This window comes from Vibrio sp. Vb1554 (assembly GCF_033344235.1).
In genome coordinates, this window is sequence record NZ_JAWPOJ010000014.1 from 1 (window position 1) to 57,671 (window position 57,671).

Here is a 57,671-nt window from a genome sequence, read left to right on the forward strand (position 1 = left end):
ATCACTCGGTCGATCAATAAGAATGGGTAGCGATGAGGTAGTAGCTCTTGAATTTCAGAGATGTTCATCGTTTTCTTTTCAGTAGTCAAAGTCGTCTTCCTATATCAATTTTTTGCCGCCAAGATGGCAAACGTGGCAACAGGTCGTAAAGCCGAATCGCTTTGCAATATACTAGCAAAATACGCACCATCTTGGAGTTAAATCTACTTAGAGCGCGTCATTATAGAAGAAAAAGACCCGCATTTCGCGAGTCTTCTTACAGAATATGGAACTAGAGCTTGTTAGCCTTCGTATTAAATACAGAGCGAAAGATAACTTGTTCTAAATTTCTTCTTTCTGTTCCAGCTGTTTTTCAACCGCTTTTAGGCGCTTATTCATCTCATCAATACGGTGAACTCGAGTCGCGGTCTTACGCCACTCTCTGTTCGTTTGTAGTGGGATACCTGATGAGTAAAGGCCTTTTTCTTCGATACTGCGCATTACCATGCCCATACCTGTAATAGCCACACCATCTGCGATAGTGATATGGCCATTCAGAACAGACGCGCCGCCAATCTGGCAGTACTTACCAATTTTTGTACTGCCCGCGACAATAGTACCACCAGGCATCACGGTACCATATCCGATCTGCACGTTGTGCGCGATTTGAAGTTGGTTATCCAGAATGACATTGTCTTCAATGATAGTATCTTCGAGTGCACCGCGGTCAATCGTAGTACAAGCACCAATCTCAACGCGGTTACCGATACGCACTGAACCAAGCTGAGGAATTTTAATCCACTCGCCTTTGTCATTCGCATAACCGAAGCCATCAGAGCCAATGACGGTACCCGATTGAACGAGACAGTCATCACCCAATGACACTTCATGGTAGATAGTGACATTAGCCCAAAGCTTGGTGTTATTCCCTAGCTTGGCGTTCTTACCGATAAAACAACCAGCACCAACACTTACGTTGTCGCCGAGTTCCACGCCCGTTTCAATCACAGCGTTAGCGCCGATTGTAACGTTCTCACCCATCTTAACGTCAGCGGCAATCACAGCACTTGGTGCAATATCGTCTGCCGGTTTTGGTGTGGTATCCATCGCTTGGACCACACGAGCAAATGCGACATAAGGGTCTGAAACCACTAGCGCATTTCCAACGCATTGATCTTTATGCTCAGCCTTTACCATAACAACGGTAGCTTGGCACTCAGAAAGGTGTTTTGCGTATTTTGGGTTAGACAAGAAGGTTACGTCACCTTCTTGTGCTTTATCCATTGGAGCAACACGGCTTACAACGAGAGACTCGTCACCAAACAGCTCACCCCCGGTAATTGTCGCCAATTCGGCTAATGTTAATGTCTTCATAACTTCTTATTTTAGAGCTTTAATTACGTCTTCAGAGATATTGTATTCTGGCTTGCCGTACTGCAAAGCAGAGATATCAATCACAAGATCGTAACCATTTTTGTCTGCGACTTTCTTAACTGCATCTTGAATCGTTTTGAAAAGCTTCGCTTTTTCTTCAGCTTCACGACGCGCACTTGCTTTTTCAAGTGCTTGTGCTTTCACTTTGTACTCGCTGTCGAGCTTCGCGATATCGATACGTAGCTTTTCAACTTCGTCTTGACCCAAAAGCTCGCCGTCACGTTGTAGCTTCTCAATCTTTGTTTTAGCTTGTGCTTGGATTGACTTCAGTTCATCAGCTTTGCTTTTGAAGTCTTTCTGCATTTTTTGTAGTACAACTTCACGTTGAGGAAGAGCTTGAAAAACTTGAGCTGTATTTACGTAAGCAATTTTCTGTGCAGCTTCTGCCGCATTTGCAAACATTGAAGAGCTCAGTACAAGAAGGCCAATCCCAGCCGCTTTGATCATTTTATTCAAAATATTTTCCTCTTTAGAAAGTTCTACCGATAGTGAATGTGAAGAACTCTTCATCATCGCCATCAAATTTCTTAATTGGTTTCGCTAGTGAGAATACTAGTGGCCCCATTGGAGACATCCACTGCAACGCCGCACCGTAAGAAGAGCGGTAGTTGGTTGGATCTGAGTAATCGTAGTAGTAACGGTCACCATATTCCGCACCTGAATCGCGGTAGTCAAACTCCGTATCCCAAACACTTGCCATATCAAAGAAGATACTGGTACGAATTTGGTTTTGTACTTCTTCTGATGCAAATGGTGTTGGGACAATCAACTCAACACTTGCTAGCGCTACGGCGTTACCACCAACAGAGTCATCTGTTGCTGTATCTGCGCCATTGTTTGAACCAGATGTATCACGGTAAACCGCTTTAGGACCAACAGAGTTTGAGCCAAAGCCACGAAGCGATGTAAAGCCACCTGCGTAGTAGTTTTCGTAGAATGGGAACAAGTTATCGTTGCCATCCGTTTGACCGTAACCATTACCGTAACCTAAGCGGCCACGGAACAAGAGGGTAAACTCGTGCTTTTTAGTCAATGGCACATACTGACGAACATCGTACTGCATTTTGAAGTATTGAACGTCAGAGCCAGGTACGGTCATTTTATAGAATGCACGCTGATGGTTACCTGCCGTAGGGAAGTAGCCACGGTTTAAGTTATTACGTGTCCAAGAGATATTGAAGTCGAAATCGTTTGTGTTCAACGCTCCACTAGAATCAATGTTGTCTGCTTGTGCTCGTAAGAACTGCTCTACCTGTAAGTAAGGCGATAAGTTACCGATCTTGTTGTGCGTATAACCGACACCGAATTCAAAACGGTTCAACTCATCGAATGGGAAACCCCACGTTAAGCTCGCGCCATAGCTTTCGTTGGTATAGTCAACGATATTGGCTTCTTTCGCTTCAAATTCGTTATAGAAAACCTTACCACCTAAGCTTACACCGTCTAAGTTCCAGTACGGATCACGGTAATCTAGACTGATGTTTTTCTGGTAGTCATTCATCATCGCATTGATACCAACACGGTTACCGCTACCAATAAAGTTATCTTGTTGCAGGCCAACCTGGAAGCTCACACCCGATTCTGTACCGTAGCCAACACCGAAGTTAACGCTACCAGAGTTCGCTTCTTTGACAGAGTAAACTAGGTCAACTTGATCATCACTACCAGGAACTCGAACCGTCTGTACTTCAACATTTTCAAAGTAGCCCAAACGATTTAGACGAGTTTTACCCGTTTCAATCGATTTCGAGTTCAACCAACTGCCTTCCATCTGACGCATTTCACGACGAAGGACTTCATCTTTGGTTGAGTTATTACCCGTGAAGCGAATATCACGAACATAAATTCGGTTACCCGGATCTACGTTAACGACCAAAGAAACTTCTTGATTCTCGTCGTCAAACTCAGGAATGGTGTTCACTTGAGGATAAGCATAACCGGACTCACCAAGCACACGCTTAATTCCTTCTTCCATTGAAGTAACCAACGAGCCGTTGTATGTCTCATTGTCTTCAAATGGCACAAGTCTTTCGAACGTCGCTTCCTCACCAATCAAATCACCACGGAACTTCACGTCCTTAACGGTGTAAACCTCGCCCTCTTCTAGACCAAGAGTAATGTATACCCCTTTCTTGTCAGGAGAGATTGCAACTTGTGTCGAATCAACGTTAAATTTTAAGTAACCACGATCCAGGTAGAATGATTTGAGTGCTTCAATATCACCTGCAAGGACTTGCTTTTGATACTTTTCATCAGAAAGGAAATTCCACCACGGCACATCAACATTTAAGTTAAAGCGCGAAAGCAGTTCTTCATCACTGAACACTTCATTACCGATAAAGTTGATTTGCTGAATTTTTGCCGACACACCTTCAGTAAAGACAAACTTAAGGTCAGAACGATTACGTGGTAGTGGAGTAACCACCGCTTTTACTGTTGCGTTGTATTTACCTACGCTGTAGTAAAAGTCTTCTAAGCCTTTTTCAATGTTGCTTAGCGTGGTGCGGTCAAGCGCTTCACCTTCACGAACGCCAGACGCGTTCAGGTTTTCTTGTAGCTGCTCGTCCTTGATTGCTTTGTTACCTGAAAAAGAGATGCTTGCAATGGTAGGACGTTCTTTGACTTGAACCATCAGAACACCACCGTCACGCAACACTTTCACATCTTCAAAGTTACCAGATGCATACAGGGCGCGGATAATTTCTGCAACATCGCCTTGGCCAATGGTATCACCGACACGTACAGGCATTTTCAACAATGCAGCACCCAGTGCTACACGCTGCAATCCATCGATTTCAATATCTTGAACTACGAAGTTCTCTGCTCCATTTGCAGATACACTGGTCGCCAGTAAACTTGCAAATAGAATTCGCTTAATCGCCATACTTGTTCTAATTATTCCTTGCTACTGCTTTTGTCTCTGAACTATCACAGACGAGTAAAATCATTAAATAGCGCTAACGCCATGAGCGAGAAGATGATCGCACCACCAATTCTAAAGCCCATTTCCTGCACTTTCTCAGGAACAGGACGTCGAATGACTGCTTCAATTGCAAAAAACAACAAATGACCGCCATCCAACATTGGTAAAGGAACGAGGTTAATAATACCTAGGTTAACACTAATTAGAGCGAGAAAACCTAAAAAGTAGACCAAACCATAATCTGCTGTCGCGCCTGCGCCTTTGGCTATTGATATTGGTCCACTCAGATTATTCAGACCAACGTCTCCAACAATCAGCTTCTTAAGCATGCTGATTGTCAAACCAATGACTTGGCCAGTTTTGTCTACTGCTTTACCTATTGACTCGAATACACCAAACTGAAGATCGAAGCGATAACTTTCTGGCCATTCTGCGACTTTAGGTGCAATACCTGCAAAACCAACGACTTCTTTGTTAGCTAGCTCACGGCTACCGGGCGTCAGCGTCAATGTTTGCTCATAACCCTGACGTAACACTGTCAATTCAAGCGGTGTATCAGGATTAGAACGAACCGCCTCAACCACTTGCTTCCATTCGGTTACGCGTTGTTGACCAATTGCGACAACCTCATCACCTGGAAGCACACCGGCTTTTTCCGCCGCTCCACCTTGCGAGACCTGCTCGATAACTCGATACACCTCCGGTGTATACGGAGCAAAACCTAACGACTGCATCGCTGACTGAGTTTCTGGGTCGAACTTCCACTCACGTAAATCGAGCGTTTTCGTTACTTCTGAACCAACTTCATTCGCTGACGTTAGTGTTACCGTCATCAAATCATCGCCAATATGAGAAATCAATCCCATATTTACTGATTCCCAATCCGGAGTTTTGATACCAGATATCGATTTAAGTTCCATTCCAGATTCAATTCCAGCTTCCGCAACAATCGAATTGGGCGTAACTTCACCAATTACAGGCTTAACTGCTGGGATACCAATTAGAAATACCAGCCAATAGGCAAAAATTGCGAAAAGAAAATTAAAGATGGGGCCAGCCGCAACAATAGAGGTTCGTTTCCATAACGGCTTCTTATCAAACGCTAGGTGCTTCTCATGTTCTGGCACCTCATCGACACGGCTATCAACCATTTTCACATAGCCGCCGAGAGGGATCATTGAGATGCTGTACTCCGTTCCGTCTTTGCCTACTTTACTCCAAATAGACTTGCCGAAACCGATTGAAAACTTTTCAACTTTAACGCCGCAACGGCGAGCAACCCAAAAATGCCCAAATTCGTGCACGGCAACAAGAATGCCCAGTGCGACGATAAAAGAAATGAGATTCCACAATATACCAGTCATCAGCTACGCTCGCGTATGGTTTCTAGGGCAATAGTTCGTGCCATTCTATCTAGCTCGAGCAAGCTTTCCAAGCTATTCGCATTCTCAGCTTTGCAGCTTGCGTTGATTTTATTCAACACAGACTCATTGATGCGAGCAATATCGGTAAAACCTAGTCTGTTATTTAAAAATGCATCAACAGCGACTTCATTAGCTGCATTCAATGCTGTTGTTGCGTGTTGACCTTCATAACAGGCATCAATTGCGAGCTTTAAACATGGGTAACGAGCAAAATCAGGCTGCAAAAACGTCAGCTCACCAACTTTCGTGAAGTCTAGCGGCTTAACCCCAGCTTCCACTCTTGACGGGTATGACATGGTGAGCGCAATTGGCGTCGCCATATCCGCTTCTCCCATTTGTGCCAAGACCGAACCATCACGATACTGAACCATAGAATGAATTACCGATTGAGGATGAATAACCACCTTCAGTTGTTCGCGAGCAGCATTAAATAGCCACTTAGCTTCGATATACTCAAGGCCTTTATTCATCATCGTGGCAGAATCAACAGAAATTTTTGGCCCCATCGACCAGTTTGGATGAGCAATCGCCTGCGCGGGTGTCACCTGCTCCAGTTCTGCGATGTCAGTGTAACGGAAAGGACCACCAGATCCAGTCAACAAAATATGAGAAATGCCATGTTCTTGTAAATTGCAACGACCTAGATTGGTTTGTACTTGCTGTGGTAAACATTGGAAAATGGCGTTGTGTTCACTGTCGACGGGAAGTAGCTCTGCGCCAAATTCTTCTACAGCATCAATAAATAGCTGGCCTGACATTACAAGTGCTTCTTTATTTGCCAACAAGACTCGCTTACCTGCTTTCACGGCAGCCATGGTAGGCAATAAGCCAGCGGCTCCTACAATAGCAGCCATTACACTGTCGACCTCGTCCAGCGAAGCTATATGACATAGCGCATCAGTACCACCTAGCACTTCGGTACCTGGCGAAACCGAGTGTAGCTCAGCTTGAAGTTGAGACGCCGCAGCTTTATCTGCCATGACCGCATATTTAGGTTGCCACTGACGACATAGACCGATCATCTTTTCAACGTTAGTGCTTGCCGCTAAGGCAACGACAGAAAACAGATCTGGGTTTTGTTCGACCACTTTAAGCGTGCTTGCACCAATTGATCCAGTAGCACCAAGAATCGTTAACTTTTGCATGTTGTAAGACCGTTAGAAAGCTCAGGAGCGACGACGCCGCTCCTGATAAATTAGAATACGTAGTAAAGAAGAGCAAAAACTGGGAATGCTGCGGTTAGGCTGTCGATACGATCTAGCACACCACCGTGCCCTGGGATAATGTTACTGCTGTCTTTAATGCCTGAGACACGTTTGAACATACTTTCAACCAGATCACCAAGCACTGAAATAACGACAGTCACTAGCGTAATCAGCACCATATGGACAGGGCTAGTGAACTGGATGTCGAACCAATCAGCAAATGCCCACGCTACGATTAATGCCGTGATAATGCCACCAATTAGCCCTTCAATAGTTTTATTGGGGCTTACATGAGGAGCCATCTTACGTTTGCCTAAGCTTTTGCCTGCAAAGTAGGCGCCGCTATCTGCAGCCCATACCAAGAAACAAACGTACAACACAAGCTTTGCGCCGTGGTATGGATCTACAGTGATGTCATACGCTCTGAGAATAATCACACTCCAAAGGAATGGGATTAATGTCAGAAAACCAAATACATGACGTAAAACAAAATTACTTTGCCAAGATTTCGTCGTTTTGGGGTAAGTAATCGCCATTAAGCTAGCAATAATCCACCAAACAAAACCAATACCCAAGACGACATAATGAGGTGTCGTTAAGTGATTGAGGCTATATGCATCAGGCGAGATGTATAGAAAACTAAGTCCGGTAATAATGATTGCCGGCACAAGGGCAGCAATGCGAGAGTTGCTTCCTGTAAACTGAGTCCACTCCCAAAAACCTAATAGCGTTATTGCAGTTAAAGCGGCAATAAAGCCCATTAGCGGTAATTTAAAAATGCCTAAAATAACCAGGGGAGCTAAAATTAGTGCTGTTATTATTCTCTGTTTCAAACTAACTAGTCCTTATTGAGCTGCCATCAATGCCTTTATTTGTTCACCTGTACAGCCAAAACGACGTTCTCGGTTGATAAACCAAGTCACAGCTTCTACCAAACTGTCTTCATCGAATTCTGGCCAGTACTCTGGTGTAAAGTACATTTCTGCATAAGCCATTTGCCACAACATAAAGTTGCTGATGCGGCACTCTCCACTGGTGCGAATTAAAAGATCCACTTCCGGTAGGTCTGCCATGGTCAAATGCTCAGTGATTAGCTGCTCATTGATATCCTCTACACGAATTTCACCGTTACGTGCTTTTAGCGCTAACGTTTTAGCAGCTTCTGTGATGTCCCATTTACCGCCATAGTTGGCTGCAATGTTGATCACCATACCCGTGTTATCTGCCGTTAGGTTTTCTGCTTCTACAATTTTCTTTTGTAGACGCTCACTAAATCGACTGGTATCACCGATCACGCGCAAGCGTAAGTTATTTTTGTGTAGTTTTTTTACTTCACTAGACAGGACCGTGATAAACAGTTCCATCAAAAGACCCACTTCTTCCTCCGGACGACGCCAGTTTTCACTACTAAAAGCAAACAGCGTCATGGCTCTAATGCCTAGTTTTGAAGCAGCAGCCACGGTCTTACGAACGGCACTAACGCCTTTTTTATGACCAAATACGCGAGGTTTTCCTTTGGACTTAGCCCAACGGCCATTACCGTCCATAATGATGGCAATATGCTTAGGAAGGGAATCAGAGAAGGCTTGAGAATTTTGCATAGGGAGTTAATTGAGTTCCATCAGTTGGATAGACTAACATAAAAAAACGCTGAGCTGTGAGCACAGCGTTTTCCAACAGTGATGTGTGTGGGAGTATTAAACTTCCATCAACTCTTTTTCTTTTGCAGCAAGAACTTCATCGATCTTCTTAACTGCAACGTCAGTTAGCTTTTGAATTTCGTCTTGTGCTTTACGGTCTTCATCTTCAGAGATTTCTTTATCTTTTAGAAGCGCTTTAAGATCGTTGTTTGCGTCACGACGGATGTTACGAACAGCAACACGACCACCTTCAGCTTCACCACGAACGATCTTAACTAGGTCTTTACGACGTTCTTCCGTTAGCGGTGGAAGTGGAACGCGGATGATAGTGCCAGCTGACATAGGGTTTAGACCAAGGTCAGACGTCATGATCGCTTTTTCTACTTTCGGCGTCAGCTCTTTATCAAAAACCGTGATTGCAAGTGTACGTGCATCTTCAGCAATAACGTTTGCTACTTGGTTTAGAGGTGTTGCTGCACCGTAGTATTCTACAGAAATACCAGATAGTAGGCTTGGGTGTGCACGACCTGTACGAATTTTAGAAAGGTTGTTCTTAAGCGCTTCAACGCTTTTATCCATGCGCTCTTGCGCGTCTTTTTTGATTTCGTTAATCACAGTTTCACCTTAAAAATGTCATCTTTCCTGAAGAAAGCCTAAAACGGTTGAGCAAAGCAAGCACCACCCTAACGCTTTGGAGTGGCACCTTAAGCCAAGCTTATTCGTTGATGAGCGTGCCTTCTGCTTCGCCCATAACCACGCGACGTAGTGCGCCTGGCTTGTTCATATTAAATACGCGGATTGGCATTTTGTGGTCACGAGCTAGCGTAAACGCCGCCAAGTCCATAACTTTCAGCTCTTTATCCAGAACTTCTGCATAAGATAGCTTATCATACAGCTCTGCGTCTGGGTTTGCTACAGGGTCAGCAGTAAATACACCATCAACTTTCGTCGCTTTTAGTACGACATCCGCTTCAATTTCGATACCACGTAAACAAGCAGCAGAATCCGTTGTAAAGAACGGGTTACCAGTACCAGCAGAGAAGATGACAACTCGGCCTTGGCGAAGCTCACGGATCGCATCAGCCCAATTATAGTCGTCACATACGCCTTTTAGAGGGATTGCAGACATAACGCGCGCATTTACGTATGCACGGTGAAGAGCATCACGCATCGCTAGGCCATTCATTACTGTAGCAAGCATACCCATGTGGTCACCAACTACGCGGTTCATACCAGCTTCAGCTAGGCCTGCACCACGGAACAAGTTACCGCCACCGATAACTACACCAACCTGAACACCCAGTTCAACCAGTTCTTTAACTTCTTGTGCCATACGATCAAGGACCGCAGGATCAATACCAAAACCGTCTTCACCTTGAAGAGCTTCACCACTCAGTTTTAATAGAATACGTTGATACGCTGGTTTAGGGTTCGTAGTCATGGAGTTTACCTTCCAAAGAGAGTTGTTGATTAACAGTCATGAATAGACACAACTTCAGTTATGGCTATTCATCACGGCTAATCGTTCACTGCTCATAAAAAGACCGCAGCCTTGGCTACGGTCTAATCTTTATACAGTCTCTAAGGATTAACCTTTTTGAGCTGCTGCAACTTCTTCAGCGAAGCTCATTTCTTCTTTCTTCTCGATACCTTCACCTACTTCTAGGCGAACGAACGTAGAAACTGAAGCGCCTTTTTCTTTCAGCATTTCGCCTACAGTTTTCTTAGGCTCCATGATGAAAGCTTGACCTGTTAGAGAGATCTCGCCAGTGAATTTCTTCATGCGGCCAACAACCATCTTCTCAGCGATTTCAGCAGGCTTGCCTTCGTTCATTGCGATTTCAACTTGAACCGCTTTCTCTTTTTCTACTACGTCAGCTGGTACGTCTTCTGGGTTAACGAACTCTGGCTTAGAAGCAGCAACGTGCATTGCAACGTGCTTAAGAGTTTCTGCGTCGCCTTCACCAGCAACAACAACACCGATTTTCTCACCGTGACGGTAAGAAGCGATTGCAGTGCCTTGAACGTATTCTACGCGACGGATAGTGATGTTTTCACCGATTTTAGCTACTAGAGCTACACGTGCGTCTTCGAATTGTGCTTGTAGTTCTTCAACAGAAGCTTTTGAAGCTAGAGCTGCAGCTGCAACTTCTTCTGCGAATGCAGTGAAGTTACCGTCTTTAGCAACGAAGTCAGTTTGGCAGTTAACTTCAAGAAGAACAGCAACGCCGTTTTCTTCTTTGATGATGATTGCGCCTTCAGCTGCAACGTTACCAGCTTTCTTAGCTGCTTTCGCTGCGCCAGATTTACGCATGTTTTCAATTGCTAGTTCGATGTCAGCGTTTGCTTCTACAAGCGCTTTCTTACATTCCATCATGCCAGCGCCAGTACGCTCGCGAAGTTCTTTAACTAGAGCAGCAGTTACAGTTGCCATTCTGTCTTCCTCGTTTGATTCGAAATAAGGTAAAAAACAGGGGCCTAACATTGTCGGCCCCCATTGCTAACTATAACTTAGTTTATGCTACACAAAGGTTTCACATAGACCAAGTGTGACACAGAGCCGCTATTATTCAGCTTCTACGAAACCGTCTTTTTCAGCAACTGCAGCTACGTCTTTGTTACGACCTTCAGATACTGCTGAAGCAGCAGCGTTCAGGTATAGCTGTACAGCGCGGATCGCGTCGTCGTTACCTGGGATTACGTAGTCAACGCCGTCTGGGTTAGAGTTAGTATCTACCACAGCGTATACTGGAATACCTAGGTTGTTAGCTTCTTTAATTGCAATGTGTTCGTGATCAGCGTCGATTACGAATAGAGCGTCTGGTAGGCCGCCCATGTCTTTGATACCACCAAGAGATTTCTCCAGCTTCTCCATTTCGCGAGTACGCATTAGAGCTTCTTTCTTAGTTAGTTTGTCAAAAGTACCGTCTTGAGATTGAGTCTCTAGTTCTTTTAGACGCTTGATAGACTGACGAACTGTTTTGTAGTTTGTAAGCATACCGCCTAACCAGCGGTTGTTTACGTAAAACTGGTTGCTTGCGATTGCAGCTTCTTTAACAGCTTCAGATGCAGCGCGCTTAGTACCTACGAATAGAACCTTACCTTTCTTCTCGCCAACTTTAGCTAGTTCAGCTAGAGCGTCGTTGAACATTGGTACAGTTTTTTCTAGGTTGATGATATGAACTTTGTTACGAGCGCCAAAGATGAATGGCTTCATTTTTGGGTTCCAGTAACGAGTCTGGTGACCGAAGTGAACACCAGCTTTTAGCATATCGCGCATTGATACAGTTGCCATTTTAAAATCCTCTATGGGGTTAGGCCTCCACATTCCCCATAACTCCGACCAAGCTTCTGCTCAGCACCCCGGAATATGTGACGGAATGTGTGTGATTTAAAGATAAAAGGTTATTCGGATGAAGCTTGCTTCGCCGCTTAACTTTGCTAAACGAAGAGAACAGTCCTCTATTCCGGCGCGCTTTATACCATATTTTAGCTCACTGTGGCTAGTAAAAATTATTTCTTCACCGAGCCACTTTCTCCTATTTATAAGCAAAACTTTAAACATATGATCGAATTAAGAATGATGCATATTCCTATCTAACTTGGGTTAACGCCCCGATGTCTGATAGAATGCAGCCATTCGCACGTTTACGTGCTTAGGAATAAGTAGAGAAAGCCAATGTCAATCAAGATTAAAACTGCTGAAGAAATAGAACGCATGCGCATTGCGGGCAAGCTAGCCGCAGAGATTCTAGAAATGATCGAACCACACATCAAAGTTGGTGTGACGACAGAAGAGTTAAACAAAATCTGTCATGAGTACGCTCTAGAAAAAGGCGCATACTCTGCTCCGCTTGATTACCATGGTTTCCCTAAGTCGATCTGTACTTCAATCAACCATATCGTATGCCACGGTATTCCAGCGGAAAAAGACGAAATCGGTAGCAACGGCCAAATGAAGCCGGCGGTACTAAAAGATGGTGACATCTTAAACGTTGATATTACCGTAATCGTTCCAAATGATGAGAATGCCGATCTGAGCGTGCGTCCTCAGGGTTACCATGGTGACACTTCTAAGATGTTCCTAGTCGGTGATGTTTCGCCTGCAAACAAACGTCTGTGCATGGTAGCTCAAGAAGCACTGTATGTTGGTATGCGCACCGTTAAGCCAGGTTCAACGGTTGGTGACATCGGTACAGCTATCGAGAAGTACATCAAAGAGAACAACAAGAACAATCCTCGCAACAAGTTTTCTATTGTGAAAGACTTCTGTGGTCACGGTATCGGCGATGAGTTCCATGAAGAACCACAAGTGGTTCATTACAAGAACAAAGACCGCCGCGTATTAAAAGAAGGCATGTGCTTTACTATTGAGCCGATGATTAACGCAGGTAAATTTGGTTGCTCTGTTGATGCACAAGATGACTGGACTGTTTACACGGGCGACGGCAAGAACTCTGCGCAATGGGAACATACCATTGTAGTAACAAAAGAAGGTTGTGAAGTACTGACGCTTCGTAGCGACGATACGATTCCTCGCCTAATGAAAAACGCGTAAAGCTGACGACCACTCGTTGTTTACTATATCCCTGCTTCGGCGGGGATATTTTTTATCTGCCGCAAATTTGTTAGATTGTTATTAGATTAGCTTGCACGGATGGCAAATATGACACTTCAGTCCCCTCTTACCTTTTCCGATGAACAAATCAATATCGGTGAACTCAAACAAGAATTAGAGAAGTTTAGCTCTAATCAAAACCAAGAGTTTCTCAATCATCATCCGGTAACAAGCTTGGTTTTAGCCAGAGCTGAATATATGGATCTGCTTCTCAATCGTTTGTGGCAACATTTTGGCTTCAAGGATATTTACAACATTTCTCTGGTTGCCGTTGGTGGCTACGGACGCGGCGAGCTGCATCCGCTCTCCGATATCGATATTTTGATTCTGTCGAACAATAAACTGCCAACCGCGTTAGAAGCAAAAATCAGCGAGTTCATTACGCTGTTGTGGGATTTAAAACTCGAGGTCGGACACGCTGTTCGCACCGTTACTGAATGTGCTGAAATTGGTAAAGCCGATCTAACGGTCGCGACAAACCTGCAAGAAGCGCGACTGCTGTGTGGAAGCGAGGACACCTTTCAGGCACTGAAGAAAGTCGTGTTATCAGACTCCTTCTGGCCAAGTGAGACGTTTTACCGCGCTAAAATTCAAGAGCAGCGCGAACGCCATGCACGTTACCACGACACGACCTACAACTTAGAACCGGACATTAAATCAACCCCTGGCGGGCTGCGCGATATTCATACATTGAGCTGGGTCGCTCGACGTCACTTTGGTGCTACTTCATTGTTGGAAATGAGCCGATACGGATTTTTAACTGACGCAGAATACCGAGAATTGGTTGAATGTCAGGACTTCCTTTGGCGAGTACGTTTCGCTCTGCACATGGAGCTTCGCCGCTATGACAACCGCTTGACCTTTGCTCATCAAGCACAAGTTGCGGAAAATCTAGGCTACGTCGGAGAAGGCAACCGAGGCGTAGAAATGATGATGAAAGAGTTCTACCGCACGCTTCGTCGTGTGGCAGAGCTCAATAAAATGCTACTCAAACTCTTTGACCAAGCGATCATTAATGGTGGGGCGACAGAAAGTGCCGAGATTCTCGATACGGACTTTCAACGTCGCGGTTCTTTAATTGAAGCGCGGAAACCCGCATTGTTCCAAGCTCGCCCAGAAACTATTCTGGATATGTTCTTACATATTGCTAACGACTCAACTATTGAAGGGGTGAGCCCACCAACGCTGCGTCAACTGCGCACCGCTCGGCGTCGGCTCAACAAGTTTTTGCACACCATTCCTGCTGCGCGTGAAAAGTTCATGGCGTTATGTCGTCACCCTAATGCTCTTCACAAAGCATTCAGCCTCATGCACCGATTAGGGGTTATGGCGGCCTATTTACCGCAATGGAGTCAGATTGTTGGTCAAATGCAGTTTGACTTATTCCATGCCTACACCGTTGATGAACACAGTATTCGCTTACTTAAACACATCAACACTTTTAGTGACCCAGAAAATCATGCGAAGCACCCTATTTGCTGTGACGTCTACCCTCGGATGCAAAAGAAAGAGCTGCTGATTATTGCCGCTATTTTCCACGATATCGGGAAAGGTCGTGGCGGCGATCACTCGATTATCGGTGAAGGAGAAGCGTACGACTTCTGCATTGAGCATGGTTTATCGAAGCCCGAAGCGAAACTTGTCGCTTGGTTGGTAAGACATCATCTATTAATGTCTGTCACCGCACAGCGCCGAGATATTTATGATCCTGATGTCATTACCGAGTTTGCCAAAAAAGTCAGAGACGAAGAATCTCTCGATTATCTTGTATGCCTGACAGTTGCAGATATTTGTGCAACCAACCCAGAACTTTGGAATGCTTGGAAACGAACTTTACTTGCGGAGCTGTATTACTCCACACAACGTGCTTTACGTAGAGGCCTAGAGAACCCTGTCGATGTGCGTGAGCGAATTCGCCACAATCAACAAATGGCCTCCGCAATGCTGCGCAAAGAGGGGTTTGCCTCGCGCGAAATTGAAGTATTGTGGCAACGCTTCAAAGCTGACTACTTCCTTCGTCATACCCATACGCAAATCGCGTGGCACTGCGAACACTTACTTCGCATGGAAGATCCGACTAAGCCTTTGGTGTTGATCAGTAAAAAAGCCACTCGTGGCGGCACTGAGGTGTTTGTATATACGAAAGACCAGCCTGCTTTATTTGCGACAGTCGTGGCGGAGTTAGATAGGCGTAATTTTAATGTACACGACGCGCAAATCATGACCAGCAAAGATGGGCACGTGATTGATACCTTTATGGTACTCGATCAACATGGCGAAGCGATCGATGAGTCTCGTCACGCCGCGGTGATTAAACACCTCACTCATGTACTGGAGGCAGGCCGACCAACCAAAATTAAAACGCGCCGTACTCCGAACAAACTTCAGCACTTTAACGTGAAAACCAAAGTCGACTTCTTACCAACCAAAGGTAAAAAACACACTTTAATGGAGTTTGTCGCGCTAGACACACCAGGGCTGTTGGCCAAAGTAGGCCGTACGTTTGCTGATTTAAATATCAACCTTCATGGTGCAAAAATCACCACCATTGGTGAGCGAGCAGAAGACTTGTTTATTTTAACCAGTGATGCAGGGGGAAGATTAAGTGAAGAACAACAGGATGAGCTAAGAGAGAGATTGATCGAAAAGTTATCTGATGAGGTCGCAGCTTAGATCAAACCTGCCAATCTTTTCGGTTCAGGGCGAGAGCGATCTTGCCCACAAGTTAAGCATTTTGGCTAAATATCAGCTATCTAGCTCATACATAGGCTGCTACAGTTATATCAATATCAATATCAATTCGATGTAATAGAGGTAGCCTATGTATCCCCACCTCACTGGTTTGGGTATTCACGACCCTAAGCAGATTGAACGTTATTCCCTACGCCAAGAAGCACACAAAGACGTACTCAAGATCTATTTCCACAAGCAAAAAGGCGAACTGTTCGCTAAAAGCGTTAAATTCAAATACCCGCGCCAAATCAAAAATGTTCTTGTGGACAGTGGCAGTCACAAATATAAAGAAGTAACGGAAATCAACCGTAACCTCACATTAGTCATTGATGAACTGAATAAAATCACTAAGCCAACGAAACAACCTGAGGTTGATGTAAAAGAGAAAATTCTTTCAGACCTTCGTCATTTAGAAAAAGTCGTTTCGAGCAAGATCGCAGAGATCGAAGCGGATCTTGAAAAACTAAAGTAAAACGTTAAGTCTTAAATATTAAAAAGGGTTAGCATTGATGCTAACCCTTTTTATTTGTACTCAATCATTATCTAGATCTAACTGCGCCGATTATCGGTTCATCCCACTCAAATCGAGTAAACAATTGCTGCCAAGTTTCATCAAGATTGGCCGTCATGACAATCTCTTGATCGGTAAATGGATGGACAAACCGTAACTCTGAAGCATGCAGTAGCAAACGATGAGAATCAAACTCTGTGCGATACAGCTTGTTGTGCTTTCCATCCCCGTGCGTTGTATCACCCACGATCGGATGGCGTAGATGTGCCATATGACGACGAAGTTGGTGCTTACGCCCCGTTTTAGGTTTCATCTCAACTAAGCAATAACGCGTTGTAGGAAATTTACCCGTCGAATAGGGAACCTCCACTTTAGCCAACGGCTTATATTCCGTCACCGCTTCTTGCGCTTCTTTTTCTTGTGAAGCGAACTTATCAGCAATCTTGTCTAACTCCACTTTGAGTGCGTAATCCAAGACGCCCTCTTCCTCAATCCAACCGCGTACTATCGCGTGGTATGTCTTTTCCATTTTATGTTCAGCAAACATCGGCATGACTTGTGATGCGACTTCACTCGACAAAGCAAACACGAGCACACCAGATGTTGGACGATCCAGACGATGCAATGGGAACACATGCTGACCAATTTGGTCGCGCAAAGTTTGCATGACAAATTGAGTTTCGTGTTTATCTAACCAACTGCGATGCACTAACATGCCGGCAGGCTTGTTGACCGCTACAAAATATTCATCCTGATAAACGATCTCCAGCTCAACTGGTTCTGAAGATCGCGCTATTTTTTGTTCTAGCATTAGTTTACTTACACAGTTCGTCAATGGTTCGGATTGTAACAAGCAGCTCTGCGAACTGCGGTTCCTGCTTCCACGCTTCTGAAAAATAGGGCTCGAGAGAAAACCCTCTTGGCAATGGTTGGTTGTTTTCCACTAGCACGTGCATTCTGTCTATAAAGATCCACTGCAACCACTCATGAGGATGCAATGTATCAATCGCAAATGGCTCCACGCTTTGTAAGGCTTGCTCTGAAGGCCTAGTGTGTTGCCACAACTTATGTTCTTTAAGCTGCGTTTCAAGTTGGTGAAGTAAGTCGACCAATTGAGTATTTGTTACCATTAATTCTATCTCGAACCTTGAATTAGCCGAGAATGATACCATTTCTTGTGAAAAGAACGTTAGGACGTCGTATTTAATGGAAAACATTCAAACCCTCACTCAACTGTTGAACAACAGCCGCTGTGATTATCAAATCTTCGATCTTGGTCGTCGTATAAAAACCATCGCTAAGAAAGAGTTTGCCGATGTAGAAAAAGGTCAAGCACCGTACCCATTCCCAATGCAGCGTAAAGCACACCTTGCCATCGCTTATTGGAATGAACAAAAGCAACCTTGGATTTGGTTTCTAAAGTTTGAATTGGACGAGCGCGGTTTGTTAAAGCAAGCGGATATCGGCAATTTCATTAAATACGTAGTGGAAGCCATGGGAACACGCCTCAATGGTGATATCTCTGAAGAGCAACAGCAAAAGCTGTCTAATAACCCATATACGTTCAAACCTTCCGAAGACAAAATGGCCGTGTTTCATAGCCAGGTCCGCGCGAACCTCGATCTTCCTACCAGCCAATATTATGAGCACACTCAGCATTACTTTTCAGGTGGTTTAGGCTGGGATAATTGGCAAACCGTAGGTCTGCAAGGGATCACCGACATGGCCGCTCGTTTGGACAAAGAGCAAAACGGGGTAATGATACGCAAAGCGTTGAACCACCTACCAAATGAGCCACTTTATGCCCTATTAGGTGCGCTTGAGCATGTAGAGCTTCAAGAGCGTTTAGCAGAACGTATTGCGGAAAAGGCACAGCAAGAAATCGCAAGTAGCGAACCTGATCTCTTCCTACTTTCAGCACTTATCCGAGCCCTTGCTGGTGCACCAACAGAAGTCGCCTCTCCAGTATTAGATGCGATATTGCATAGCCCTCGTTTAAGCCATCAGGAGGTTTTGATTGGTGTGGCGGGTCGCGCTTGGCACTTACTCGCCAATGAAAAGGTAGCAGAACAGTTTTTGCTGCGTTTAGCTCAAACCGGTAATCAAGCCCTATTTAATCAGTTATTTGCCGATTTAGTGATGCTGCCAGAGTTAAGAATGGTGTTATTGCCTTTGCTGCATTCAAACCCATCAGAGGAACTAGCAAATGCGCTAGTAAGCTTACAACAAGCAACAAAAAGCTAAGAAAGGTTCAGGAATGATTGGTGATCTTTTAGCAATTTTAGGGCTCTGCTTTTTCTGTTACCTGTTTTGGCAACAGCGTCGCCAAGCCGAACTCGCAAAAGCGGCCATCACGCGTAAATGTGAGCAATTGGATCTCCAATTAATCAGCATCGCCTTTGGTGCCCATAAACTAAAAACGCCAGACGGAGTCTGGCGTTGGCATACGGTGTATCAATTTGAGTTTTCATCTCTTGGTGACGATTGCTACCAAGGAGAGTTAACCATGGTCGGTTTCAGGCCGCAGAACTTTCACCTACCACCGCATCGCTTGTAAATTCCATTTCAAAGTAAGGACCATATATATCCTTACTTTCTTTTGTTTTAACAAATCCCAGCTTTTTCAGTACCGCCATAGAAGCTTGATGATTGCTATTCACGTTAGCTTTCACCTTATTCAAGCCCAACTCACGGCACGCTTTGGGGAAAAATGCTTTTAGTGCTTCTGTTGCTAACCCTTTACCCCAATATGATTTATCAAAAATAAACCCTAATTCAGGTTCGGAATCGAGATTAGCAATAAACACGTGCCCCATATAGTCACGACTGGTGCTCTCTAGCACTGCCATACTATAAATGTTCTCATCATCCAGTATTTTCTCAAACATCTGTTTGGCAGACGCAACTGTATACGGACCATTCAATTCAGCACGGTTTTTCGCACAGCAATTCAGCATGACGAATTCTAGTTGCAACGACTCATTGTAGGGTAGAAGAAGCATTCTTCTGGTTACTATGGCCACATCTGTTCCTTGATTACAACAAACTTAATCTATCCGCAGATCACAAACTCGATGAGCTGAACATGCTCAATGATTGCGGGCATAACACCTTGTAGAGAAGCCGAAAGTTAAACCAACTGGTTGGAAAGGATATTGATCTGAGTTGTTTTTTATTAAGTGTTATTAGGAATTTATATATTTTGTGATATTGATATCCCCAAGCAACATCGAGATGCTTAATTCAATGAGAACACTGGATATCGTTTTTATATAAGAAAGACCCCGACACATAAGTATCGGGGTCATGGTCTTACTCGCAGCAGTCCGGCTACTAAAAGTGCTCCATGCATCATCCATAATAGTGGCTGATTCCGTCAGCTTATTCCTTACGTCGCCGTCCTAGCGGTGTCCTTATCATCCTGACTGCTAACATTCCTCGTTAGCACACGTCACTTGTTCCTTGAGCGGTGTCCCTTGCATCTTCCTGATGCTGTCCATAACCTCAATCCTAGAGGGTCCATTGTCTATCCTTAGTCATCAACATCCTATTGATGATCGTATCCTTACAATGTCCTACGCTCCATGCTTGATTAATCATCCTGACCAACCAAATCGTCTTCCTGACGATAACCAAATCCTTGGTGCTTTCCTGTTCCATGTCTGCTTCCTGCTGACAACTCTCAATTTACGCCTTTTCCAAAAATAGACAATCTATCCAAGATAAATATTTGGCTCTCACATTGGTTAACAAGTTGTTAAATCATTATTTATCATAAACTTAAGCTCTTTATCTTCTCTTTTCCCGCTTACGAAATCGTTTTCTCTCACAACCTATGTAAGAGATCTCTCACACTACACTCTCCAAAATGCCATTCGCCAAATTAGCGCACTCAACGTATGATGATAGATATATCGTTGTTAAGGATTAAAAATGTTAACTCAAGACGTTACTAAAGAATTAGAAGCGGTAATGGAACAACTGCAACAACAAGGAAAAGAGCCAACCGTAGCGTTAGTGAAAGCACGATTGAAAACGCCAGTTCCAATGCCAGCGTTAATCACCGCAATAAAAAGTTGGAAGAGTGCTCAACGCGTACCCAAGGTTGAAATCGCAGCACAACACCACACCGATTATGATCGTCTTGAAGCCCTAGAACACACCGTAAAAATGCTAGCCATTCGTATTGAAGAGTTAGAAGCGAAACTCAGTGAGAAATCATCATGAAGTTATGGGTAGATGCAGACGCGTGTCCGAAAGTTATTCGCGAAACCATTGTGCGTGCCGCCGAGCGTACGGGGATTGAATGTACGTTTGTCGCTAACCACGTTGTCCCTGTGCCGAAAAGAGACAACATCCACTCGCTACAAGTCCCTGCGGGATTTGACATCGCAGACAACGAAATCGTCAAGCGTGTAGAAGCCAACGATTTGGTGATCACGTCAGATATTCCGCTTGCAGATGAGGTTATCTCTAAAGGCGCTCAAGCCCTCAGTTCTCGTGGCGAGCTCTATACAAAAGACACCATCAAAGCTCGCCTAAATATCCGCGACTTTATGGAAACCATGCGTTCAAGCGGAATTCAGACAGGTGGGCCCGCCGCGCTTTCTCAAACCGATCGACGCGAATTTGCAAACCATTTGGATCGTATTTTGGCGAAATTTAAGAAGTAACCCTCACTCTATTCATATTGAGCCAGCAAATAAAAGCCTGGCTCATTCCTGAAAATTCATTCTCAGCATTGCACCCAAAGCGTGCTCTTACTCCCATTTGTTTTGTTCTGTTTATTTTTCATCTCGCTCACCATAGCTTCAATATGCAACGTGGTTTATTTTGAACGACGTTTTTAATAAGTGTATAGAGAATAATGGGCTTTAACATCGTTTCCAGTGGAAGCTACCTGCCAACGAATCAATGGTCTGATCGAGAGATGGATCACTTCCTAAAATTAGCGCCAGGGACCTGCCGAAATAAATTCGACGTTGAATATCGTCATGTAGCCAATACAAAAGAGACCGCTATTTACATGGCGGTGCAGGCAATAGAGCAGTGTTTAGGAAACACACATACCTTAAGCTCCGTTGATCTCCTTATCTACGCTAGCGGCACACACCACCAGTCTCTACCCTACGACGCCTCAGCGGTTCTCGCCGCGTTAGACGCTCCAACATGGCTAGAAAGCTTTGATTTGAACAGCACCTGTTTATCCTTTCTCTCTGCGCTTGATCTTGCTCAGAGTCTATTCTTAGCAAAACGGTACCGTCGGATTCTTATTGTCACCAGCGAACTCGCCACTGGCATCACACTGAATCGAAATTTTACGCTCAAACCAGAAGTTGCAACCTTATTCGCGGACGGTGCCGCCGCATTTTTGCTCGAAGAACACGACGATGATGGATTGCTCACCAGTCACTTTGAAACGCATCATACCGGGTATTCATTTTGTCAAATTAAGGGCGGAGGTAGTCATATCAATCCGCATACCTCCGAGCATCAAGCCTATTTAAAAAGTTGCCAGTTTGAGATGGAGGGCAAAGCACTCTTTAAACATGTGCGTAAAGCCTTACCAGCGTTTCTAAAAAAAGGGTTTGACGCCTCTCCGGTAACATTCAGCGATATTGATTATTTTCTTCCTCATCAAGCCAGCGCGCATGGATTAAAAAAACTGCCTTCACTCACCGGGCTACCAACAGAGAAAACCGTTAATCACTTTTCGACTTTGGGAAACCAAGTCGCCGCCTCACTCCCAATTAACTTACACTGGCTGCGTAATCAGCCAGAAGCCGCAGGAAAACATGTGTTATTAGCTGGCACCGCCGCAGGGTTGTCACTAGGGATGGGAGTGCTAAAACTATGAAGATATTGGTCACTGGTGGCAGCGGGATGTTGGGTAGCGCAATTCTGAGAATGTTTCACCAGCAGCATGAACTGCATTTTACAGCACGAAATACAGTCATCGCTAAACAACTCGCCGAGCAATTCGATGTTATCCCACATATAGTCGATTTAAGAGACCACTCAGCAGTTCATGCGGTATGCCAAGGTATGGATGCAATCATCCATTGTGCCGCTCTCTCAAGCCCATGGGGAAAGTGGCAGGCGTTTTATCAAGCCAATGTAGATGCCACCAAAAACCTCGTCAATGCGGCTAATACCCATCAAATCTCGCGTTTTATCCATATTTCCTCCACCAGCGTCTACTTTGACCATCAAGACCGTTGGAATATTCGAGAAACCGACGCCATAGCTTCATACTGGTGTAATGATTATGCACACACAAAATACCTATCGGAAATTGAAGCCGTAAAAGGCCAAAGCAAAGCGATCATTTTAAGACCGCGTGGCATTTTTGGACCCAATGATCGCGCGATTATCCCAAGAGTGCTTAAGGCGATAAAAAACAACACTCTGCTTCTGCCATCGGGTAGAAATCCTGTGGTTGATCTGACCTATGTCGACAACGTTGCCCATGCAGCGATGCTCGCTTGCACTCAGGCAGACCAACTTCAGCATGGTGATGTGTTCAACATTTCCAACAACGAACCAATGCCAATTGAGACTGTTCTGCAAGCTTTATGTGAGGGGTTAAACCTAAAAGTAACGTTACAATCATTACCATACGGTGTGGTATCACCATTATTAAAGCTCAGTGAGCAAATACGAAGGCACTTACCACATCAGCCAGAACCAAGGCTCACCTCATACAGCGCAGGATTGTTTAACTATCATCAAACTCTGGATATCAGCAAGGCTAAACAAACACTGAATTACCAACCGCTTTTTTCAATTCAAGAAGGAATACAGCAGTATGCAAACTGGTCTAAAAATAAAAATCTTTGAGGCTGGACACTGCGTACACCCAGGCTTTGTTGTCAAACCAGGCTCTGGTATCAAGCCTAGAGCATTTCCGGCAGCCGTTGCGTTAATTCAGCACCCAACGCAAGGCAACATCCTGTTCGACACGGGATATCACGAGCATTTTTTTAGCGCGACTCGTCCCTTCCCTGAACGTTTTTATGCTTGGACAACACCTTGTCGCTATAAAAAAGAACACGGAATTGTTGCGCAGTTAGCAAAAGAAAGTCTCAAACCTCATGATATTGAACACTTAGTGCTCTCCCACTTCCATGCTGATCACATTGCTGCCGTGTCTGAGTTTTCCCACTCTCAATTGCATTGCCAACAAAAAGGGGTAGATGCAATTACTAAAAGTGGTCGAATTGGAGGCGTAAGAAAAGGATACCTAAAAGCTCTACTTCCTCCACAGCTTGAACCTAACTTCTTCATTCATAGTAATTTTTCCGTACCAATCAGCCAAATTCTTCCTCAGTGCCAAGGTGTTAATTTGCTCTGTAAAGACATGTTCGACGACGGATTCATTTATATGGTTAGCTTGCCAGGCCATGCAGCTGGCCAAGTGGGCTTGCTGGTTAAAAGAGACCAAGGTTGGCTATTCTTACTCGCCGATGCATGCTGGTTAATCGAGAGCTTGAGTGAAAATATTGATCAGCATTGGCTGGCGAACATGCTTTGCGATGACACAAATGCCTATAAAAACACCCTCTCCGAATTGAGAAGTTGCTACCAACAAACCCACCACTTTGTTCGCTTCGTGCCTTCACATTGTCAGGAAACTATCCAGCAGCTAATCAAAGAAGGATGGATGAAGTGAGAACGCTTATCTCAGAATTCTGGCGAACCCGCTACCGCCCCTTCGGCTCAAGGGAACAAGTCGAAACATGGCAGCAACGACATTTAACGCAACACCTAGATTGGGTATGCTGTCATTCACCGTATTACCGCTCACTTCAAGGTGCAGCACTTAGTGATTTCCCTATCATGAATAAGCAAACCATGATGGAGAGCCTCTCGGAGTTGAATACGAAAGGCCTAGATGCTGAACAGCTAATGCAACAAGCACTCGAAGCAGAACAGTCACGCAACTTCGCCGCTTCGAAAGTTGGCGATGTTACTGTTGGGCTTTCTTCGGGCACATCAGGCATGCGCGGGTTATTTCTTGCTGACAAACAGGAAACGCAACTGTGGGCTGGCAATATATTGGCTCGCCTGTTGCCCAACCTATGGCAAAAGCACCGAATTGCACTAGCCTTGCGGGCCAACAGCCCACTGTATAAATCCATCGCGAAAGGGCCAGTCACATTCTTTTATGCCGATTTGACCAAACCTTACCAAGAATGGATAAAAGAGCTGGATGAGTTCCAACCCACACTTTTGGTTGGTAGTGCGCAAGCTCTTCAGCTCTGCGCCCAGTTCAGCGGTCAATTTAGTCAACCCGAAATTCAACCACAGCGGATCATTTCTGGTGCAGAAGTCCTAACTGAGAGTGACCGTCACTTTATTTCTCAACGGTTCGACAGCGAACTCCATGAAGTCTATCAATGTACCGAAGGTTTTCTTGCATGTACTGATCAGCATGGACAAATGCGCTGGAATCAAGATGTTGTTTACATCGAAAAACATTGGCTGAATACCGAACGTACTCATTACAGCCCAATTATCACCGATTTTCGTCGTAAAACTCAGCCAATTATTCGTTATCAGCTCGACGATATTATTGAGAATAAACAGGATAATGGCGTATTTGAACCTCTTGGCGCGATTGCCGGACGATGTGGTGATCGCCTCACGCTAAACGCAAACCACGTCCCAGTGACGGTGTTACCAGATCTCATCTACCGCGCTATAACGCTATTTGCCAAAGGTCGCGTGGATTACCGAATCACCCAAACAGGGTCACAAGCCATTCAAATTGAAGCGGATTTTCACCACCATCGGGTTATACATCAAGCCTTGATAAAGTTGTTTGACCAATTGCGGCTTGATCCTGTCAGATTTAGTTACCGCCCTGCGCCTATTTGGACGCCAATGAATAAACAACGACGTGTGGTGAACATATGCGGGTCTTAATCACCGGAGCCCGAGCACCAGTTGCACTAGAGTGGGCAACCATGTGTATGCATCATGGACATGACGTAATTCTCACCGATTCGCTAAAAAAACCTCTAGGATCGTTTTTGCGAGGCATCAAGTCTTATATCCCCACCGCTTCGCCTCGATTTGCGTTTCCCAACTATCAACAGCAGATCCTAAAAATCATTACTCAGATGCGTATTGATATGGTGATACCCACTTGTGAAGAAGTGTATTACTTGGCTCATGTTGCCAAACAATGCCCAGAAGTAGATTTTTTTCTGCCCAATGTAGGACTACTCAATGCCCTGCACAACAAGTTGACCGTCTTTGAACAGCTTCAAGATTTGCCAGAAATTACACTTCCCAAAACTCGTTTGGTCGCTGATAAAAGTGAGATTGAAATTAATAAGAGAACCGTTCTAAAGCCCGTTTACTCTCGGTTTGGCGGGCAAGTCATAAGAGATGTGACGACTCAGTCTATTTCTGCCGCCACGATATCGCCCCTTTTCCCTTGGGTTCAGCAACAAAAAATCCATGGGACTCCGGTGTGTAACTATGCCATTTTTGAACATGGTGACCTTAAAGCACACCAAGCTTATGTGCCGAAATACTGTGTAAACGGCTCGGCCGCCAGTGCTTTTCAGCCGATCTCGTGCGAACGACTAGATACATTTATCGCAGCTTTTGGTAAACGTCATACTTATCATGGGCAAGTGTCGTTTGACTTCATCAAATCACAAGATGAACTCTACGTGATTGAATGTAACCCAAGAGCCACCAGTGGTTTGCACCTACTCTCGTCTCGATGCAACCAACTGCTTCCTAATATGGAGTTTACCAGTCCTTCCGAGCAGCGATTGCATCATTTAGGTCCAATAACACTCATCGCTGAAGGCGGGTTATCCCTGTTCAAGGCTCGAACTTGGCTAGATTGGTGGTCTGGAGTGAATGTGATGCAACAGCATAACTTACCGGTCGGGAGCCAAATCCGGAGTATGTTTGAATTACTCCGGTTAGCTAGGCAGAACAAGACGAAGTGGAGCGACGCTTCTACCGTTGATATTGAGTGGAATGGAGAGGCATTGAACTCGTGACACTTTCCTCTCAAGAATGGCATCAAACCTTTATCACTCTCATGCAGTCAAATCCTATTGATGAATGCACAGCAAGCTTTGGTTGCTACTATATCGATGACGTTGCCATTCCTTACTCCGTAACACCAAAAATACCAAACAACTGTTATGCAGTCTCCCCTATGACACTGCTTAGTGGCTACGCCGAAGAAGAGCTTCACAAAGTCAAAAATGTGGCTGTTCGATGGGTATGTAAGTTACTTATTAATATGACTAAACCAATCTTATCATTGGCTGGATTGGATCAAGTCCAAACGCTCAACAATCAGTGCTTGTCCACCAATATGTATAGCGAACAATGGGCAGCCTTAAATCTCGATGAACTGCGTCGCGTCGCACTCGATAAATATCCCACCTTTCCCTTGGTACTTCGCTCCATTAACCAACGTCAACAATCACGCTTTATTCAGCCATTAGAGCAGCAGCAATGGCAAAGCTTGGTAACACGACAAGTGTATCTACTTGATGATTGGCAAGCGTTCAGCTTCAACCGAGATTTAACGAAAGACTTCAAACTGCTTAATGATAAAGATTGGCAGTTTAGGCCACTGACCACTGATGAAGAGTTTCAGCGTGCCAAAGAGTTATATGACATGCTTTACCTTGATAAATACAGCCTCAATAACATCCAGTTTTCAAGCCAATATTTAAAACAGGCGAGCCAGAACAAATTAGTACATTTAGTGGGACTGTTTTATCAAGAAGAGATGCTGGCTACGTTAGGCATTGTAGAAATTGATAATGATATGACTTGCCCAATTTTTGGCTACGATACCAATAAGCCACAACGCCTCGCATTGTATCGTCGAATATCGGCCTATACCATCCGCCATGCAATGATATACCAGCGTCGCTTTAATATGAGCTCAGGCGCTCCGGCTTTTAAACGCAACAGAAAAGCCCGGCCAGAAATTGAATTTAGCTATGTTTATATTGCGCACTTACCTTGGTACAAACGCATAATTTGGAAAAGCTTGTGCTGGCTCACTCAGCACTTTTATCGCCCTTTGTTGATACGTTTTCAGCTATAAACCGACATCTATAATCAGGTAAGCCTGCGTACACAGTCTCAATCGATAAAAAAGCCTGCGACGTTCGCAGGCTTTTTATAATGGAGCTGTGTGAGGTAACCGTTTTCTACGGTGTGTAGTATGTTGCTGCGCCAGGGCCTACTGGTAAACCAAATACGAATACCCATAGGTAGAACAGCACACTCCAACCTACAATGAAGCAGATTGAGTAAGGTAGCATGGTCGCGATCAGCGTACCGATACCTAAGTTCTTCATGTAACGAGTCGCTACGGCAAGAATCAAACCAAAGTAGCTCATCATTGGAGTAATGATGTTCGTCGTCGAGTCACCAATTCGGTAAGCAGCCTGAATCGTTTCCGGTGCATAACCAACAAGCATCAACATAGGAACAAAAATCGGAGCCGTTACTGCCCACTGTGCCGATGCCGAACCAATCATTAGGTTGATAAAGCCACACATCAGGATGAAGGCAAAGAACAACATTGGACCAGTTAAGCCAATTTCTTGCAGGAAGCTAGCGCCAGCAACCGCGAATACCTGACCGAAGTTAGTCCATTTAAAGAAAGCAACGAACTGAGCCGCAAAGAAAACTAATACAATGTACATGCCCATAGAAGACATAGATTTCGCCATTGCATCAATTACATCGCGATCCGTCTTCATCGTGCCAACAACTTTACCAAATACAAAGCCTGGAATAGCAAAGAACACAAAGATGAATGCCACGATACTTTTCAGGAATGGTGAACCTGCAATTGTACCTGCATCAGAACGTAGAATGCCGTCTTCTGGAACAACCGTCCAAGCAAGCAGCGCTGAAACAACCAGTACAGCAACACCTGCTAGTTTTAGGCCTTTCTTCTCAATGTCTGTTAAGCCACCCATTTTGTCGTTCGACAAATCTTCTGAGGCTTCTTCTTCACTGTATTTGCCAAGCTTTGGCTCAACAATTTTTTCAGTAACAAACGCACCTGTGATTGCAATGAAGAATGTCGACACAAACATGAAGTACCAGTTAACTTCTGGACCAACAGTGTAAGTTGGGTCAATCATTTGCGCCGCCGTTTCAGTAATGCCTGACAACAGCGGGTCAACCGTACCAATAAGTAGGTTTGCTGAGTAACCACCAGATACACCAGCGAACGCCGCAGCAAGACCGGCAAGTGGATGACGACCTAAAGAATGGAACAGCATTGCAGCCAGTGGAATAAGTACCACATAGCCAAGCTCTGATGCCGTATTTGAAATGATACCCGCGAAAACGACCGTCACTGTTACCATGCGTTGAGATGCACCCATGACTAAGCCACGCATTGCTGCAGATAGCAAGCCTGAGTATTCAGCAATAGCAACACCCAACATCGCAACCAATACCGTACCCAAAGGTGCAAAGCCGACAAAGTTTTTCACTAGATTGGTAACGATTAGTTCAAGGCCATCAGCGTTAAGCAAGCTAACGACATGAATCATGCCATCCGCGGCACGACCTTTTGCACCCTCAGGACGAGGATCAACTACGGAAACTTCGAAGTATCCTGCAATACCCGACATCACCAGAATGGCTAAACAGAAAATGGCAAATAGTGTGATCGGGTGGGGTAATAAGTTCCCCAAATATTCGACAGTATCCAAAAAGCGCGTAAACAGCGGCTTCTTAGGCGAGTTTTGTTTAATTGAATCAGATGAACTCATCTGTTCCCTCCTTGTTTTTATTCCTATGCAAATGTGACAAAAATGTCAAAAAGCGTGCGAAGGGTACTTGAGTAGAAGGTCAAATAAAAGCCCTAAATGTTACAAACTGTGACGAATAGAGGCATTTATAACCAACATTAAATAAAAATGTAGATATTTCATCCATGTAAGATAATTAACTCAACATTATCAATTAAACAAAACCATAAGTTAGATATATGCAGGCTGATTACTTTTGCACAGCTTTGAATCTCGGGTTCGTTTTACAAATGACATAAAGACGCCCTCTCCGTTTTACAATCTGACAATCCGGATGACGACTTTTTGCACTTTTTAATGATTTTACTACCTTCATGATTTATTCCTTTTCGCTCTTAAATTGACCAAAACGACGGTTGAAGTTCGCAATGCGACCTTCGGTTTGTACAACGCGCTGTTTACCGGTGTAGTACGGGTGAGAAGCTGACGACATATCTAACGTAAAGTAAGGGTAAGTTTTGCCATCTTTCCATTCGATGGTTCTCTCCGTTTTCAACGTAGAACCAACGACAAAGTACTTATCTACACTGGTGTCGTGGAACACCACAGGACGATATTCAGGGTGGATTCCTGGTTTCATAATACTTTTCCTTTTAATTAAATTGTTATGTTATAACATTTTAATTAATAATCATTATCAACAAGAAAAGCAAGAGAAATTTGTGATACTTTTCATCTCAATGAATTCTTAAAGATGTCCACCATGTATTCCATCGAACCCATCGGCGTCATTGAGACACCGTACAAAGAAAAGTTTGCAGTTCCGCGCCAACCACGCTTAGTACCAGAGGCTAAAGCACGCGTAAAACTGTTAGGTGCAGCAAATAGCCCTGAAGCAGTGCGTGGGCTAGAACAGTTCTCTCACGTTTGGTTGTTGTTTCTATTTGATCAGAATCTGGAAGCTGGTTGGAAACCAACTGTACGTCCGCCACGATTAGGCGGCAATGAACGAATTGGTGTCTTTGCCTCGCGCTCGACTTTCCGTCCAAACGGAATCGGAATGTCAGCCGTTGAAGTGAAAGGAGTCACTAAGCAAGGCGATCAAATCTATCTTGATTTAGGCAGTGTAGATCTCGTGGATGGGACACCGATTGTGGATATTAAGCCTTATATTCCCTATTCGGATTCTATTTCGGAAGCACAAGGCGGATACGCAGACCAAGAGCCAGAAAAGTCACAAGTCACCTTTTCTGCTCAAGCATTAGCAACGATAGAAAATCGATCCGATACTGACTATGTAAGATCAGTCATTGAACAAGTTCTGGCACAAGATCCTCGCCCTGCATATAAGAAAAACAAGCCGGACGACAAAGAATATGCGGTAAATTTGTTCGACTTGAACGTAAAGTTCACAGCAACAAGCAACTTAATAACGGTTACCGCTATTGAAAGCTTTTGACAAACGCAATTGGCTGATATTATAGACGGCTAACAAATTTCCCTTTCGGGAACTCCCATACTCCTGCTTATTCAAGCTTGAGTATCTAACTTAAATAAACGGATAAATTTAATGCGTACCAGTAATTATCTTCTTTCTACTCTGAAGGAGACTCCAAACGACGCAGAAGTAGTGAGCCACCAGCTCATGCTACGTGCAGGTATGATCCGTAAGCTGGCTTCAGGTTTATACACCTGGCTACCTACTGGTCTACGTGTACTGCGTAAAGTCGAAAACATCGTTCGTCAAGAAATCGACAATGCAGGCGCAGTCGAAACTTTGATGCCCGTTGTTCAGCCGTTTGAACTATGGGAAGAGACAGGCCGCAGCGAAAAGATGGGCCCTGAGCTACTTCGCTTTACTGACCGTCATGTTCGTCCGTTTGTACTTAGCCCAACCGCTGAAGAAGTGATCACTAGCCTTGTTCGCAATGAAGTGAGCTCTTACAAACAGCTTCCGCTAAATCTGTACCAAATCCAAACTAAATTTCGTGACGAACGACGCCCACGTTTTGGCGTAATGCGTTCACGTGAATTCTCAATGATGGATGCGTACAGCTTTGACATTGATAAAGACGGACTACAAAAGTCATACGACGCAATGCACGATGCTTACTGTAAAGCATTCGATCGCATGGGTCTGGATTACCGTCCTGTACTTGCAGATAGCGGTGCTATCGGTGGTAGCGGCTCTCAAGAGTTCCACGTACTGGCTGAAAGCGGCGAGGATATCATCGCATTTTCTAGCGAGTCAGATTACGCGGCAAACATTGAAAAAGCAGAAGCACTAGCTCCAGCCTCTGAGGCTGCGGCACCAACACAAGAAATGACGTTGGTTGATACGCCAAACGCGAAAACAATCGCTGAATTGGTTGAGCAGTTCGAACTACCAATTGAAAAAACAGTGAAAACACTGTTTGTGAAAGCATCTGACGAAGTTGATGCGCCAATCATCGCGCTTATTATTCGTGGTGATCATGAACTGAACGAAGTGAAAGCAGAAAACCTTCCTCAGGTTGCAGCTCCACTGGAAATGGCATCTGAAGAAGAAATTCGTGCGCTTATCGGTGCAAGCCCAGGTTCACTTGGCCCTGTTGGCCTTAAACTGCCGTTCATTGTTGACCGCAGCGTTGCGGTAATGAGCGACTTCGGTGCGGGCGCGAACATCGATGGCAAACACTACTTCGGTATTAACTGGGGTCGTGATGTAGAGCTTGGCCAAGTTGAAGACCTACGTAACGTTGTGGAAGGTGACCCAAGCCCATGTGGCAAGGGCATTATCCAGCTTAAGCGTGGTATCGAAGTTGGCCATATCTTCCAACTAGGTAACGCTTACTCCGCAGCGATGAACTGTGGTGTACTGGGTCCTGATGGTAAGAACGTCATCCTAGAAATGGGTTGTTACGGTATCGGTATCACTCGCGTAGTAGCGGCTGCTATTGAGCAAAACCATGACAAATACGGCATCATCTGGCCAGATGCAATCGCACCATTCCAGGTTGCGATCGTTCCAATGAACATGCACAAGTCAGAAGAAGTAAAAGAAGCCGCTGAGAAGTTGTACGCTGAGCTAACGGCAATGGGCATCGAAGTACTATTTGATGATCGTAAAGAACGCCCAGGTGTAATGTTCTCTGATATGGAGCTTATTGGTGTACCGCATACCATTATTATCGGTGACCGCTCGATGAAAGAAGGCAACTTCGAATACAAGAACCGTGCTACTGGTGAGAAAACGCCAGTCGCAATGACTGATATTATCGAGCACGTAAAAGCTCAACTAAAGTAAGCGCTCGACGAGTTCGCATTTGAAGTAATTTCAAATAATTAGAAAGGGTTGGCTTCGGTCAGCCCTTTTTTATTACTGGGCAACCTTACTACTCCCCTTTAGATCTATTCACTTTGTTAATCTTTGGTTCAGCTTCTTGCTATTAAACTGATTTCATCATCTAAAGGAGGTCAGTTATGGATTTAAAAAGTCTTCTAAACCAAGCACTCAAATCAGACTTACTCAAGCAAGGGGCTGATGCGTTAGGTAAACAAACTAACAACATCAAACCCTCATCAAACTCAAGTAGCCTGAAAACGCTAGGAGCAGGTGCCGTTGGCGGAGGCCTTATCGGTATGCTGATGGGCTCGAAGAAAAGTAAAAAAATGACCAAGAAAATAGGCTCGGGCGCATTAAAAGTCGGTGGCGCTGCTGCGCTTGGAGCATTAGCCTACAAAGTTTATAACGACTGGCAAGCCAAACAGTCCGGTCAAGGTGTTCAAGAAACCTTTGACCCCGATGACAGTAAACACAGTGTCTTAATTTTAAAAGCAATGATTGGAGCTGCAAAAGCTGATGGTCACGTTGATGAAGAGGAAATGGCGCGCATTGAACAAGCTCTCGCGGATATGGGCGCAGATGAGCACGTTCGTCACCTCGTTCAGCAAGAGTTAAACAAACCGCTTGATCCTGCTGAAATTGCTAATCAGGCGACCTCTCCTCAACAAGCGTCAGAAATTTACCTGGCGTCTTTGATCGTCGCTGATGAACAAAACTTTATGGAAAAAGCGTATCTGCAAGAACTAGCAAAACAACTTCAACTTTCACCAGAAGTCACTCAGCAGTTAGAAGCACAAATGCAGTGATTAAATCTCGCTCAAGCAAACCTTCAACTTGAGCCAAAACAACTCTGTACTTTGAGTTTCAAATCCGCTGTGTGTATATTGAGATAAGTTATCATTTAGTGGAAACAAAACATGCAAGTATACGGCTGTTGTGAACTGGTTCGTGAGCTTTATGCTCAGATTGGTAGTGGCGATCAAGCTTATATTCCCCAAGCAATTTCATGTGCAGTTAAAGCACTGAACGATGTTGCAGCGGATGAGTCCCTGCCTAAAGAAGTGCGTGAAAAAGCGGCATTTGCTGCGGCAAACCTACTGATTTCAGATTTTGAGGATAAGTAATGAATCTAGCGAACTTTGAATCTATGGACCCTGTCATGCTGATGAGCATTGTGAATATGAAGCTACGCGATGACTTCGGTGGTGACTTAGATAAACTGGTGGCTTTCTTCGATATCGAGCGCACAGCACTGGAGACAAAACTGGCTTCTGCTGGTTTTGACTTTCTTCCAGAAGCAGGACAATTCCGTTAATCAACACCATTCTTGGCGGATAACCGAAACGAGAATAACCAATATGAAAAAGGGCTTGATGAGTTACCATCAAGCCCTTTTCTTTTATTCGATAGGCGTCTCGGTTAGCCAAATGAAGCCCAGATGACTGTCGCCACAAGAATTGGACATACAAACTTCACATACGCAGGCCATAACTTACCAAACCAACCTTGCGTAAACTCCGGGCAACCTTGCTCAAGCTCTTTGATTTTTGAGTTGCGATTCCATACCCAACCACCAAATAAGCAGAATAAGAGCGCAGCGGTTGGTTGTAGATATTGAGTAGCAACCGTCGCGACCATACCAAATAGAGCACCAAAATTATAAACAATCACCACACTGAACAAAGCAATGAGACCACCTAAAACCCAGCTCGTTGCGCTGCGCTTAGTATTGAAGCGCTCACTCACTAAAGCCACTGGACACTCTAACATTGAAATGGAAGACGTTAGCGCCGCAATCGTCAGCAATAAGAAGAACACAATAGAGAATAATTGACCAAGCAAACCTAAACTATCAAACATTAGTGGCAATACCGTAAACACTAACGTATCTGAGCTTAAGAGAGAGCCATCTTCTGCATAGATTTGAACGCCCTTTTGCATTGCTACAAACATCGCTGGCATCACCACTAACCCTGCAATGAAAGCAACGGCAGTATCTACCATGGTCACGTTCATCGCCATCTTTGGTAGGTTTTCTTTCTTACTCAAGTAAGATCCGTAAATCAACATTGAGCAGCCACCGATCGTAAGCGAGAAGAAGCCCTGTCCCATTGCAGCAAGAATCAACTTGCGGTCCCATACCTTTTCAAAATCCGGCACTAGGTAATGTTTCAGACCTTCCATCGCACCGTTTTGCGTCATGATGTAAGCAAACAGTAGAGCAAACAGAACAAACAATGCTGGCATCAAACGTGTGGACCACTTCTCAATACCTTGTTTTACGCCACCTTGTACGATGAGAATCGTCAGTACATAAAAAGTAATGGTTCCGAACAAGTTACGTTCAACACTAAAGCCCTTTAGCCATTGAGTTGCAGCTTCTAACCCCATTAGATCTGTGATTGCACCCAGTAAAAAGCAGATCAACCAACCACCAACAATTGAATAAAACGCTAAGACAGCGCTTGGTACGCTTAAACCAATCCAACCCACAATGCCGCCGAGCTTTTTACCGGTAGGGTTATCTGTGATTGCACGCATACTGTCTACAGGGTTGGCTTGACCATGGCGACCAATCGCCATTTCAACCACCAGCATCGGAAATGCGACGATAAGAATCATCACCAAATAAACTAATAGGAAAGCACCGCCACCATTACTGGCTGCTTGAGTTGGGAAGCCCCAAATATTGCCAAGGCCAACTGCGGCACCTGCGGCAGCTAAGATGAACCCGAGACGAGAGCCAAAATGCTCGCGAGGCTGAGAAGAGGTTTGCTGTGTCATACTACTCACACAAAAATATCATTGAACTAGCTAACTAGTACACTATAGCAATATTCACTATTCAACAAGAGCACCTCGGTTAAATCCTCGACAGTTGAAACAACTTGCAGTCATTCAGCTTGTAAATTTTAACGTACATCTCATATTCATCGCTCAAAAGCCTCGCGACTGTTGTTCGTTTTACGTGGCTGAATTTTACCAATCCTTCTGCCGTGAAGTGAGCCGAAAAATAATGAGCTCTGGTGTAAGGGACGAACTGTTCCTCGTGATACTGTGTCGAAAAGCAGAATATTGTGCTTCGCTTTTTCCCCCTAATGTCTATTTATCAGCTAGTTATTACTCTGTTCTCATTTATACCCATGATTCAAGGAGAGGAAAATGAAGGTCACCCTACTTTACGGAGCGATGGTTGTAGCACTCAGCGCCAGCTACCAAGCTCAAGCCTATAACTGTCAAAGTCTACCCGACTGGGACAGCACTGCGACTTATACATCGGGCGCTTTAGTAAAAACGCAAGGAGCCGCTTATGAGGCTGCATATTGGACGCAAGGCAATGACCCCGTGACCAACTCAGGATCTTGGGAAGCATGGAAAGCGTTAGGGCAATGCGATGGTGGAAGCAACAACTTATCACCAACGGTGTCGTTCTCCTCTCCAATAAACAACGCACAAATTCCCGAAGGCAGTGCGATCACTTTGTTAGCCAACGCAGCTGACGAAGATGGCCAAATCACACAAATTGAGTTTGTTGCAGGCAACCAAACCGTTGCTGTGGTAACTCAAGCACCATTCGAAGCTTCTTGGACAGCTATTGAAGGGATCTCGCAATTGACCGCAATTGCGACAGATAATGAGGGAGCCGTTAGCACCACGACGATTTCTATCCAAATTCAACCACAAGTCGAATTACCACCACCAAGCATTTCATTGACCAGCCCAGTAGGCACAGAAGTGCTTAATGTAGGCGATAACCTAACCGTAGCCGCTCAAGCTGACGATATTGATGGTGTGGTCACACAAGTTGAGTTCTTCGTAAACAATCAATCTGTCGCCATTGATACTAGTGCACCTTACGAGTATCAATGGACCGCGAGTCCAGGTACATACTCGTTCAAAGCACAAGCGACTGATGATACAAACCTCGCAACGATGAGCCAAGAAGTAGCGCTGGTTATTAGTAATGCAGAAACCGGAACAGGCGGATGTGCAGATGCAGTACCTTATGTGGCAGGCACAAGTTATCAAGCTGGCGACCTGGTTTCTCACTTCAACCAAAAATATCGTTGTGATGTTGCTGGTTGGTGCTCCTCGGATGCGACATGGGCTTACGAGCCTGGTGAAGGGCTATACTGGCAAGATGCTTGGAGTGGCCTAGGTGCTTGTTCGACACCACCGCAAGTTACCATTACGGCACCAACGGATGGACAAGTCGTGCTCGCTGGCAGCAATAACGAAATCACGGCAAACGCAAGCGATGCTGATGGCACAGTCACGCAAGTTGAGTTTTTTGCGAACAACACCAGCTTAGGGGTCACCACTCAAGCGCCATATTCCGTTACTTGGAACGCCACACTTATTGGCGCTAACCAGCTTAAAGCCGTCGCAACCGATAATGATAACAACACGTCAGAGTCCCTGGTTGGTGTGGAAGTCAGCGATAAAGATTTGGTCGTCTCTCTGACTTCACCAAGCAGCGGTCAGACCGCCGGATTAGGCAAAAGCCTCGCATTAAGCGCCGATGTAACGTCTTTAACTTCAGGCATTAAACACGTTGATTTCATGATCAACGGCTCTATTGTTGCAACCGATACCACGGCACCTTACACAGCCAACTGGACACCAACTGCACTTGGTAACTTTACTGTTAGCGCCCAAGCTGTGGATTTGTCAGGAAGCAATGCATTGTCTGACGCCGCAGCAATAACGGTGGTTGAGCAAGTAGATAAACGCCATAAACTCATCGGTTACTGGCACAATTTTGTAAATGGAGCGGGCTGTCCAATTCGTCTAGCGGATATGGCAGATGCTTGGGATGTGATTGATATTGCCTTTGCTGAAAATGATCGCAACAGTGATGGCACCGTGCACTTTAATCTATATTCAGGCGATATTTACAGCGATTGTCCAGCACTCGATCCAACACAATTCAAGCAGGACATGGCAGCGCTTCAAGCTAAAGGTAAGAAGTTTGTTCTCTCTCTTGGCGGCGCAGAAGGCACGATTACGCTGAATACCGACCAAGATGAAGCCAACTTTGTCTCTAGCCTAACAGGTCTTATCGCTGAGTGGGGCTTTGATGGTCTAGATGTGGATTTAGAGAGTGGTTCTAACTTAGTTCATGGCTCGCAAATTCAAGCTCGCCTTGGTCGTGCTTTGCTTCAAATAGAGCAAAACATGGGTGGCGATATGTACCTAACCATGGCGCCTGAGCACCCTTATGTTCAAGGTGGTTATGTGGCTTACAGCGGTATTTGGGGGGCGTACATCCCTGTGATTAACGAGACACGCAGCACGCTCGACTTGCTTCACGTCCAGTTATATAACAACGGTGGTTTACCAAACCCATACTTGCCAAGCAGTGCACCAGAAGGCTCTGTGGATATGATGGTAGCGCAATCTAAAATGCTTATCGAAGGTTTTGAGTTGGCCGACGGCACTCAATTTGCACCATTGCGCGATGATCAAGTCGCAATCGGTTTACCTTCAGGTCCTAGCTCGGCAAATTCAGGGCAGGCTCCAACACAGAATATTATCAACGCACTAGATTGTTTAACCAAAGGCACTTCATGTGGCACCGTTAAACCAGCGTACCATTACCCGAATTATGCAGGAGTAATGACATGGTCTATCAACTGGGATCAGCATGATGGCTTTAACTTCTCAAAACCTGTCGGCGATAAGCTCACCGAGATGAATGCGCAATAAGCTATCAAAGAATAAGCGAGTAAAACGCAAAGAGAGCACAATAGTGCTCTCTTTCTTTATCTCATCGAGTTTTTGCTTTTTAATGAGTAATTAAATCGTAAATACTCGGTAATCTTTTAGCTCAGGGATTTTCTTCAACAGATCGTTTTCTTGCCCTGCCATGTCATCCAGCGAATCGCACAAGTCTTCTGCTTGTTGTTCTACCTCTTTCGAATGCTCGGCTAAACGCTCTTCTACTTTCGCGCTGAGTTCAGCCATACTCTCTGATAATGCAGTGAGGTTTATCCCTCCCTCTTCCTTCATTTTTTTCGATAAAGCATCCAACGAACTGGCTAAAAACTCTTTATTGAAGATCTCTTGTGCTTTTGCAAAGTCTTCAGTCCACCCTTGTGTCATAGACTCAAAACTCTCCGCAGGCAGGATGAAATCACCATCTTTGTAGTAACGTGATTCAACATCAGCGAAAAAGTCCTTTACTGCGACTTTTACATTATCAAACGCACCAGGTGCATCGAGGCTTTCCGCAACATCATCAATAATATCATTCGCAAGCGCTAAACCATCACTCGCCAATTGCTTTGCTTGTGGAATATACGCGTTCATTTTTTCGCGATAGTCTTCAATTGCCGCTTTTTGGTCGGCATTGAGTTCAATTAGCTCACCTTTGATGAAGAGGTTGTTATCCTCATCCACGACAGCTTTATCACCTGTCGTTTGGCGAATTTCCAAGCTTTGCCCATCCATACGGACTTCATTATTGATGTCCACACGACACTGCGCTGCATAACCAGTAGCACTGACCATCAGCAATGAGAGTGTAAAAAGCTTTTTCATGTCATTCTCTTTTATTTAACATTACTCGTGTTAAACATAACACTGAGTAATACATGAGATGTCAGCAAATCGTCACGACTTCGTAACAAGTTGTTTTATCTCCTATTTTCACGTCAACCTCATCACCCTCTTCTTTCCCGAACAACGCTCGACCCAGAGGAGATTTGGCTGTTAAGACAAAGACTTCCAGAGTCTGATATTGAACAGTCAAACCACCAGAGCAAGGGCCTACAAAGAAGTGCTTTTCGATCAAATTCTCATCTGCGAGAACAACGTAAGCACCAACACCAACAGGCGCATTCTTAAAGTTACGAGTCACTAAAGAACGATATTGACGCAACTCCTCTTCACTATCTTGAATTCGCATGGCTTGTCCATGAGCAAGATACGCGGCTTCAAGTGCCAATGTATCGTACTTGTGCTCGGGAACAGTTTCTTCATCTGTGGCGGCATCGATAGCTCGCTGAGCCGATGAATGGGCAACTTGAAGTTTTTCTTCCAGATGTTGGATGATAATTTGGACTAAGTCAGCTTTGTTCATACTTTTAGGACGCGCGTTTAGTATTCGGGGTGTGTTAATGTAGCCAAGTTTACCATCAAAGAAAGGTTTCCCTATTATGCAAAGTGACTCGCTGCATCAAACACTTCAATCTGTATTTGGTTTTGACTCATTACGCCAAGGTCAGCAACCCGTTATTGAAGCCGTTATGAATGGTTACTCTGCTGCGGCAATCTTTCCTACAGGCTCGGGGAAGTCACTCTGTTATCAACTACCTGCAACCATATTACCCAACCTTACGTTGGTGATCTCTCCGTTGTTGGCGTTAATGAAGGATCAACTGAGCTTTTTACAAAGTAAAGGAATCGCGGCCGCTTCTATCGATAGCAGTCAAAGTAGAGAAGAAGCACAACAGGTCATGGCTGGCGTGAAGAATGGACAAATCAAAATCTTGATGATTTCTGTTGAGCGACTAAAAAATGAGCGTTTTCGTGAATTCATTCGCCAAGTACCGATTTCTTTGATGGTCATTGATGAAGCGCACTGTATTTCCGAATGGGGGCATAACTTTCGTCCAGATTATCTCAAACTACCGCAATATCAACGTGAACTGAACATCCCACAGTCTTTACTTCTCACCGCAACGGCAACGCCTGCAGTTATTGAAGACATGCAAAAAAAGTTCGATATTTCCAGTGAACATATTACCGTTACAGGCTTCTACCGCTCTAATCTGGATATCTCGGTGATCCCGTGTGAGGAAACAAAGAAACAAGAACAGCTCAGTGAGATCATCGCCTCTTCACCTAAGCTTCCGACCATCGTATACGTGACGCAGCAGCAAACAGCAGAACGAGTAGCAAAGTCATTAATCAATATTGGCATTAACGCTCACGCATACCACGCTGGCATGAAAAGCGACGTTCGTGAACAAATCCAACAGCAGTTCATGGATGGCCAAATTGACTGTATTGTTGCAACGATTGCATTTGGTATGGGGGTCGATAAATCTGATATTCGACGCGTCATTCACTTCGACTTACCCAAATCAATCGAGAACTACGCACAAGAGATTGGACGTGCAGGCAGGGACGGGCAACGCTCGGAGTGCATTCTGCTAGGCAATACGTCCGGCCTAACGGTGTTGGAGAATTTTGTCTATGGTGACACACCAGAATTTACGTCAATTAACTATGTAGTCGAGCAAGCGAAAGAACATGCTCCACAATGGGAGGTAGTGCCACTGCGTTTGTCGCGTGAAAGTAATATCCGCCAATTGCCACTCAAAACCTTGTTGGTTTATTTGGAGCTACATAACGTCATTGAAGCAAAGTACAGTTACTTTGCGGAATATCGGTTTAAGTTTTTGCACGATCAGCAATTTATTGTGAATCAATTTCAAGGCGAGCGACGTCAATTTGTGGAGGCTATTTTTTCCTGCTCACAAAAAGCCAAAGTGTGGTGCCAAGTTGATCTAGAAGCGCTATGGATGAACTATCAATCGGAACGCAGCCGAGTTGTCGCAGCGCTCGACTATTTTCACCAGAACGGCTGGATAGAACTAGAGAGCAAACAACTGACGGACGTGTACTCAGTTATGCCAACCAAACAGAGCTCGGATGTTTTAATCCAACAACTGTCTGAACTGTTCCAATCCAAAGAAAGCAAAGATATCGAAAGAATCCACACCATGCTGCACTTGTTCCAGTCCGAGCACTGTTTGAGCTCACAATTGGCGAACTACTTTGCGGATCACGATGCACCAAAGCAATGTGGTCACTGCTCCGTGTGTCGTGGTCACGTCGCCACATTCACAGCACCAGAACCTGAAGATATTGAACAATCTCAAGTATCGATATGGGCGCGGGAGTTTATTCAGCTTTCCCCATCGGCCATCAGTAATGATGCCGTTGCTCGCTTCTTGTGCGGAATCAGCACTCCTTTGATTAGCCAGCTAAAAGCCTCAAAGCTAGCAGGTTATGGTGCAATGGCAAATGTAAGTTTTGAGCAGGTATTAACGCAGGTAGAAACGGTAAGGGCCTAAAAAAAGCTCAATTGACGCGCTTGGTCTTCGGGCTTGAGCATCACGTTCAAGCCTAAAAGGCGAATTTCCCGTCCATTTTGGCGTTTAAGAATATCTCTTAGCAAGGTCTTGAAGTCCTCAAGCTCTAATTGCGGATGGATGTGCTCAATTGTTGTCAGTTGAAAGTCGGCAAATTTGACTTTAATACCTTGTTTAATAATCGACTTATCTGGGCTTGCACGCTCTAAACGTTTCTCGAGTTCAGGATAAAGTTTCTCCTCAATCACTTGCCAACATTCATCATAGGTTGCGATGTTCTGGCTGAATGTCCTTTCCACACCGACGGACTTTCTCTCGCGCTCAACAACGACTTCTCGATTATCAATTCCATGGCTTCGCTGCCATAAGGAGGCACCCTGACGACCAAACTGCCTCAACAACTCTCTATAGTCACTGTTTTTAATGTCCTCACATCGATAAAAACCGGCTTGGTGGAGCTTCTCAAGACTCACCTTCCCCACACCAGGAATGTTCTCTAGCGGAAGACTATCGATAACCTCTTGGACTTTCTCTGGCGGAATCACAAACTGACCGTTGGGCTTGTTCATGTCTGACGCGACCTTGGCAAGAAACTTTATCGGAGCAATGCCCGCCGATGCCGTCAACCCAAGTTCACTCCAGATATCGCGGCGAATTGACTCTGCGATCAACGTAGCGGAGCCACGGCAAGCTGTCGAGTCCGTGACATCGAGGTATGCTTCATCCAATGAGAGAGGTTCAATGATAGGCGTATAACGCTCAAAAATAGCACGAATCTGCTGAGAGACTTGCTTATATACATGCATTCTACCGGGCACAACCAACAAATGAGGACAGAGTTGCAGCGCGCGCGCCGTTGACATTGCACTGCGAACACCATATTTACGCGCATCATAATTACAGGTGCTAATCACTCCACGCTGCTTTTCATGTCCGCCAACAGCGAGTGCAATGCCACGGTAACTGGGGTTATCTCTCATCTCTACGGCAGTATAAAAACAATCCATATCGACATGAATAATTTTTCTAATTCGATCTGACATAGCCATCAAAGCACTGTTCAAAAAAACAGTATAAATCAAATCTACCTGAAGAGAAATGGGCGTGTTTAAGCGAACGTCAATCTCGAAGCATTACGTCCAATTGATCGACTAATTCGGCCCAATCTGCATCTTCTTCGATGGCTTGTTTTAGAAAGTTCGCCTGTGACATCGTCCAAAAGCTAGCTTCATGTAAAGGCGCAGAATCTCTTTTGTGTCGATGTTGATTAATAAAATCTTTCATTTCTTGAGGAGAGCTACCGAGGCCCAGTTGTTGAAATAGCTCAGCCATACCATGTTGATGCATTTCCATACTACTTTCTCCCTACGTTAGCTAAACATAATTATATAACTAAGACAGGAATAATGATGTGATGTTAACGGATGCGTGTCAAACATTTGAGTAGTTGTTCTACTTTTGGTTGACATGTGTTTTTTGATGGCGATAAGTTTAATTTTAGTTATCATTGATTTTAAACAATTAATTTTGGGGACTGCGCTTGAGTAATAAGATTCTGGTTGTTGAAGATAGTCGTGCATTTAAAAACTTTCTTTGCCAAACAATAAGCCAAGCTGGTTATGAGGTCATCGCAGCGGAAAGCTACGCGGAGGCAAAGAACTTGTTATCTTCAGCACAGGACCTCTTCTGTGCGGTTTTAGACTATTGTTTACCGGATGCTCAAGATGGCGAGATTATTGACCTCGTTTTGGAACATGGTCATCGTGTCATTGTTTTAACGGCTCGATTTCAAGAAGACACTCGCGAAAAGATGCTTGCAAAAGGTGTCCTCGACTATATTTTGAAAGACAGCATGGCGTCCGTTTCCTATCTATTACCACTCCTCAAGCGACTAACCAACAATCAACAACACAAATGTTTAGTCGTTGATGATTCACACACCGTAAGAAGACACATTGCCCAACTTTTGGAGCATCAATATATTCAGACGTTGGAAGCTGACAATGGGCAAAAAGCCCTAGAGCTTGTCGAGCAAAATCCAGATATCACTCTCGTTTTAACCGACCATGATATGCCCGTTAAAGATGGCATTACTATGGTGCGTGAATTACGTCGGAAGTGGGATAAAAATCAATTAGCCATTCTCGGCTTGTCGGGTAGTAACTCTAAGACCATGACGGCTAGGTTTCTAAAAGCAGGGGCCAATGACTTTTTATACAAGCCATTTAATCAAGAAGAATTTTTTTGCCGTATTCACCAACTGTTAGATATCAAAGACGCAACATCTGAACTGTTTAAAATGGCAAATCAAGATGCGCTAACGGGCTTATGGAACCGCCGCTTTCTGTTTGAGCAACCCCATGTAGAAAACGCTCAAAGAAACATCGCGATGCTTGATATCGATTTCTTTAAGCAAGTAAATGATACACACGGACATGAGGGCGGCGATGCAGTGTTAGTCATGATAGCGAATATTCTAAAAATCTATTTTCCAAATGATATTGTCGCTAGGCTTGGTGGCGAGGAGTTTTGTATTCAAGCCAGTGGCGACTATGACGGCTTTCTAACACGCTTAGAACAAATGAGACAGCGCATAGAAAAAACGCCAATAACTTATTTGGACAAAAACATTCTTGTGACCGCGAGTATTGGTGTAAGCAACATCGAGGGGGAGCTGGAACAACAAATAAAAGTGGCGGATGAGCGACTTTACATGGCCAAAGAGAACGGACGTAACCAAATCATTTCTTCGTCCTAATGACTATCAGTGTGGTCTTGCTCTGTAACATGAGAGAAAGAAACAACAAAACACGGTATTGGGCTCTTTCTCGGACATCTGAGCTTTGGTTAGCTGCCTAAAAATAAAGCTCAGCAGAACGCTGAGCTTTATCACTTTCTTAGTACGATTAACCAATACTAAGCAATTCTATCTTTTTCCCACGCCGCCAATTTCTCAGCACGCGCAGCCTCGCGCGCTTCACGTTTTTTACGCGCATCGCAGGGTTCTGGACAATTACACACTTTTTCGATACCAACTGCCCCTAAGCCACCGCAGCTACCTTTCACGACTTTCTTTTGGAAAATGTATCCGACAGCCATTGCAGTGATTACCGCGACAAACACAGCAAAGGTAATTAGAAATGTATTCATAAAAACATGCTCACTTCTGTTGTTATTTCTTCATGAATGGCTTGTATGCTTCCGAAGCCAACTCTTTAAAACCATCTTCCGTTTTCACAATCATGAAAACAGGAATATTATTTTCGTTCGCAATTGCCATGCCTTTGTCTTCACCTAGCACCATAAGACCAGTTGCAAGACCATCAGCAGTCATCGACGATTTATCTAATACCGTTACAGACACCACTTTATGATGAATTGGTTTGCCTGTTCGTGGATTAATAATATGAGAGTATCTCACACCATTACTCTCAAAGTAATTACGATAGTCACCACTTGTTGCAATTGCCATGTCGCCTGGTTCAATAATTTCTTGAATTGAACGTTCATCAACGGTCGGTTTTTCAATTGCGATACGCCAAGGCACACCTTCACGATTGACACCTTTGAGACGCATTTCACCGCCAACTTCAACCATAAAGTTCTGTACCCCTTCAGATTGAAGGTAGTCAGCAACCACGTCAACCCCCCAACCTTTCGCAATTGTCGATAGGTCGACGTACAAGTTAGGAAGATCTTTGGACAGCTTATTACCATCAACAGATAGGTGATGAATACCGGTATTTGCTTTACGAGCAGCGAGTTCTTCGTCGGTTGGAACTACATCTGGACGAGCTTCTGGACCAAACCCCCACAGGTTAACTAGAGGGCCGACAGTCACATCCAACGCACCTAAAGTAAGACCGTTAAGACGAATTGCTTCTTTCACTACCGTTGCTGTTTGTGTCGAAACTATAAATGGCTCGCTCGTTTGATGCTGGTTAAAACGACTTAACTCTGAGTCGTCACGATAGGTCGACATTTGGTCATTAACCTCTTCCAATAAGCGATCAATTTCTGTCTGCATCGCTTTTGGCGTTGGAATACCATCTTGCTCGATATACTTGATGTTGTAAGAAGTCCCCATGGTAGGGCCACTTAAATGAATTTGATCTGCAGGCTGCTCACAGCCAGCCAAAATCAATAGAGAAGCAAATGCAACAAGCCACTTTTTCACTTGTTAACTCCCAATGTTGTTGAATTGATATGGGAAATAGGATCAATCCTTTCAATCCGATTACCTATATCAACTGTTGAGTATCAGTTTTATGTCTATAAAAAATAATGGCTAGCTCTCTTGGAGAGCTAGCCATAGATTCAATCACTTGGAGGAATTAACCACCGAAGTCATCTAGTAGGATGTTTTCATCCTCTACACCTAGATCTTTCAGCATGCCGATTACAGCAGCGTTCATCATAGGTGGACCACACATGTAGTATTCACAGTCTTCTGGCGCTTCGTGATCACGTAGGTAGTTCTCGTAAAGAACGTTGTGAATAAAGCCAGTGTAACCATCCCAGTTATCTTCTGGAAGTGGATCAGACAGTGCACAGTGCCATACGAAGTTGTCATTCTCAGCTTGTAGCATATCGAAATCTTCTACGTAGAACATTTCACGCTTAGAACGTGCGCCATACCAGAAAGACATCTTACGCTTAGAGTGCAGACGCTTAAGTTGGTCGAAGATGTGTGAGCGCATTGGAGCCATACCAGCACCACCACCAACGAATACCATTTCTGCATCTGTATCTTTCGCAAAGAACTCACCAAATGGACCAGAAATAGTACACTTGTCGCCTTCTTTTAGAGACCAGATGTACGAAGACATGATGCCTGGTGGTACGTCTGGGTTGTTCGGCGGCGGAGTTGCGATACGAACGTTAAGCATGATGATACCGTGCTCTTCTGGGTAGTTAGCCATAGAGTATGCACGAATGGTCTCTTCATTAACTTTAGACTCGTAACGGAAAAGGTTGAACTTCTCCCAGTCTTCACGGTATTCCTCAGGAATATCGTAGTCTGCGTATTTCACGTGGTGAGCAGGAGCTTCAATCTGGATGTAACCACCAGCACGGAAAGGTACTGATTCGCCATCTGGAATTTGCAGCTTAAGCTCTTTGATGAATGTCGCTTTGTTATCGTTAGAGATAACAGTACATTCCCACTTCTTAACGCCGAAGATTTCTTCAGGAAGCTCGATATCCATGTCAGTTTTCATTGCAACCTGACACGCTAGACGCTCACCTTCACGTGCTTCACCTTTAGTAATATGGTCAAGCTCGGTTGGTAGGATGTCGCCACCACCTGATTTAACTTTTACGCGACACTGACCACATGAGCCACCGCCACCACAAGCAGAAGATACGAATACGCCAGCACCTGCTAGAGCACTCAGTAGCTTACCACCTGGTTGTGTAACGATCGCCAGAGAAGGGTCATCGTTCACAGAAATTGTAATGTCACCTGTTGGTACAAGCTTAGACTTAGCGAAAAGAATCACTAGTACTAGTGCAAGTACGATCAGAGTAAACATCACTACACCAAGAATAATGTCCATTGACTATTCCTTAATTGTTGCGGTTTACCCGACTTACAGTTGAACACCAGAGAAAGACATAAAGCCTAACGCCATAAGACCTACAGTGATAAATGTGATACCAAGACCACGTAGACCTGGAGGTACGTCAGAGTACTTCATCTTCTCACGGATACCTGCAAGAGCAACGATTGCTAGCATCCAGCCCACACCAGAGCCGAAACCGTAAACGATCGATTCAGCAAAGTTGTAGTCACGTTGTACCATGAAAGATACACCACCGAAGATTGCACAGTTTACTGTGATCAGCGGTAGGAAGATGCCTAGCGCGTTGTACAAAGGTGGGAAGAAACGGTCTAGGACCATCTCTAGAATCTGTACAAGTGCTGCAATTACACCGATAAAGGTGATGAAGTTTAGGAAGCTAAGGTCCACGCCCTCAACTAACGCGTTCTCTCTCAGAACTAGGTTATATACCAGGTTGTTCACAGGAACAGCGATAGTCAGAACTACCACAACTGCAACACCTAGGCCGAAAGAGGTCTTAACCTTCTTAGATACGGCAAGGAAAGTACACATACCTAGGAAGAAAGACAGAGCCATGTTTTCGATGAAAATCGATTTAACTAACAGACTAATGTAATGTTCCATGACGTCCTTACTCCTTCGCTTCTACTTGTTCTGGTTTCAGAATACGGATTACCCAGATAAGGAAGCCGATTAGGAAGAATGCTGATGGTGCTAGTAGCATTAGGCCGTTAGGCTGGTACCAACCACCGTTGCTCACTAGAGGTAGAACTTCTAGACCAAATAGTTTGCCTGAGCCAAATAGCTCACGGAAGAAACCTACAGTGATAAGAACGAAGCCGTAACCTAGACCGTTACCAATACCGTCAATAAGAGATGGTACTGGCGCAGACTTCATTGCGAATGCTTCAGCACGACCCATTACGATACAGTTAGTGATAATCAGACCAACGAATACAGATAGCTGTTTAGAGATATCGTATAGGTAAGCTTTTAGCACTTGGTCTACCACGATTACTAACGATGCGATGATTGCCATCTGAACGATGATACGCACACTGTTAGGAATGTGGTTACGGATCAATGAAACAGAGAAGTTAGACAACGCAGTTACAAATGTTACCGCTAGTGTCATTACAAAAGCTGTTTCTAGTTTAGTTGTTACTGCAAGAGCAGAACATACACCAAGAACTTGTAGCGCGATTGGGTTGTTATCCAATACTGGCGCTAGAATGCTCTTTTTAACGTTTTGTGCACTAGACATTAGTTAAGTTCTCCGTCACGAACTTTTGCTAGGAAAGGACCAAAGCCCATATCACCTAACCAGAAGTCAAATGTGTGTTGAACACCATTACTAGTGAGCGTCGCTCCTGATAGGCCATCAACACCGTGCTCAGAACCTTGCGGTGCGCCGCCTTTCACGACCTTAATCGCTGGCTGGTGATCATCATTGTACAATTTCTTGCCAATGAATTGATCGCGCCATGAAGGGTTCTCTACTTCACCACCAAGTCCAGGAGTTTCACCTTGCTCGTAGTAAGTAATAGCAGACACAGTGTTACCATCAGTTTCAACGGCTACAAAGGCATACATCATCGACCATAGTCCTTTACCGTGCATAGGCAGGATAACTTTTTGGACTTCATCTTGATCTTTTACAAGGTACACCACTGCTGTATTCGCGCGACGACGGATATCAGCTACGTCTTCTTCTGGTGTCAATGCGATTGAACGTTCTGCATCTTTTGATGCTTCACGTTGATCGTAGGTAGATGCATTACCCTCAGTAAAGTTACCTGTTTCAAGGTCTACTAGACGAGGTTCGATGTACTCAGCAAATAGCTCTGGTACTTTCTTACCGTTTGCGTCAATGCCTGCAACTTCAACGATCTTTGATTGCTTATCTAGGACAGCGTTAGCTTTTTGCTTATCACGCAGACCTACTGCTGCTGTTGATACGATGATTGAACAAACAAGGCTCAACCCGATAACAACACCCAGCGTCTTTTTAATGCTGTCGTTATTACTTGCCATAGCGTGCTAGTCTCCGCTTGATGTTCTTCTCAATCACTACATGGTCGAACAGAGGTGCGAATAGGTTCGCGAATAGAATCGCCAGCATCATACCTTCTGGGTACGCTGGGTTAACTACACGGATCATCACACACATTGCACCAATCAGGATGCCGTACCACCATTTACCTTTGCTAGTAAATGACGCTGATACTGGGTCCGTTGCCATGAAGAACATACCGAATGCAAAACCACCTAGAACTAGGTGCCAGTGCCATGGCATATTAAACATTGGATTAGTGTCAGAACCGATCACGTTAAACAGAGTCGATACTGCGATCATACCGATCATTACACCCGCAATGATGCGCCATGAAGCGATTCGCATGTAAACGATCATCGCTGCACCGATCATTAGAGCTAGAGTCGATACTTCACCAATTGAACCAGGGATGTTACCGATGAACGCGTCCATCCAAGTGATAGGAGCGCCAGTTACTGTGTTAACTAGAGCACCGTTACCACCTTGAGCCCATTGGCTAAGAGCAGTTGCACCAGAGAAGCCGTCAGCTGCAGTCCATACTACGTCACCCGAAATTTGCGCTGGGTAAGCGAAGAATAGAAATGCACGACCTGCAAGTGCAGGGTTAAGGAAGTTACGACCTGTACCACCGAAGATCTCTTTTGCTACAACAACACCAAATGTGATACCTAGCGCCGCTTGCCATAGAGGTAGCGTTGGTGGAACGATAAGTGCGAATAAGATAGAAGTTACAAAGAAACCTTCGTTAACTTCGTGCTTACGCACCATACAGAACAACACTTCCCAGAAGCCACCAACAATAAATACTGTTGCGTAGATTGGCAGGAAGTAAGTCGCACCTAGTAGCATCTTACTGCCAACACCCGCTTCCGCACCGATAGTGCCGCCAAGCATTTCTGTTAGCCAGTAGTGCCAGTTACCTGCGATAACTGTCGCTAGTTGGTCACCAGCGTACATGTGGTTAAGTGCTGCAATAGCTTGGCCACCTGCGTTGTACATACCCCAGAACATTGCTGGGAATACCGCAAACCAAACCATGATCATGATACGTTTTAGGTCAACGCTATCACGAACGTGCGAGCTTTTATTTGTTACGATACCTGGCGTGTAAAAAACTGTTGCTACAGCTTCGTACAGGGCAAACCATTTTTCGTGTTTGCCACCAGGCTCAAAATGATGCTCGATGTCTTCAAGAAACTTTTTAAGAGCCATGAAAATTACCCTTCCTTCTCGATAGTATCTAGGCATTCACGAAGTAACGTACCGTACTCGTACTTACCTGGACATACAAAGGTACACAATGCTAGATCTTCTTCATCCAGTTCAAGCGCACCCAGTGCTTGAGCACTGTCTGTGTCGCCGGCACATAGATCACGAAGCAGCAAAGTAGGCTCCATATCTAGAGGCATTACGCGTTCGTAGTTGCCAATTGGAACCATTGAACGATCACTACCATTGGTCGTCGTTGTCATATTGAACAACTGACCTTTGAATACGTGACCAAGGAAAGAGCGAGTTACCGAGAACTTATTCTTACCAGGCATTGCCCAGCCAAATAGTTCTTTTTCACGGCCTTCACGTAATACAGAAACCTGTTGATGGTAACGGCCAAGGTATGCGTGTGGACCAGTTGCATGTGTACCTGTTAGTACTGAACCAGAGATCACACGAACTTCGCCAGGCATCAGCTCGTTATCTGTTAGGTCATCTAAGCTTGCACCCATTACGGTACGAACTAGACGAGGGTTATTCACAACTGGGCCAGCTAGAGACACAACACGATCTGTGCATAGCTCACCAGTTAGGAACAGCTTACCGAACGCGATAACGTCTTGGTAGTTGATGCTCCATGCCACATTCTCTGCATTTACTGGGTATAGGAAATGCATGTGGGTGCCAGCAAGACCTGCTGGGTGAGGGCCATCGAAGACGTGTTCTTCTACGTTAGACTGTGAAGAACGTGGCAAGCTAGTGCCAGATTTACATACGTAAACCTTGCCTTCTGTCAGGGCTGAAAGAATGTCTAGACCAGCAATGAATGCTTCTTGTTGCTCATTAATGATCAACTCAGGCTTAGCTGCTAGTGGATTAGTATCCATTGCAGTTACGAAAATAGCCTTAGTAGAAGACTCGATTGCAGGAACCTTGCTAAACGGACGAGTACGTAAAGCGGTCCATAAGCCAGAGTCAACCAACTGAGTCTTGATCACTTCACGATCTAGACCTGAAAGTTGAGCGGCTTCGAACTTATCAAATGTCACCTGCTCTTCACCTGCCACTTCAATCACTACAGATTGAAGGACACGTTTAGCGCCACGGTTAACTTCGATCACTTTACCGGCTGCTGGTGCAGTAAATTTCACGCCTGGGTTCTTTTTATCTTCAAAAAGAACTTGCGCTTTTTTCACTTCATCACCAACGCGGACATGCATGGTAGGTCGCATGCCAACGTACTCTTCGCCAAGCAAGGCGACTTTTTTGATGGTCTTACCATCATTAATCACCTGGGATGGAGTTCCTGCGATAGGAAGATCCAAGCCCTTCTTTATTGTAATCATACGCACTTGCACTACTTTTATCGGGAAAAAGATTCTTTTGATTGCGTAACTTTTAGACACGACATCAGTGTCCGGTTTTGATGTTGTTTTAAACATCAAAATCGCAACATCCTATTAAAAATCTCGTCACAAGGAATACGCGAGATTTATCAGGTGCCGTAGTCTAGCATTTTTTAGGAACTTGATGCCATGATCAATCATTAGAATAGAGGGGTTATTTCGGTAGAATCAGGTCTAAAAGGTCAAAGAATAGTCATAACTTTGACCCATCGCACAAATGCCATATTCCATACATATCTTATGGAAAAGTGATATTCATCGCCTGAAATATTCTGCAATTTCCATTCATTTGTTGAAACACTGTTAACACATTTTTTAACCAGAATTTGTGCCACGTTAACGTCCCTAAAGAATGTAAAACGAAAAAAGATGGCTTTAAGCCACCTTTCTCTGCACCTTTATATCTTGCGTTTTTAGTGACCGCCACCCATACACATCGGGCTATCAGGGGCGCCATCTTGTTCACGCTTCCACTCTTCATCAGTGTATGTATGAATAGCTAATGCATGAATGTGGTTATCCAGTTCATCTGCCAAAATTTGATGAACTTGACGATGGCGCCCAATCAAACGCTGTCCCGCGAACGAATCACTCACAACAATCACTTTGAAATGACTCTCTGAGCCTGGTGGCACATTATGCATGTAGCTCTCATTAATGACTTTGAGATAGCTGGGTTGCAGCTCACTGTGTAGTTTCTTCTCTATGATTTCTTGGATCATATTCGTTCCTCATTGATGCGAATTCCATAAGTATATACCTAAGTAAAGCAGACATGCATCACTCAAACGTCACTCTCATTATTGACGCACTTTGTAGACATATTGTCTCAAGGCGCTCGACTCCATGAACATGCCTAGAGAGCAGCCATCACTGAACTCGTAAAATTTGACAGCTTTTTGTATCTCGACACGTCATCATTTGCGACAATAACACTTAATTTCTAAATCAACTTACATTTAGCTATGAAAACCGAACTGAACCTTCACGAGCGAAGCTTAACACTTCATCGTTTCCCAAAACGAAGTAACGAAACGCTACAAGCGTGGGATGCCGGTGATGAGTATCTTATTAATCATGTTGAAGAGCTTGCTTTGCCAGACAATCAAAACATCCTCGTGATTAATGACAGCTTTGGTGCCCTCTCCTGCTGGTTTTCGGAAAAGCACCATGTAACGCTAATGAGTGATTCATTCATCTCACATAAAGGTGCACAGCAAAATCTCGAGCAAAACCAGTGCAATAAAGTAGCGTTTGCCACCACGATGGACCTCGTTCCTGCCAATATTGATCTCGTCTTGCTGCAACTGCCCAAAAGTAACCGCCATCTAGTGTGGATACTAAGCCAATTAAGAAAGGCGCTACCGGCTTCCTGCCCCGTCATTGCAGTCAATAAAGCGAAAGACATTCACACTTCGACGCTAAAACTGTTTGAAAAATACTTAGGCGAAACAAAAACATCTTTGGCCTGGAAAAAGCACAGATTGGTGTTTTCTCAAGCAACAGTTGAGCCTCCGATTGAAGTAATGCCTTTCACGACTTGGCGCGTTGATGGCGAAGATATCGAACTCAAGAACATGCCAAATGTCTATTCAGGAGAAAGTTTAGATTTAGGTGCACGCTTTATGCTGCAGCACCTGCCTCAAGACCCTTCGATAGACAATGTCATCGACCTCGGCTGCGGCAATGGTGTTCTGTCTGTTAAATTTGGTCAGTTGAATCCAAATGCTCGGCTAACATGTGTTGATGAAAGTTTTATGGCGCTTGAGTCGGCAAAACAGAACCTACGCGACAACCTTGGTGAAAATAGAGACATACAGTGCATAGCGAACAATTGCTTGGACGGTTTTAAACACAGCAGCAGCTCTATGGTTATGTGTAATCCACCGTTTCATCAACAACAGGCAATCACCGATCATATTGCTTGGCAAATGTTCTGCGATGCTAAACAAGTATTAAGTGAAAATGGCCGTTTACTGGTTATCGGAAATCGTCACCTCGGGTACAACGCAAAACTCAAACGTCTGTTTGGCGATAAAAATGTGAAACTTATCGCTTCCAACAATAAGTTTGTGATTTTACAGGCTACAAAAAATCCTGCTAAATTAAGCGCAAAATAAGCTTTAGCAAAATAGTTAAAAGGAATAATAAAATGAGAAAATTGGTACTTGCGGCTTCGGTTGCGTTGCTTGCTGCGTGTTCAGCCCCTCAACAACCTCAGCTGAACCTGATGCCAGAAAGCACATTGAGCACCAATCCAATTGTTCAAGGCAAGACTTACAGTTTGACCAGCAAAGATGTACGTGCAGCGCAGTACGTGGCGTTGGTGGATAACGGCCGTTCGAACATTCTTCCTCTTCATGCTAAACAGAATTTACGTATTGCGTTAGAAGAAGCATTAGAGAAGCAATTCTCATCTCAAGGTTTCCATGCGGATCTAAACAGCAACAACGCGATTGAATTGAGCGTTCAAGAAGCGTTGGTCAACGTGAAGCATTCGGTGATGGAAAATGAGATGGATGCTAAAGTTGTGCTGGAAATCACAGCAGAGACACCTGAGGGCAAGCTAGTCAAAACTTATACAGGTACAGCAAAGCGATCTGGCACATTGAGTGCTTCTGATGCCGATATTGAAGAGACATTGAATGATGTGGTGACATTGACGCTTAAAGAGATTGCCAATGACCCTGAGCTTCGTCAATACATGCAGGAGCGTTTCTAATGTTACGCAAAGCGATTCTGTCTTTAGCATTACTCAGCTGCAGCGTTTGGGCTGGGCCAAAAGTAGCGTTTGAAACGACCCTTGGTTCATTTACGGTTGAGTTAAACGAAGAGAAAGCACCTATCACTGTCGCTAATTTTCTGAAACATGTAGAAGATGGGAGCTACGAAGGTACTATTTTTCATCGTATTATCCCAGGCTTTATGGCGCAAGGTGGCGGCTTTAACCAAGATATGCAGATGGTGAAAACATACGCGCCAATCAAAAACGAAGGAAATAATGGTCTAAACAATGACCGTGCTACCATCGCCATGGCACGAACTAATGCACCAAACTCTGCAACTCGTCAGTTTTTCGTCAACTTAGTCGACAATGACTTTCTCAACTATGGCGCTCGACCACCAGGTTATGCTGTATTTGGTGAGGTTACTGAGGGGTTCGACGTTATCCAGAAAATGGCTCAGCAGCCGACCACGACAGTAGGCCGAATGCGTGATGTACCAGAGACGCAAATCGTCATCACCAAAGCTACACTACTTAAATAGCCAAAACGATAAGCCCTTTGAATAATCGAAGGGCTTTCTCTTTCAACGGCTTCATTTTATTGGATTGATTTATGTCTTCATTACCTTCCATCACTTGGTTGGAAACGGTAAAAAGTTACCTCGATAAACGACTCATGTGGGTTTTCATGCTGGGCTGCTCTAGCGGCTTTCCGTGGGTTCTTATCGGTTCAAACATGTCAGGTTGGCTAAAAGATGCCGGCTTGACCCTCTCCGCAATTGGCTATTTTGGTAGCGTTTTTGCGGTCTATGCGATCAACTTTCTGTGGGCACCTCTGGTTGACCGCGTGAAGCTGCCAGTCCTCTTTAGACTGCTGGGGCAAAGACGTAGCTGGATTTTCTTTTGCCAAAGTATCGTACTCGTCGCTACCCTATTTATTGCCGGCGTTAATCCAGCGGAAAACTTGGTGTTTGCGTCACTACTCGCCTTGTGCATTGCAACGGCTTCAGCGACACAAGACATCGCAATTGATGCTTTTCGTATTGATACTTTCCCAAAGTCAGAAGAGTCTAAACTGCCTCAAGCTTCTGCAATGGCGGTCATTGGCTGGTGGACAGGTTATTCACTACCGGGTTATTTAGCGTTTGTTAATGCTGACAGTGTCGGTTGGAATGGTGTGTACTACGGGATGGCGGTGATAGTCGGCATTCTAATGGTCTTTACGATTTTAGTCGGTGAACCGAAGACTCAACGCGAACAACTTCAGTCTGCCGCAGAACAACGCCACAAAGAAGTGGTTGGTTCAAAAGTCGTAGCTTGGTTTACCGTGACTGTTGTAGAACCTTTCCTTGATTTCTTTAATCGCAATGGCGTCCGTGTCGCGATTACTCTGTTGCTGTTCGTTTTCCTATTTAAAATTGGCGAAGCGTTTTTGGGCAGGATGTCGATCGCGTTCTATAAAGATATTGGTTTTAGCAATGAACAAATTGGCTATTACTCCAAACTGATCGGTTGGGGAGCCACCATCTTCTTTACTTTTGTCGGAAGCATGTTCAACGTTAGGTTTGGTATTGTACGTGGATTAATGATCGGCGGTATTGCGATGTCTGCCAGTAACTTGATGTTTGCTTGGATTGCTTCGGTAGGCCCAAACGAGCACTTGTACTTAGCCACGATTATTGTCGATAACTTTACGACTGCTTTCTCAACTGTCGCTTTTGTTTCATTTTTGACGATTCTAACCGGGCAAGCATTTTCGGCAACTCAGTATGCGTTGCTTGCCTCTCTAGGAAACTTCGGACGGACGACTCTTGCTTCTTTCAGTGGCGAGCTAGTGGATTATCTCAATGATTGGAGCACATTCTTCGTGCTTACCGCTGTCATGGTCGTGCCAAGCTTGATTATGTTGTACTCGCTACGACATTACTTTGATGCTCTATTGGAAAAAGCACGTCACAAGCATTAACGAAACATATAAAAAACCACCGAATTCGGTGGTTTTTGTTTTGCGAGATATAAGATAAGAGGTCTATGGGTATAACCCTTTACCAAACATATTAAATATACGTGCCACGCCTTGAGTAAAGATCATCGGCTCAGTCAATACGGTTAAACACAAGCAGTCTTCTCCGGCCTTAGTGTAAGGGCTGTGCTTCACTGATGCGTCTCTAATCATCAAATCGCCCTCTTCATATTGGCCATCCTCGTCACTAAATCCACCATGTAGGATCAATGTAGACTCCAGGCCTTTGTGCGTATGTTGAGGAATTTGCACATCTTCCCCGATGTACATTAAGCTGACACGAGCGTCTTCCCCTAGGTCAATCTGAGCACTAAAAACCTTGCCTCCGTAACTTCTCCATGACCCTACGAGGTCAGAGAAACGCGCTAGAGTTTTAGGAAGAGCGAAACTTTTTCCTGCGACATTAACAGCAGCAGAGTCGCGGATCACGATATTATCAGTCGCTGGCTCCGCATTGATGATGTCATTAAACATGTCGTCAAATTCAGAAACATACTCAGAAGGTATGTCACTTACGATGTTCGCTTGACTTGCTTCGACTTGGTTCACATAAGCTCGGCACTTGGTGCATATTTCTAAATGGGTTGCGACCACAAGACCAGAAACCGCATCAATGCTTCCCGAAGCGTATGCTTCTAACAAGCTGTTATCTGGGTGTTTGTTCATAGTTGCTCCGTATGCATTGAATGCCTTAGCTTTTCTACTGCAAGCCTCAGCCTGGATTTTACAGTACCGAGGGGTATATCAAATAATTCCGCGACCTGTTGATGAGGTAGCTCTTCAAGATATACCGCTTGTAAAACATCTCTCTGGTTTTTCGGTAATATATCTAAAAACTTAACCACCTGTTCTTTCAACATATCTTGTTCTGGTGAATAGTGATCAACAAGATCAGGTGGATAATACTCTGACGGCCAAATGTCATCAGAATGAATGTGTAATTCCTTACCTTTCTGTTTTCTCAGCAAATCAAAACAAAGGTTTCGGATTATGGTATATATCCAAGTCGATAACGCGCT

General features: G+C 44.5%; 58 protein-coding genes and 1 pseudogene (1 of these 59 running past the window's edge). 25 read left to right on the top strand and 34 right to left on the bottom strand.

All coding sequences use genetic code 11. The features are described from left to right. From R8N28_RS13050 to rpsB, 12 genes and pseudogenes are all read right to left on the bottom strand, one after another. Positions 1–89: pseudogene (locus R8N28_RS13050) on the bottom strand (3-hydroxyacyl-[acyl-carrier-protein] dehydratase FabZ); the annotation flags it as partial. A 232-nt stretch (positions 90–321) separates the two neighbouring features. Continuing rightward, complete coding sequence (lpxD, locus tag R8N28_RS13055) at positions 322–1,353, bottom strand: UDP-3-O-(3-hydroxymyristoyl)glucosamine N-acyltransferase (RefSeq protein ID WP_005380347.1); 1,032 nt, start codon at positions 1,351–1,353, stop codon at positions 322–324. A 6-nt stretch (positions 1,354–1,359) separates the two neighbouring features. Continuing rightward, positions 1,360–1,869 (bottom strand): OmpH family outer membrane protein, encoded by a 510-nt coding sequence (locus tag R8N28_RS13060; protein ID WP_005391804.1) that lies wholly within the window; start codon positions 1,867–1,869, stop codon positions 1,360–1,362. A 13-nt stretch (positions 1,870–1,882) separates the two neighbouring features. After that, positions 1,883–4,297: an outer membrane protein assembly factor BamA gene (bamA, locus tag R8N28_RS13065; RefSeq protein WP_005391802.1), complete on the bottom strand. Its 2,415-nt coding sequence runs from the start codon at positions 4,295–4,297 to the stop codon at positions 1,883–1,885. Between the two features lie 44 nt (positions 4,298–4,341). Beyond that, entirely contained in the window at positions 4,342–5,700 is a 1,359-nt protein-coding gene (rseP, locus tag R8N28_RS13070; protein ID WP_005380334.1) for a sigma E protease regulator RseP, read from the bottom strand. Beyond that, the gene (gene ispC / locus R8N28_RS13075) at positions 5,700–6,905 is read right to left on the bottom strand and encodes a 1-deoxy-D-xylulose-5-phosphate reductoisomerase (RefSeq protein WP_005391796.1); all 1,206 of its coding nucleotides are present in this window, start codon (positions 6,903–6,905) and stop codon (positions 5,700–5,702) included. The genes rseP and ispC overlap by 1 nt, the downstream gene beginning before the upstream one ends. A 50-nt stretch (positions 6,906–6,955) precedes the next feature. Next, positions 6,956–7,798: a phosphatidate cytidylyltransferase gene (locus tag R8N28_RS13080; protein ID WP_005385351.1), complete on the bottom strand. Its 843-nt coding sequence runs from the start codon at positions 7,796–7,798 to the stop codon at positions 6,956–6,958. A gap of 12 nt (positions 7,799–7,810) precedes the next feature. After that, complete coding sequence (locus tag R8N28_RS13085) at positions 7,811–8,566, bottom strand: isoprenyl transferase (protein ID WP_005380331.1); 756 nt, start codon at positions 8,564–8,566, stop codon at positions 7,811–7,813. A gap of 96 nt (positions 8,567–8,662) precedes the next feature. After that, positions 8,663–9,220 carry a ribosome recycling factor gene (gene frr / locus R8N28_RS13090; RefSeq protein WP_005380330.1) on the bottom strand — a complete coding sequence of 186 codons (558 nt, stop codon included), beginning with the start codon at positions 9,218–9,220 and terminating at the stop codon, positions 8,663–8,665. Positions 9,221–9,320: 100 nt separating this feature from the next. Further along, positions 9,321–10,046: a UMP kinase gene (gene pyrH, locus R8N28_RS13095; protein WP_005380329.1), complete on the bottom strand. Its 726-nt coding sequence runs from the start codon at positions 10,044–10,046 to the stop codon at positions 9,321–9,323. A 147-nt stretch (positions 10,047–10,193) separates the two neighbouring features. Further along, positions 10,194–11,039 carry a translation elongation factor Ts gene (tsf, locus tag R8N28_RS13100; RefSeq protein ID WP_005380328.1) on the bottom strand — a complete coding sequence of 282 codons (846 nt, stop codon included), beginning with the start codon at positions 11,037–11,039 and terminating at the stop codon, positions 10,194–10,196. A gap of 132 nt (positions 11,040–11,171) precedes the next feature. After that, on the bottom strand, positions 11,172–11,900 hold the full coding sequence (gene rpsB, locus R8N28_RS13105; protein WP_005380327.1) for a 30S ribosomal protein S2: 729 nt from the start codon (positions 11,898–11,900) through the stop codon (positions 11,172–11,174). A 384-nt stretch (positions 11,901–12,284) separates the two neighbouring features. Here rpsB and map point away from each other — a divergent pair, with 384 nt between their 5' ends. From map to R8N28_RS13120, 3 genes are all read left to right on the top strand, one after another. Then, positions 12,285–13,163, top strand: coding sequence for a type I methionyl aminopeptidase (gene map / locus R8N28_RS13110; protein WP_005380326.1), 879 nt, complete (start codon positions 12,285–12,287; stop codon positions 13,161–13,163). Between the two features lie 108 nt (positions 13,164–13,271). After that, positions 13,272–15,896, top strand: a complete 2,625-nt coding sequence (glnD, locus tag R8N28_RS13115; RefSeq protein WP_005391794.1) for a bifunctional uridylyltransferase/uridylyl-removing protein GlnD — start codon at positions 13,272–13,274, stop codon at positions 15,894–15,896. Positions 15,897–16,044: 148 nt separating this feature from the next. After that, a complete protein-coding gene (locus R8N28_RS13120) occupies positions 16,045–16,428 on the top strand; it encodes a DUF3461 family protein (protein WP_005380322.1) in 384 nt (127 codons plus the stop codon). A 67-nt stretch (positions 16,429–16,495) separates the two neighbouring features. Here R8N28_RS13120 and truC read toward each other — a convergent pair whose 3' ends face one another. Beyond that, positions 16,496–17,278 (bottom strand): tRNA pseudouridine(65) synthase TruC, encoded by a 783-nt coding sequence (gene truC / locus R8N28_RS13125; RefSeq protein ID WP_005391793.1) that lies wholly within the window; start codon positions 17,276–17,278, stop codon positions 16,496–16,498. 4 nt (positions 17,279–17,282) lie between these two features. Next, positions 17,283–17,597 carry a YqcC family protein gene (locus R8N28_RS13130; RefSeq protein WP_005391784.1) on the bottom strand — a complete coding sequence of 105 codons (315 nt, stop codon included), beginning with the start codon at positions 17,595–17,597 and terminating at the stop codon, positions 17,283–17,285. A 76-nt stretch (positions 17,598–17,673) separates the two neighbouring features. Between R8N28_RS13130 and R8N28_RS13135 the strand changes: the two genes are divergently transcribed. Next, entirely contained in the window at positions 17,674–18,711 is a 1,038-nt protein-coding gene (locus R8N28_RS13135; RefSeq protein WP_005391782.1) for a DUF3549 family protein, read from the top strand. A gap of 13 nt (positions 18,712–18,724) precedes the next feature. Further along, positions 18,725–19,024 carry a DUF3301 domain-containing protein gene (locus tag R8N28_RS13140; protein ID WP_005380315.1) on the top strand — a complete coding sequence of 100 codons (300 nt, stop codon included), beginning with the start codon at positions 18,725–18,727 and terminating at the stop codon, positions 19,022–19,024. On the opposite strand, the gene R8N28_RS13145 is transcribed toward R8N28_RS13140, so the two are convergent. Beyond that, a complete protein-coding gene (locus tag R8N28_RS13145) occupies positions 18,984–19,469 on the bottom strand; it encodes a GNAT family N-acetyltransferase (protein WP_005385338.1) in 486 nt (161 codons plus the stop codon). The genes R8N28_RS13140 and R8N28_RS13145 overlap by 41 nt on opposite strands. A 931-nt stretch (positions 19,470–20,400) precedes the next feature. Between R8N28_RS13145 and R8N28_RS13150 the strand changes: the two genes are divergently transcribed. The 8 genes from R8N28_RS13150 (at position 20,401) to R8N28_RS13185 (ending at position 27,565) form a co-directional block, all read left to right on the top strand. Then, positions 20,401–20,694 carry a hypothetical protein gene (locus R8N28_RS13150; RefSeq protein ID WP_065274760.1) on the top strand — a complete coding sequence of 98 codons (294 nt, stop codon included), beginning with the start codon at positions 20,401–20,403 and terminating at the stop codon, positions 20,692–20,694. After that, positions 20,691–21,140 (top strand): YaiI/YqxD family protein, encoded by a 450-nt coding sequence (locus tag R8N28_RS13155; protein ID WP_005380310.1) that lies wholly within the window; start codon positions 20,691–20,693, stop codon positions 21,138–21,140. The genes R8N28_RS13150 and R8N28_RS13155 overlap by 4 nt, the downstream gene beginning before the upstream one ends. Positions 21,141–21,334: 194 nt before the next feature. Next, positions 21,335–22,324 carry a ketoacyl-ACP synthase III gene (locus tag R8N28_RS13160; protein ID WP_237288974.1) on the top strand — a complete coding sequence of 330 codons (990 nt, stop codon included), beginning with the start codon at positions 21,335–21,337 and terminating at the stop codon, positions 22,322–22,324. Beyond that, complete coding sequence (locus R8N28_RS13165; RefSeq protein WP_065274761.1) at positions 22,321–23,307, top strand: NAD-dependent epimerase/dehydratase family protein; 987 nt, start codon at positions 22,321–22,323, stop codon at positions 23,305–23,307. Before R8N28_RS13160 ends, R8N28_RS13165 begins: the two co-directional genes overlap by 4 nt. Then, the gene (locus R8N28_RS13170) at positions 23,276–24,139 is read left to right on the top strand and encodes an MBL fold metallo-hydrolase (protein WP_065274762.1); all 864 of its coding nucleotides are present in this window, start codon (positions 23,276–23,278) and stop codon (positions 24,137–24,139) included. Before R8N28_RS13165 ends, R8N28_RS13170 begins: the two co-directional genes overlap by 32 nt. Continuing rightward, positions 24,127–25,395 carry a F390 synthetase-related protein gene (locus R8N28_RS13175; RefSeq protein WP_262635260.1) on the top strand — a complete coding sequence of 423 codons (1,269 nt, stop codon included), beginning with the start codon at positions 24,127–24,129 and terminating at the stop codon, positions 25,393–25,395. Before R8N28_RS13170 ends, R8N28_RS13175 begins: the two co-directional genes overlap by 13 nt. Then, on the top strand, positions 25,383–26,495 hold the full coding sequence (locus R8N28_RS13180) for an ATP-grasp domain-containing protein (protein WP_065274763.1): 1,113 nt from the start codon (positions 25,383–25,385) through the stop codon (positions 26,493–26,495). The genes R8N28_RS13175 and R8N28_RS13180 overlap by 13 nt, the downstream gene beginning before the upstream one ends. Continuing rightward, entirely contained in the window at positions 26,492–27,565 is a 1,074-nt protein-coding gene (locus tag R8N28_RS13185) for a hypothetical protein (protein ID WP_065274764.1), read from the top strand. The genes R8N28_RS13180 and R8N28_RS13185 overlap by 4 nt, the downstream gene beginning before the upstream one ends. 106 nt (positions 27,566–27,671) lie before the next feature. On the opposite strand, the gene R8N28_RS13190 is transcribed toward R8N28_RS13185, so the two are convergent. The 3 genes from R8N28_RS13190 to R8N28_RS13200 form a co-directional block, all read right to left on the bottom strand. Next, a complete protein-coding gene (locus tag R8N28_RS13190; protein WP_005380301.1) occupies positions 27,672–29,258 on the bottom strand; it encodes an AbgT family transporter in 1,587 nt (528 codons plus the stop codon). A 229-nt stretch (positions 29,259–29,487) separates the two neighbouring features. After that, positions 29,488–29,613, bottom strand: coding sequence for a type B 50S ribosomal protein L36 (gene ykgO / locus R8N28_RS13195; RefSeq protein WP_005380299.1), 126 nt, complete (start codon positions 29,611–29,613; stop codon positions 29,488–29,490). A gap of 3 nt (positions 29,614–29,616) precedes the next feature. Further along, a complete protein-coding gene (locus R8N28_RS13200; protein ID WP_065274765.1) occupies positions 29,617–29,877 on the bottom strand; it encodes a type B 50S ribosomal protein L31 in 261 nt (86 codons plus the stop codon). Between the two features lie 123 nt (positions 29,878–30,000). Here R8N28_RS13200 and tsaA point away from each other — a divergent pair, with 123 nt between their 5' ends. The 5 genes from tsaA to R8N28_RS13225 all read left to right on the top strand — a co-directional run bounded on the left by tsaA (position 30,001) and on the right by R8N28_RS13225 (position 33,877). Beyond that, positions 30,001–30,696: a tRNA (N6-threonylcarbamoyladenosine(37)-N6)-methyltransferase TrmO gene (gene tsaA / locus R8N28_RS13205; protein ID WP_005380294.1), complete on the top strand. Its 696-nt coding sequence runs from the start codon at positions 30,001–30,003 to the stop codon at positions 30,694–30,696. Positions 30,697–30,807: 111 nt separating this feature from the next. Further along, a complete protein-coding gene (locus R8N28_RS13210; RefSeq protein WP_065274766.1) occupies positions 30,808–32,523 on the top strand; it encodes a proline--tRNA ligase in 1,716 nt (571 codons plus the stop codon). 176 nt (positions 32,524–32,699) lie between these two features. After that, on the top strand, positions 32,700–33,368 hold the full coding sequence (locus R8N28_RS13215; protein ID WP_065274767.1) for a tellurite resistance TerB family protein: 669 nt from the start codon (positions 32,700–32,702) through the stop codon (positions 33,366–33,368). Positions 33,369–33,479: 111 nt separating this feature from the next. Further along, entirely contained in the window at positions 33,480–33,686 is a 207-nt protein-coding gene (locus R8N28_RS13220) for a YaeP family protein (protein WP_005391765.1), read from the top strand. Then, a complete protein-coding gene (locus R8N28_RS13225) occupies positions 33,686–33,877 on the top strand; it encodes a DUF4250 domain-containing protein (RefSeq protein WP_005380289.1) in 192 nt (63 codons plus the stop codon). The genes R8N28_RS13220 and R8N28_RS13225 overlap by 1 nt, the downstream gene beginning before the upstream one ends. 104 nt (positions 33,878–33,981) lie before the next feature. Here the strand turns inward: R8N28_RS13225 and R8N28_RS13230 are convergent, their stop codons facing one another. Beyond that, positions 33,982–35,346: a sodium-dependent transporter gene (locus R8N28_RS13230; protein WP_033905531.1), complete on the bottom strand. Its 1,365-nt coding sequence runs from the start codon at positions 35,344–35,346 to the stop codon at positions 33,982–33,984. 378 nt (positions 35,347–35,724) lie between these two features. Here R8N28_RS13230 and R8N28_RS13235 point away from each other — a divergent pair, with 378 nt between their 5' ends. Beyond that, on the top strand, positions 35,725–38,271 hold the full coding sequence (locus R8N28_RS13235) for an Ig-like domain-containing protein (RefSeq protein ID WP_065274768.1): 2,547 nt from the start codon (positions 35,725–35,727) through the stop codon (positions 38,269–38,271). A 90-nt stretch (positions 38,272–38,361) separates the two neighbouring features. Here R8N28_RS13235 and R8N28_RS13240 read toward each other — a convergent pair whose 3' ends face one another. Both R8N28_RS13240 and R8N28_RS13245 read right to left on the bottom strand, forming a co-directional pair. Beyond that, a complete protein-coding gene (locus R8N28_RS13240; RefSeq protein WP_005380283.1) occupies positions 38,362–39,105 on the bottom strand; it encodes a YggN family protein in 744 nt (247 codons plus the stop codon). Between the two features lie 61 nt (positions 39,106–39,166). Continuing rightward, positions 39,167–39,646 (bottom strand): GreA/GreB family elongation factor, encoded by a 480-nt coding sequence (locus tag R8N28_RS13245; RefSeq protein WP_005380280.1) that lies wholly within the window; start codon positions 39,644–39,646, stop codon positions 39,167–39,169. A 76-nt stretch (positions 39,647–39,722) separates the two neighbouring features. On the opposite strand from R8N28_RS13245, the gene R8N28_RS13250 reads away from it, so the two are divergent. Next, a complete protein-coding gene (locus tag R8N28_RS13250) occupies positions 39,723–41,648 on the top strand; it encodes an ATP-dependent DNA helicase RecQ (protein WP_054576291.1) in 1,926 nt (641 codons plus the stop codon). On the opposite strand, the gene dinB is transcribed toward R8N28_RS13250, so the two are convergent. After that, entirely contained in the window at positions 41,645–42,709 is a 1,065-nt protein-coding gene (dinB, locus tag R8N28_RS13255) for a DNA polymerase IV (protein WP_412079917.1), read from the bottom strand. The two genes, R8N28_RS13250 and dinB, sit on opposite strands and share 4 nt — an antisense overlap. A 76-nt stretch (positions 42,710–42,785) precedes the next feature. Then, positions 42,786–43,019 (bottom strand): DUF2789 domain-containing protein, encoded by a 234-nt coding sequence (locus R8N28_RS13260; protein ID WP_005380277.1) that lies wholly within the window; start codon positions 43,017–43,019, stop codon positions 42,786–42,788. Between the two features lie 187 nt (positions 43,020–43,206). Between R8N28_RS13260 and R8N28_RS13265 the strand changes: the two genes are divergently transcribed. After that, positions 43,207–44,424 carry a response regulator gene (locus tag R8N28_RS13265; RefSeq protein WP_005380276.1) on the top strand — a complete coding sequence of 406 codons (1,218 nt, stop codon included), beginning with the start codon at positions 43,207–43,209 and terminating at the stop codon, positions 44,422–44,424. A gap of 158 nt (positions 44,425–44,582) precedes the next feature. Here R8N28_RS13265 and nqrM read toward each other — a convergent pair whose 3' ends face one another. The 9 genes from nqrM to bolA all read right to left on the bottom strand — a co-directional run bounded on the left by nqrM (position 44,583) and on the right by bolA (position 52,626). Further along, the gene (gene nqrM, locus R8N28_RS13270; protein ID WP_005380273.1) at positions 44,583–44,816 is read right to left on the bottom strand and encodes a (Na+)-NQR maturation NqrM; all 234 of its coding nucleotides are present in this window, start codon (positions 44,814–44,816) and stop codon (positions 44,583–44,585) included. A 22-nt stretch (positions 44,817–44,838) separates the two neighbouring features. Beyond that, positions 44,839–45,843, bottom strand: a complete 1,005-nt coding sequence (locus tag R8N28_RS13275; protein ID WP_005391755.1) for an FAD:protein FMN transferase — start codon at positions 45,841–45,843, stop codon at positions 44,839–44,841. A gap of 157 nt (positions 45,844–46,000) precedes the next feature. Beyond that, entirely contained in the window at positions 46,001–47,224 is a 1,224-nt protein-coding gene (nqrF, locus tag R8N28_RS13280) for an NADH:ubiquinone reductase (Na(+)-transporting) subunit F (protein ID WP_005380271.1), read from the bottom strand. Positions 47,225–47,257: 33 nt separating this feature from the next. Then, complete coding sequence (gene nqrE, locus R8N28_RS13285) at positions 47,258–47,854, bottom strand: NADH:ubiquinone reductase (Na(+)-transporting) subunit E (RefSeq protein WP_005380270.1); 597 nt, start codon at positions 47,852–47,854, stop codon at positions 47,258–47,260. A 7-nt stretch (positions 47,855–47,861) separates the two neighbouring features. Continuing rightward, positions 47,862–48,494, bottom strand: coding sequence for an NADH:ubiquinone reductase (Na(+)-transporting) subunit D (locus tag R8N28_RS13290; RefSeq protein WP_005380269.1), 633 nt, complete (start codon positions 48,492–48,494; stop codon positions 47,862–47,864). Next, positions 48,494–49,264, bottom strand: coding sequence for a Na(+)-translocating NADH-quinone reductase subunit C (locus R8N28_RS13295; protein WP_065274769.1), 771 nt, complete (start codon positions 49,262–49,264; stop codon positions 48,494–48,496). The genes R8N28_RS13290 and R8N28_RS13295 overlap by 1 nt, the downstream gene beginning before the upstream one ends. Beyond that, complete coding sequence (locus R8N28_RS13300) at positions 49,254–50,498, bottom strand: NADH:ubiquinone reductase (Na(+)-transporting) subunit B (protein ID WP_005380265.1); 1,245 nt, start codon at positions 50,496–50,498, stop codon at positions 49,254–49,256. The genes R8N28_RS13295 and R8N28_RS13300 overlap by 11 nt, the downstream gene beginning before the upstream one ends. 5 nt (positions 50,499–50,503) lie before the next feature. Further along, positions 50,504–51,844 (bottom strand): Na(+)-translocating NADH-quinone reductase subunit A, encoded by a 1,341-nt coding sequence (locus R8N28_RS13305; RefSeq protein ID WP_005380264.1) that lies wholly within the window; start codon positions 51,842–51,844, stop codon positions 50,504–50,506. Between the two features lie 473 nt (positions 51,845–52,317). Further along, positions 52,318–52,626: a transcriptional regulator BolA gene (bolA, locus tag R8N28_RS13310; protein ID WP_005380262.1), complete on the bottom strand. Its 309-nt coding sequence runs from the start codon at positions 52,624–52,626 to the stop codon at positions 52,318–52,320. Between the two features lie 243 nt (positions 52,627–52,869). Here bolA and R8N28_RS13315 point away from each other — a divergent pair, with 243 nt between their 5' ends. From R8N28_RS13315 to R8N28_RS13330, 4 genes are all read left to right on the top strand, one after another. Then, entirely contained in the window at positions 52,870–54,024 is a 1,155-nt protein-coding gene (locus R8N28_RS13315) for a methyltransferase (RefSeq protein ID WP_065274770.1), read from the top strand. Between the two features lie 32 nt (positions 54,025–54,056). Then, positions 54,057–54,626 (top strand): YajG family lipoprotein, encoded by a 570-nt coding sequence (locus R8N28_RS13320; RefSeq protein ID WP_005380259.1) that lies wholly within the window; start codon positions 54,057–54,059, stop codon positions 54,624–54,626. Beyond that, complete coding sequence (locus R8N28_RS13325; protein WP_065274771.1) at positions 54,626–55,171, top strand: peptidylprolyl isomerase; 546 nt, start codon at positions 54,626–54,628, stop codon at positions 55,169–55,171. Before R8N28_RS13320 ends, R8N28_RS13325 begins: the two co-directional genes overlap by 1 nt. 71 nt (positions 55,172–55,242) lie before the next feature. Further along, positions 55,243–56,595, top strand: coding sequence for an AmpG family muropeptide MFS transporter (locus R8N28_RS13330; RefSeq protein ID WP_005380257.1), 1,353 nt, complete (start codon positions 55,243–55,245; stop codon positions 56,593–56,595). Between the two features lie 63 nt (positions 56,596–56,658). Here the strand turns inward: R8N28_RS13330 and R8N28_RS13335 are convergent, their stop codons facing one another. Both R8N28_RS13335 and R8N28_RS13340 read right to left on the bottom strand, forming a co-directional pair. Then, positions 56,659–57,318: a ChrR family anti-sigma-E factor gene (locus R8N28_RS13335; RefSeq protein WP_065274773.1), complete on the bottom strand. Its 660-nt coding sequence runs from the start codon at positions 57,316–57,318 to the stop codon at positions 56,659–56,661. Next, a protein-coding gene (locus R8N28_RS13340) for an RNA polymerase sigma factor (RefSeq protein WP_005380255.1) crosses the window boundary here: on the bottom strand, positions 57,315–57,671 show its 3' portion. Its footprint extends 228 nt past the window's final position; the window shows 357 of its 585 coding nt (coding positions 229–585); its start codon lies off the right edge, out of view — the gene reads right to left on this strand; it ends in the stop codon at positions 57,315–57,317. The genes R8N28_RS13335 and R8N28_RS13340 overlap by 4 nt, the downstream gene beginning before the upstream one ends.

Excerpts from the sequence above, each read along its gene's own strand:
- R8N28_RS13250 (WP_054576291.1), top strand. The coding sequence starts at position 39,723 with ATGCAAAGTGACTCGCTGCATCAAACACTTCAATCTGTATTTGGTTTT.
- R8N28_RS13210 (WP_065274766.1), top strand. The coding sequence starts at position 30,808 with ATGCGTACCAGTAATTATCTTCTTTCTACTCTGAAGGAGACTCCAAAC.
- glnD (WP_005391794.1), top strand. The coding sequence starts at position 13,272 with ATGACACTTCAGTCCCCTCTTACCTTTTCCGATGAACAAATCAATATC.
- map (WP_005380326.1), top strand. The coding sequence starts at position 12,285 with ATGTCAATCAAGATTAAAACTGCTGAAGAAATAGAACGCATGCGCATT.
- R8N28_RS13305 (WP_005380264.1), bottom strand. The coding sequence starts at position 51,844 with ATGATTACAATAAAGAAGGGCTTGGATCTTCCTATCGCAGGAACTCCA.
- R8N28_RS13245 (WP_005380280.1), bottom strand. The coding sequence starts at position 39,646 with ATGAACAAAGCTGACTTAGTCCAAATTATCATCCAACATCTGGAAGAA.
- R8N28_RS13130 (WP_005391784.1), bottom strand. The coding sequence starts at position 17,597 with ATGGTAACAAATACTCAATTGGTCGACTTACTTCACCAACTTGAAACG.
- R8N28_RS13180 (WP_065274763.1), top strand. The coding sequence starts at position 25,383 with ATGCGGGTCTTAATCACCGGAGCCCGAGCACCAGTTGCACTAGAGTGG.
- R8N28_RS13225 (WP_005380289.1), top strand. The coding sequence starts at position 33,686 with ATGAATCTAGCGAACTTTGAATCTATGGACCCTGTCATGCTGATGAGC.
- R8N28_RS13175 (WP_262635260.1), top strand. The coding sequence starts at position 24,127 with ATGGATGAAGTGAGAACGCTTATCTCAGAATTCTGGCGAACCCGCTAC.
- R8N28_RS13240 (WP_005380283.1), bottom strand. The coding sequence starts at position 39,105 with ATGAAAAAGCTTTTTACACTCTCATTGCTGATGGTCAGTGCTACTGGT.
- truC (WP_005391793.1), bottom strand. The coding sequence starts at position 17,278 with ATGCTAGAACAAAAAATAGCGCGATCTTCAGAACCAGTTGAGCTGGAG.
- R8N28_RS13135 (WP_005391782.1), top strand. The coding sequence starts at position 17,674 with ATGGAAAACATTCAAACCCTCACTCAACTGTTGAACAACAGCCGCTGT.
- R8N28_RS13150 (WP_065274760.1), top strand. The coding sequence starts at position 20,401 with ATGTTAACTCAAGACGTTACTAAAGAATTAGAAGCGGTAATGGAACAA.
- R8N28_RS13315 (WP_065274770.1), top strand. The coding sequence starts at position 52,870 with ATGAAAACCGAACTGAACCTTCACGAGCGAAGCTTAACACTTCATCGT.
- R8N28_RS13160 (WP_237288974.1), top strand. The coding sequence starts at position 21,335 with ATGGGCTTTAACATCGTTTCCAGTGGAAGCTACCTGCCAACGAATCAA.
- rpsB (WP_005380327.1), bottom strand. The coding sequence starts at position 11,900 with ATGGCAACTGTATCAATGCGCGATATGCTAAAAGCTGGTGTTCACTTC.
- R8N28_RS13335 (WP_065274773.1), bottom strand. The coding sequence starts at position 57,318 with ATGAACAAACACCCAGATAACAGCTTGTTAGAAGCATACGCTTCGGGA.
- R8N28_RS13320 (WP_005380259.1), top strand. The coding sequence starts at position 54,057 with ATGAGAAAATTGGTACTTGCGGCTTCGGTTGCGTTGCTTGCTGCGTGT.
- bamA (WP_005391802.1), bottom strand. The coding sequence starts at position 4,297 with ATGGCGATTAAGCGAATTCTATTTGCAAGTTTACTGGCGACCAGTGTA.
- dinB (WP_412079917.1), bottom strand. The coding sequence starts at position 42,709 with ATGTCAGATCGAATTAGAAAAATTATTCATGTCGATATGGATTGTTTT.
- R8N28_RS13235 (WP_065274768.1), top strand. The coding sequence starts at position 35,725 with ATGAAGGTCACCCTACTTTACGGAGCGATGGTTGTAGCACTCAGCGCC.
- bolA (WP_005380262.1), bottom strand. The coding sequence starts at position 52,626 with ATGATCCAAGAAATCATAGAGAAGAAACTACACAGTGAGCTGCAACCC.
- R8N28_RS13170 (WP_065274762.1), top strand. The coding sequence starts at position 23,276 with ATGCAAACTGGTCTAAAAATAAAAATCTTTGAGGCTGGACACTGCGTA.
- R8N28_RS13295 (WP_065274769.1), bottom strand. The coding sequence starts at position 49,264 with ATGGCAAGTAATAACGACAGCATTAAAAAGACGCTGGGTGTTGTTATC.
- R8N28_RS13120 (WP_005380322.1), top strand. The coding sequence starts at position 16,045 with ATGTATCCCCACCTCACTGGTTTGGGTATTCACGACCCTAAGCAGATT.
- nqrM (WP_005380273.1), bottom strand. The coding sequence starts at position 44,816 with ATGAATACATTTCTAATTACCTTTGCTGTGTTTGTCGCGGTAATCACT.
- rseP (WP_005380334.1), bottom strand. The coding sequence starts at position 5,700 with ATGACTGGTATATTGTGGAATCTCATTTCTTTTATCGTCGCACTGGGC.
- tsf (WP_005380328.1), bottom strand. The coding sequence starts at position 11,039 with ATGGCAACTGTAACTGCTGCTCTAGTTAAAGAACTTCGCGAGCGTACT.
- R8N28_RS13140 (WP_005380315.1), top strand. The coding sequence starts at position 18,725 with ATGATTGGTGATCTTTTAGCAATTTTAGGGCTCTGCTTTTTCTGTTAC.
- nqrF (WP_005380271.1), bottom strand. The coding sequence starts at position 47,224 with ATGGACATTATTCTTGGTGTAGTGATGTTTACTCTGATCGTACTTGCA.
- R8N28_RS13200 (WP_065274765.1), bottom strand. The coding sequence starts at position 29,877 with ATGAAACCAGGAATCCACCCTGAATATCGTCCTGTGGTGTTCCACGAC.
- R8N28_RS13155 (WP_005380310.1), top strand. The coding sequence starts at position 20,691 with ATGAAGTTATGGGTAGATGCAGACGCGTGTCCGAAAGTTATTCGCGAA.
- ykgO (WP_005380299.1), bottom strand. The coding sequence starts at position 29,613 with ATGAAGGTAGTAAAATCATTAAAAAGTGCAAAAAGTCGTCATCCGGAT.
- R8N28_RS13260 (WP_005380277.1), bottom strand. The coding sequence starts at position 43,019 with ATGGAAATGCATCAACATGGTATGGCTGAGCTATTTCAACAACTGGGC.
- R8N28_RS13190 (WP_005380301.1), bottom strand. The coding sequence starts at position 29,258 with ATGAGTTCATCTGATTCAATTAAACAAAACTCGCCTAAGAAGCCGCTG.
- tsaA (WP_005380294.1), top strand. The coding sequence starts at position 30,001 with ATGTATTCCATCGAACCCATCGGCGTCATTGAGACACCGTACAAAGAA.
- R8N28_RS13085 (WP_005380331.1), bottom strand. The coding sequence starts at position 8,566 with ATGCAAAATTCTCAAGCCTTCTCTGATTCCCTTCCTAAGCATATTGCC.
- R8N28_RS13145 (WP_005385338.1), bottom strand. The coding sequence starts at position 19,469 with ATGCTTCTTCTACCCTACAATGAGTCGTTGCAACTAGAATTCGTCATG.
- R8N28_RS13215 (WP_065274767.1), top strand. The coding sequence starts at position 32,700 with ATGGATTTAAAAAGTCTTCTAAACCAAGCACTCAAATCAGACTTACTC.
- R8N28_RS13300 (WP_005380265.1), bottom strand. The coding sequence starts at position 50,498 with ATGGCTCTTAAAAAGTTTCTTGAAGACATCGAGCATCATTTTGAGCCT.
- R8N28_RS13220 (WP_005391765.1), top strand. The coding sequence starts at position 33,480 with ATGCAAGTATACGGCTGTTGTGAACTGGTTCGTGAGCTTTATGCTCAG.
- lpxD (WP_005380347.1), bottom strand. The coding sequence starts at position 1,353 with ATGAAGACATTAACATTAGCCGAATTGGCGACAATTACCGGGGGTGAG.
- R8N28_RS13165 (WP_065274761.1), top strand. The coding sequence starts at position 22,321 with ATGAAGATATTGGTCACTGGTGGCAGCGGGATGTTGGGTAGCGCAATT.
- R8N28_RS13325 (WP_065274771.1), top strand. The coding sequence starts at position 54,626 with ATGTTACGCAAAGCGATTCTGTCTTTAGCATTACTCAGCTGCAGCGTT.
- pyrH (WP_005380329.1), bottom strand. The coding sequence starts at position 10,046 with ATGACTACGAACCCTAAACCAGCGTATCAACGTATTCTATTAAAACTG.
- ispC (WP_005391796.1), bottom strand. The coding sequence starts at position 6,905 with ATGCAAAAGTTAACGATTCTTGGTGCTACTGGATCAATTGGTGCAAGC.
- R8N28_RS13290 (WP_005380269.1), bottom strand. The coding sequence starts at position 48,494 with ATGTCTAGTGCACAAAACGTTAAAAAGAGCATTCTAGCGCCAGTATTG.
- R8N28_RS13230 (WP_033905531.1), bottom strand. The coding sequence starts at position 35,346 with ATGACACAGCAAACCTCTTCTCAGCCTCGCGAGCATTTTGGCTCTCGT.
- R8N28_RS13330 (WP_005380257.1), top strand. The coding sequence starts at position 55,243 with ATGTCTTCATTACCTTCCATCACTTGGTTGGAAACGGTAAAAAGTTAC.
- nqrE (WP_005380270.1), bottom strand. The coding sequence starts at position 47,854 with ATGGAACATTACATTAGTCTGTTAGTTAAATCGATTTTCATCGAAAAC.